Source organism: Paenibacillus polymyxa M1, assembly GCF_000237325.1.
Taxonomy (GTDB): Bacteria; Bacillota; Bacilli; order Paenibacillales; family Paenibacillaceae; genus Paenibacillus; species Paenibacillus polymyxa_C.
Window position 1 is genome coordinate 634,043 of sequence record NC_017542.1, and the last position, 57,671, is coordinate 691,713.

At 47.1% G+C, this 57,671-nt stretch carries 52 protein-coding genes (2 of these 52 running past the window's edge); 38 read left to right on the plus strand and 14 right to left on the minus strand.

What is annotated here, in order from left to right:
* Positions 1 to 570 carry the 3' portion of a CoA-disulfide reductase gene (locus PPM_RS02810; RefSeq protein ID WP_013369164.1) on the plus strand. Its footprint begins 1,095 nt before the window's first position, so only the last 570 of its 1,665 coding nucleotides appear in the window; the start codon falls outside the window, past its left edge; its stop codon occupies positions 568 to 570.
* Here the strand turns inward: PPM_RS02810 and PPM_RS02815 are convergent.
* Entirely contained in the window at positions 555 to 923 is a 369-nt protein-coding gene (locus PPM_RS02815) for a VOC family protein (RefSeq protein ID WP_013369165.1), read from the minus strand. The two genes, PPM_RS02810 and PPM_RS02815, sit on opposite strands and share 16 nt — an antisense overlap.
* Positions 924 to 1,065: 142 nt before the next feature.
* Here PPM_RS02815 and PPM_RS02820 point away from each other — a divergent pair, with 142 nt between their 5' ends.
* From PPM_RS02820 to PPM_RS02850, 8 genes are all read left to right on the plus strand, one after another.
* Entirely contained in the window at positions 1,066 to 1,398 is a 333-nt protein-coding gene (locus PPM_RS02820) for a hypothetical protein (protein WP_013369166.1), read from the plus strand.
* Between the two features lie 339 nt (positions 1,399 to 1,737).
* Positions 1,738 to 1,860: a hypothetical protein gene (locus tag PPM_RS30370; protein WP_013369167.1), complete on the plus strand. Its 123-nt coding sequence runs from the start codon at positions 1,738 to 1,740 to the stop codon at positions 1,858 to 1,860.
* Between the two features lie 99 nt (positions 1,861 to 1,959).
* Positions 1,960 to 2,268, plus strand: coding sequence for a hypothetical protein (locus tag PPM_RS02825; protein ID WP_013369168.1), 309 nt, complete (start codon positions 1,960 to 1,962; stop codon positions 2,266 to 2,268).
* 719 nt (positions 2,269 to 2,987) lie between these two features.
* On the plus strand, positions 2,988 to 3,443 hold the full coding sequence (locus PPM_RS02830) for a MarR family winged helix-turn-helix transcriptional regulator (RefSeq protein WP_014599429.1): 456 nt from the start codon (positions 2,988 to 2,990) through the stop codon (positions 3,441 to 3,443).
* 153 nt (positions 3,444 to 3,596) lie between these two features.
* Positions 3,597 to 4,475 carry a (Fe-S)-binding protein gene (locus PPM_RS02835; RefSeq protein ID WP_013369171.1) on the plus strand — a complete coding sequence of 293 codons (879 nt, stop codon included), beginning with the start codon at positions 3,597 to 3,599 and terminating at the stop codon, positions 4,473 to 4,475.
* Positions 4,476 to 4,596: 121 nt separating this feature from the next.
* Positions 4,597 to 6,099: an HD-GYP domain-containing protein gene (locus PPM_RS02840; RefSeq protein ID WP_025676220.1), complete on the plus strand. Its 1,503-nt coding sequence runs from the start codon at positions 4,597 to 4,599 to the stop codon at positions 6,097 to 6,099.
* Positions 6,100 to 6,273: 174 nt separating this feature from the next.
* The gene (locus PPM_RS02845; RefSeq protein WP_013369173.1) at positions 6,274 to 7,719 is read left to right on the plus strand and encodes a sensor histidine kinase; all 1,446 of its coding nucleotides are present in this window, start codon (positions 6,274 to 6,276) and stop codon (positions 7,717 to 7,719) included.
* 37 nt (positions 7,720 to 7,756) lie between these two features.
* On the plus strand, positions 7,757 to 8,476 hold the full coding sequence (locus PPM_RS02850; RefSeq protein WP_013369174.1) for an NAD(P)H-binding protein: 720 nt from the start codon (positions 7,757 to 7,759) through the stop codon (positions 8,474 to 8,476).
* Positions 8,477 to 8,554: 78 nt separating this feature from the next.
* Here the strand turns inward: PPM_RS02850 and PPM_RS02855 are convergent, their stop codons facing one another.
* Together PPM_RS02855 and PPM_RS02860 are read right to left on the minus strand one after the other, a co-directional pair.
* The gene (locus PPM_RS02855; RefSeq protein ID WP_013369175.1) at positions 8,555 to 9,820 is read right to left on the minus strand and encodes a DUF4179 domain-containing protein; all 1,266 of its coding nucleotides are present in this window, start codon (positions 9,818 to 9,820) and stop codon (positions 8,555 to 8,557) included.
* Positions 9,817 to 10,344 carry an RNA polymerase sigma factor gene (locus PPM_RS02860; protein ID WP_014599431.1) on the minus strand — a complete coding sequence of 176 codons (528 nt, stop codon included), beginning with the start codon at positions 10,342 to 10,344 and terminating at the stop codon, positions 9,817 to 9,819. Before PPM_RS02860 ends, PPM_RS02855 begins: the two co-directional genes overlap by 4 nt.
* A gap of 272 nt (positions 10,345 to 10,616) precedes the next feature.
* On the opposite strand from PPM_RS02860, the gene PPM_RS02865 reads away from it, so the two are divergent.
* Positions 10,617 to 10,997, plus strand: a complete 381-nt coding sequence (locus PPM_RS02865; RefSeq protein WP_013308546.1) for a RidA family protein — start codon at positions 10,617 to 10,619, stop codon at positions 10,995 to 10,997.
* 125 nt (positions 10,998 to 11,122) lie between these two features.
* Complete coding sequence (locus PPM_RS02870) at positions 11,123 to 12,187, plus strand: undecaprenyldiphospho-muramoylpentapeptide beta-N-acetylglucosaminyltransferase (RefSeq protein WP_014599432.1); 1,065 nt, start codon at positions 11,123 to 11,125, stop codon at positions 12,185 to 12,187.
* A 93-nt stretch (positions 12,188 to 12,280) separates the two neighbouring features.
* Here the strand turns inward: PPM_RS02870 and PPM_RS02875 are convergent, their stop codons facing one another.
* A complete protein-coding gene (locus PPM_RS02875; RefSeq protein WP_013369179.1) occupies positions 12,281 to 13,036 on the minus strand; it encodes a tryptophan-rich sensory protein in 756 nt (251 codons plus the stop codon).
* A gap of 296 nt (positions 13,037 to 13,332) precedes the next feature.
* Between PPM_RS02875 and PPM_RS02880 the strand changes: the two genes are divergently transcribed.
* From PPM_RS02880 to PPM_RS02890, 3 genes are all read left to right on the plus strand, one after another.
* A complete protein-coding gene (locus PPM_RS02880) occupies positions 13,333 to 14,283 on the plus strand; it encodes a bile acid:sodium symporter family protein (protein WP_013369180.1) in 951 nt (316 codons plus the stop codon).
* Between the two features lie 255 nt (positions 14,284 to 14,538).
* Entirely contained in the window at positions 14,539 to 15,663 is a 1,125-nt protein-coding gene (locus tag PPM_RS02885; protein WP_013369181.1) for an NADH-dependent flavin oxidoreductase, read from the plus strand.
* 109 nt (positions 15,664 to 15,772) lie between these two features.
* A complete protein-coding gene (locus tag PPM_RS02890; RefSeq protein WP_013369182.1) occupies positions 15,773 to 16,360 on the plus strand; it encodes a GNAT family N-acetyltransferase in 588 nt (195 codons plus the stop codon).
* Here the strand turns inward: PPM_RS02890 and PPM_RS02895 are convergent.
* Positions 16,290 to 17,942: a response regulator gene (locus PPM_RS02895; RefSeq protein ID WP_013369183.1), complete on the minus strand. Its 1,653-nt coding sequence runs from the start codon at positions 17,940 to 17,942 to the stop codon at positions 16,290 to 16,292. The genes PPM_RS02890 and PPM_RS02895 overlap by 71 nt on opposite strands.
* 7 nt (positions 17,943 to 17,949) lie before the next feature.
* Positions 17,950 to 19,764 carry a sensor histidine kinase gene (locus PPM_RS02900; protein WP_013369184.1) on the minus strand — a complete coding sequence of 605 codons (1,815 nt, stop codon included), beginning with the start codon at positions 19,762 to 19,764 and terminating at the stop codon, positions 17,950 to 17,952.
* A 207-nt stretch (positions 19,765 to 19,971) separates the two neighbouring features.
* Here PPM_RS02900 and PPM_RS02905 point away from each other — a divergent pair, with 207 nt between their 5' ends.
* The 3 genes from PPM_RS02905 to PPM_RS02915 all read left to right on the plus strand — a co-directional run bounded on the left by PPM_RS02905 (position 19,972) and on the right by PPM_RS02915 (position 23,073).
* Positions 19,972 to 20,853: a carbohydrate ABC transporter permease gene (locus tag PPM_RS02905; RefSeq protein ID WP_013369185.1), complete on the plus strand. Its 882-nt coding sequence runs from the start codon at positions 19,972 to 19,974 to the stop codon at positions 20,851 to 20,853.
* A complete protein-coding gene (locus PPM_RS02910) occupies positions 20,854 to 21,690 on the plus strand; it encodes a carbohydrate ABC transporter permease (RefSeq protein ID WP_013369186.1) in 837 nt (278 codons plus the stop codon). It abuts the gene before it with no gap.
* Positions 21,691 to 21,777: 87 nt separating this feature from the next.
* On the plus strand, positions 21,778 to 23,073 hold the full coding sequence (locus tag PPM_RS02915) for an ABC transporter substrate-binding protein (protein WP_013369187.1): 1,296 nt from the start codon (positions 21,778 to 21,780) through the stop codon (positions 23,071 to 23,073).
* Positions 23,074 to 23,156: 83 nt separating this feature from the next.
* Here PPM_RS02915 and PPM_RS02920 read toward each other — a convergent pair whose 3' ends face one another.
* Complete coding sequence (locus PPM_RS02920; protein WP_013369188.1) at positions 23,157 to 23,696, minus strand: dihydrofolate reductase family protein; 540 nt, start codon at positions 23,694 to 23,696, stop codon at positions 23,157 to 23,159.
* Between the two features lie 103 nt (positions 23,697 to 23,799).
* On the opposite strand from PPM_RS02920, the gene PPM_RS02925 reads away from it, so the two are divergent.
* From PPM_RS02925 to PPM_RS02965, 9 genes are all read left to right on the plus strand, one after another.
* Positions 23,800 to 24,732 (plus strand): helix-turn-helix transcriptional regulator, encoded by a 933-nt coding sequence (locus tag PPM_RS02925; protein ID WP_013369189.1) that lies wholly within the window; start codon positions 23,800 to 23,802, stop codon positions 24,730 to 24,732.
* A 145-nt stretch (positions 24,733 to 24,877) separates the two neighbouring features.
* The gene (locus PPM_RS02930; protein WP_013369190.1) at positions 24,878 to 28,003 is read left to right on the plus strand and encodes a DEAD/DEAH box helicase; all 3,126 of its coding nucleotides are present in this window, start codon (positions 24,878 to 24,880) and stop codon (positions 28,001 to 28,003) included.
* Between the two features lie 20 nt (positions 28,004 to 28,023).
* Entirely contained in the window at positions 28,024 to 28,749 is a 726-nt protein-coding gene (locus PPM_RS02935; RefSeq protein ID WP_014599433.1) for a hypothetical protein, read from the plus strand.
* A gap of 151 nt (positions 28,750 to 28,900) precedes the next feature.
* Entirely contained in the window at positions 28,901 to 29,806 is a 906-nt protein-coding gene (locus tag PPM_RS02940; RefSeq protein WP_013369192.1) for a M15 family metallopeptidase, read from the plus strand.
* Between the two features lie 352 nt (positions 29,807 to 30,158).
* Complete coding sequence (locus tag PPM_RS02945; RefSeq protein WP_013369193.1) at positions 30,159 to 30,452, plus strand: hypothetical protein; 294 nt, start codon at positions 30,159 to 30,161, stop codon at positions 30,450 to 30,452.
* Complete coding sequence (locus PPM_RS02950; protein ID WP_013369194.1) at positions 30,452 to 30,790, plus strand: hypothetical protein; 339 nt, start codon at positions 30,452 to 30,454, stop codon at positions 30,788 to 30,790. The genes PPM_RS02945 and PPM_RS02950 overlap by 1 nt, the downstream gene beginning before the upstream one ends.
* Position 30,791: 1 nt before the next feature.
* Entirely contained in the window at positions 30,792 to 32,225 is a 1,434-nt protein-coding gene (locus PPM_RS02955) for a glutathionylspermidine synthase family protein (protein ID WP_013369195.1), read from the plus strand.
* Between the two features lie 71 nt (positions 32,226 to 32,296).
* Positions 32,297 to 32,710 (plus strand): DUF350 domain-containing protein, encoded by a 414-nt coding sequence (locus PPM_RS02960; RefSeq protein ID WP_013369196.1) that lies wholly within the window; start codon positions 32,297 to 32,299, stop codon positions 32,708 to 32,710.
* A 237-nt stretch (positions 32,711 to 32,947) separates the two neighbouring features.
* On the plus strand, positions 32,948 to 34,024 hold the full coding sequence (locus PPM_RS02965) for a Gfo/Idh/MocA family protein (RefSeq protein WP_013369198.1): 1,077 nt from the start codon (positions 32,948 to 32,950) through the stop codon (positions 34,022 to 34,024).
* 54 nt (positions 34,025 to 34,078) lie between these two features.
* Here the strand turns inward: PPM_RS02965 and PPM_RS02970 are convergent, their stop codons facing one another.
* Complete coding sequence (locus tag PPM_RS02970) at positions 34,079 to 35,557, minus strand: MFS transporter (RefSeq protein ID WP_013369199.1); 1,479 nt, start codon at positions 35,555 to 35,557, stop codon at positions 34,079 to 34,081.
* 164 nt (positions 35,558 to 35,721) lie between these two features.
* On the opposite strand from PPM_RS02970, the gene PPM_RS02975 reads away from it, so the two are divergent.
* The gene (locus tag PPM_RS02975; RefSeq protein WP_013369200.1) at positions 35,722 to 36,144 is read left to right on the plus strand and encodes a MarR family winged helix-turn-helix transcriptional regulator; all 423 of its coding nucleotides are present in this window, start codon (positions 35,722 to 35,724) and stop codon (positions 36,142 to 36,144) included.
* A gap of 119 nt (positions 36,145 to 36,263) precedes the next feature.
* Here the strand turns inward: PPM_RS02975 and PPM_RS02980 are convergent, their stop codons facing one another.
* Positions 36,264 to 36,842, minus strand: a complete 579-nt coding sequence (locus PPM_RS02980; RefSeq protein ID WP_013369201.1) for a TetR/AcrR family transcriptional regulator — start codon at positions 36,840 to 36,842, stop codon at positions 36,264 to 36,266.
* Between the two features lie 188 nt (positions 36,843 to 37,030).
* Here PPM_RS02980 and PPM_RS02985 point away from each other — a divergent pair, with 188 nt between their 5' ends.
* Positions 37,031 to 38,254, plus strand: a complete 1,224-nt coding sequence (locus PPM_RS02985; protein ID WP_013369202.1) for an MFS transporter — start codon at positions 37,031 to 37,033, stop codon at positions 38,252 to 38,254.
* Positions 38,255 to 38,268: 14 nt separating this feature from the next.
* On the opposite strand, the gene PPM_RS02990 is transcribed toward PPM_RS02985, so the two are convergent.
* The gene (locus tag PPM_RS02990) at positions 38,269 to 38,697 is read right to left on the minus strand and encodes a DUF3995 domain-containing protein (protein WP_013369203.1); all 429 of its coding nucleotides are present in this window, start codon (positions 38,695 to 38,697) and stop codon (positions 38,269 to 38,271) included.
* A 12-nt stretch (positions 38,698 to 38,709) separates the two neighbouring features.
* Complete coding sequence (locus PPM_RS02995) at positions 38,710 to 39,219, minus strand: TetR/AcrR family transcriptional regulator (RefSeq protein ID WP_013369204.1); 510 nt, start codon at positions 39,217 to 39,219, stop codon at positions 38,710 to 38,712.
* A 592-nt stretch (positions 39,220 to 39,811) separates the two neighbouring features.
* Here PPM_RS02995 and thrS point away from each other — a divergent pair.
* Entirely contained in the window at positions 39,812 to 41,725 is a 1,914-nt protein-coding gene (gene thrS / locus PPM_RS03000; RefSeq protein WP_013369206.1) for a threonine--tRNA ligase, read from the plus strand.
* 159 nt (positions 41,726 to 41,884) lie between these two features.
* Here the strand turns inward: thrS and PPM_RS03005 are convergent, their stop codons facing one another.
* Positions 41,885 to 42,685, minus strand: coding sequence for a GTP pyrophosphokinase (locus PPM_RS03005; protein ID WP_013369207.1), 801 nt, complete (start codon positions 42,683 to 42,685; stop codon positions 41,885 to 41,887).
* Between the two features lie 276 nt (positions 42,686 to 42,961).
* On the opposite strand from PPM_RS03005, the gene PPM_RS03010 reads away from it, so the two are divergent.
* The 3 genes from PPM_RS03010 to PPM_RS03020 are packed head-to-tail and all read left to right on the plus strand — an operon-like array spanning position 42,962 to position 45,110.
* Entirely contained in the window at positions 42,962 to 43,423 is a 462-nt protein-coding gene (locus PPM_RS03010) for an S-ribosylhomocysteine lyase (RefSeq protein ID WP_013369209.1), read from the plus strand.
* Positions 43,424 to 43,428: 5 nt separating this feature from the next.
* The gene (locus tag PPM_RS03015; protein ID WP_013369210.1) at positions 43,429 to 44,199 is read left to right on the plus strand and encodes an SDR family NAD(P)-dependent oxidoreductase; all 771 of its coding nucleotides are present in this window, start codon (positions 43,429 to 43,431) and stop codon (positions 44,197 to 44,199) included.
* A gap of 29 nt (positions 44,200 to 44,228) precedes the next feature.
* Positions 44,229 to 45,110, plus strand: a complete 882-nt coding sequence (locus PPM_RS03020) for a MetQ/NlpA family ABC transporter substrate-binding protein (protein ID WP_013369211.1) — start codon at positions 44,229 to 44,231, stop codon at positions 45,108 to 45,110.
* Between the two features lie 77 nt (positions 45,111 to 45,187).
* Here PPM_RS03020 and PPM_RS03025 read toward each other — a convergent pair whose 3' ends face one another.
* On the minus strand, positions 45,188 to 46,015 hold the full coding sequence (locus PPM_RS03025; protein ID WP_013369212.1) for an AraC family transcriptional regulator: 828 nt from the start codon (positions 46,013 to 46,015) through the stop codon (positions 45,188 to 45,190).
* Positions 46,016 to 46,255: 240 nt separating this feature from the next.
* Between PPM_RS03025 and PPM_RS03030 the strand changes: the two genes are divergently transcribed.
* The 6 genes from PPM_RS03030 (at position 46,256) to PPM_RS03055 (ending at position 55,611) form a co-directional block, all read left to right on the plus strand.
* Positions 46,256 to 48,439 carry an alpha-galactosidase gene (locus PPM_RS03030; RefSeq protein ID WP_013369213.1) on the plus strand — a complete coding sequence of 728 codons (2,184 nt, stop codon included), beginning with the start codon at positions 46,256 to 46,258 and terminating at the stop codon, positions 48,437 to 48,439.
* Positions 48,440 to 48,569: 130 nt separating this feature from the next.
* A complete protein-coding gene (locus PPM_RS03035; RefSeq protein WP_013369214.1) occupies positions 48,570 to 50,351 on the plus strand; it encodes a sensor histidine kinase in 1,782 nt (593 codons plus the stop codon).
* A complete protein-coding gene (locus tag PPM_RS03040; RefSeq protein ID WP_013369215.1) occupies positions 50,348 to 51,898 on the plus strand; it encodes a response regulator transcription factor in 1,551 nt (516 codons plus the stop codon). Before PPM_RS03035 ends, PPM_RS03040 begins: the two co-directional genes overlap by 4 nt.
* Positions 51,899 to 51,983: 85 nt before the next feature.
* On the plus strand, positions 51,984 to 52,940 hold the full coding sequence (locus tag PPM_RS03045; RefSeq protein ID WP_014599436.1) for an ABC transporter permease: 957 nt from the start codon (positions 51,984 to 51,986) through the stop codon (positions 52,938 to 52,940).
* Between the two features lie 14 nt (positions 52,941 to 52,954).
* Positions 52,955 to 53,893: a carbohydrate ABC transporter permease gene (locus PPM_RS03050; protein WP_013369217.1), complete on the plus strand. Its 939-nt coding sequence runs from the start codon at positions 52,955 to 52,957 to the stop codon at positions 53,891 to 53,893.
* Between the two features lie 38 nt (positions 53,894 to 53,931).
* On the plus strand, positions 53,932 to 55,611 hold the full coding sequence (locus tag PPM_RS03055; RefSeq protein ID WP_013369218.1) for an ABC transporter substrate-binding protein: 1,680 nt from the start codon (positions 53,932 to 53,934) through the stop codon (positions 55,609 to 55,611).
* Between the two features lie 222 nt (positions 55,612 to 55,833).
* On the opposite strand, the gene PPM_RS03060 is transcribed toward PPM_RS03055, so the two are convergent.
* Positions 55,834 to 57,671, minus strand: partial view of a glycosyl hydrolase gene (locus PPM_RS03060; protein WP_013369220.1) — the 3' portion only. Its footprint extends 133 nt past the window's final position; the window shows 1,838 of its 1,971 coding nt (coding positions 134-1,971); its start codon lies off the right edge, out of view; it ends in the stop codon at positions 55,834 to 55,836.

Below are 57,671 nucleotides of genomic sequence, written 5' to 3' on the forward strand. Positions count from 1 at the left end.
CATGCCGGTTATTATCCTGGCGCGTCACCCATTTCGATGAAGCTGCTCTTTCATCCGGAGACTGGGATGATCTACGGGGCGCAGGCTGTTGGGGCTGATGGCGCGGACAAAAGGATTGATGTTATTGCGACGGCGATTCGCGGCCATTTGAATGTCCGTGAATTGGCAGATATCGAACTTGCTTATGCACCTCCTTATTCTTCAGCTAAAGATCCTGTGAATATGGCGGGATACGTAGCTTCGAATATTATGGATGGGCTGGTTCAGACGATACAATGGCATGAAGTTGACGATTTCCACCGCAATGGTGGTCTTGTAATTGATGTCCGGGATGCGGTGGAGCTACAGGGAGGAACCATTCCAGGTTCCATGCATATTCCTCTGGTCGAGATCAGAGAGCGGATGTCGGAAATTCCTCGTGATCTGGAGATCGCGGTATCCTGCCAAGTCGGGCTGCGCGGCTATCTAGCGGCCAGAATTCTGACCCAATCGGGCTATCGGGTAAGGAACGTTGATGGTGGCTACAAAACATATTCGGTTATGGCTAAACGTGATCATCTTTTAAAATAGTTCATCACCCATCCAATCTGATTAAGATGATCCGTTACTTCGCCGTGCAGCGCACCAAAGAAGGTATCTTGTAGCTCTACAGTGATGGTACCCTTTTCTGATAGTGAATAGTAAGCCTGTTTAAGCTCATCCTCACTCTCACAGTCGAGAATGATTTGGACATGCTGTGCTTTCAGCGGTTTACCGTAGGAATCGGAGAAATGGATATGACTGCTACCTAGGTGCAGTTCGGCATGTAAGAGCTTGCCTTCTTGCTTGTTCAGTACTTTGATTTTCCCGCCTAGAACAGATTGGTAGTAGTCAATCGATTGCTGCACATCGTTTACAATGACAAAAGGACTTGCACTTCTCATGGGATCCAATCCTCTCATTTCTTCTATGTAGGGCTGTCTGCTAACATACATTATTTACATTGTCGGCAGGGTTTACCCCTTTTCTGATTAAATTTATGGCTTGGTTCACTGTGTGACGTCTGTTACAATAGAAGAGGCATATATGATGGATAGAAAAGAGGTCGAACAGGTGGGCACTTCAGCGATTTGGGAAGCAGTTATCTATTGGGTGATCTTGGTGATTTCTGCTCTGTGTGTGATTGCAGTATCTGGTAGTCGTAAGACCGCAAGCACGATTATTTTGGCACCCATTGTTTTGTTCTGTACCATATTTATGATGCAGGGCTCGGTGTTTACTGCTATGAAGCACCCGACCATGGGGGCTAATGTTGGTCTGGGTATGGCGTTTCTGACCACATGGGTAGTCAGCGGAATATTGTTTGCTGTAGCGCTTGTGATTGCTTTTATTAAATATAGCAAAAGGAACAAGGCGTAGTTCAGCCTTAACCTCAGATGAACAAAGGCTTTCGGTGATGTACCGAAAGCCCTTTTTGTATTCTTAGTTAACGATACAGGATGTTTTCGTTCATCTACGTCTTCTCATGAGCAAAACAACGATCAGCACAATGATGATCACGATCAATAGAAACTTCATATTCGATAACCTCCTTGATCTGTCTCCTATTTGATATTAACCATTTTTAATAAGTGTGCACCGATGCATCCCAAGCAAGTATGTATTGTCAAATGTTTGGCGAAAATGTGATTGTGGGATCAAAAAGAGGTTTACAGGATTAGCTGGAAAGTGTATACATAAAGTGAGGAGGCGATTGCCATGAGTGATCGTGCATTTCATTTGTTTTATATTGTTTTCTTGACGGTTCTGGCACTTGGAAGTGTTGGAGGAATCTCTTGGTGGTTGCGCTCTATCGGTCGTCAGGAGAAGGAAAAAAACTAAATTCAGCATGGGCATACAAGCCCGTATGCATCTTCCAGTAGGAGGGTGCATTTTTATATGTTATAATGAGAACATATGTTCTTTACAGGAGGGATAATGATGTTGCCGGATTTGGAACGGAAGCTATTGCGTATTTTGTATAATTATTTTGCCCAGCATCGCCACATGCCTACAATGGCTGAATTGTCAGCAAAAACGGGTAGGCGAGATTCTGAAATTACAGCCGCATTGCGGCATATGGAACAAGAGCGCTATATCACATGGGAAAATAACACAGGTACCCAGCATATTGTGTTACTGGAAGGATGGGAGCGTCCTTCCACCTACAAGCCTGCCCAAGTGGAAGCTGGACGCCCTACTACCCAAACGATACAGTCTGGTAGTACGGAATATTGGACGAATTATTAGCAGCGATATATAGCTGGAAAATTAATGAGTTTTTAAGGTGCATATCATTTAGTTTTAAGAAAGCAAGACTATAATGACCCTATTAACCCCTTTTTGATCAAGCTATAGGCCCTGTCGATGTATCGGCAGGGTCACTTTTTTGTTCATAGATACGTTTTCCGTATATAAAAAATCCCCCGGGGATCATCCGGAGGATGTGTGCAGCTTGCGTATACTGCACGGCCTGCTCAAACTTCATCGTTTGACGGCATAATATATATTTAACCCCTGCTACCTTGTATTATATGGTCAGCATGTTCATAAGGGGTAGTCTGATTCCTCTGTTCATTTTCCAAACGACAAAAGCCCTACCTCTCTTTCGTCCTTGCGGCTCCGATGACCGCGCCAGTGTGAATGTGAAAATCTTCGGCAAAAGCTCAAAATTCTACATTAGGGTTATACATAAAATTTGGAGAAGCTCCATGCGGTATTAGGAGTATAGCTTCTTGCGTGGAATCCTATGGGGTTAATACATACTTTATTAGTATAACAAGCTTAATTCTAAAACGCAAGGTATTTATGGTTTTTTTTGATTGTAGACTGGAAATAATGCACTTTTTGCAATGAATTAGACTCATTTGCATTTGCAGAGAATGGAGACTGTGATAAATTGCTCTGACAAAGCACCCGAATTTTGAAATAGTGTAGTTACACGAAAAGATGGAAGGAAATTAAGAACTATGACTGCCTCAAGGAAAGACAAAAAAACATCACAGAATAACTCGCCCTCAGTCTGCACATGCATTAATCTGCGTCGTGCCTCGATGGCTGTAACAGGGCTGTATGACCAGTATCTGGCTCCAAGTGGACTCAATATCAGCCAGTTTTCGCTGCTCAAGCATTTAACGGTACTGGGACCGGTAAGTGTAAGCGAATTAGCATTGGAGATGCGACTCGACCGAACCACGCTTGTGCGCAATTTGAAGGCACTGGAACAAAGCGGGTATGTGGAGGATACATCCGCCGAGGGAAGCCGGAACCGCTGCCTTACCCTGACGGAGAGTGGAAAAGCACTATATAACGATGCAGCAGAGCTCTGGGAGGAGGCGCAGTTATTTTTACAGGAGTCACTGGGAAGTGCCGATTTGCAGATATTGACCACACTGTTATCTAAAATTGAAAAATTGCGACTGTGATTAGCTTTTGCCTAATAAGGGAGGTATGCCGACTCATTCGTGTATATACACGAAAAGGGTTCGGATGTGTAACGCAGCCATTCATCGGTCAACAGGTATCCGCCAGGAAGTCGAGAGAATTCACAATAACTTAAGAAGAGGGATGTGGACAGGATGGTAACGCCCGTACCGGACATGAAAGAACTTATCGCAGCCGAGATGAAAGCCTATGTGAGTGAAGACAAGGGCAATTTCTGCGAAGAATTACAGAGCCCGTACTACGAGGAACCGATTATTCAATTTGCAGAGGCCAATGATCCTTTGTTTGAGCAGTATAAAACAGTGGTGGGCTCCGACCATGCTACGCCGCAGGAAGCCTTCGAACGGACCTTCGGCACAGGAAGTTTTGGTGGAGGCACCGTTGTCAGTGTTGTGCTGCCGATCAGTGAGACGATCCGCAAGGCCAATCGTGCGCAAAAAGCAAGAGCCTCCAGAGAGTGGGCGCTGCTACGGACCTTTGGCGATGAATATTTTGTGCGTTCGGCAAGGCAGCATTTGGCGGGATATCTGATCGGGCTTGGTTACCGAGCTGTGGCGCCGCTGGATACGGATTGGTACAGCATCCACGGTGCCGTAGGGGGTCCGGTCTCTAACTGGTCGGAACGGCATATCGCGTATGCAGCCGGTCTTGGCACCTTCAGTATCAACGATGGCTTTATCACCGAGAAAGGAATTGCCATCCGTCTGCTGTCTGTAGTAACGGATCTGCAGGTGCCGCCTGATGTCAGAGTGTCCTCGAACCTGAGCCATACCGGAAACTGCCTGCTGTGCAGCAAAGGCATTTGCGGTGTGTGCATTACTCGCTGCCCTGTGCAGGCTATCAGCAAGGAAGGTGGTCATGACAAAATCGCCTGCATGAAATTTGTGTATGGTGAGGAATCCCGAAAGTGGGCCGTGTTAAACGGCGGTGAGGCTAAATCGGGTGCCGGCTGCGGACTTTGCCAGACCAAGGTGCCCTGCGAAAGCCGCAATCCGATGCGGACCGCTCGCTAGTGTTATTTTCCTAAGATCTATGCAAATTGCTCAAGCAAGAAGGTTAACTTTTGACGGCTGGACTCCGATATTGAATACAAAGATATCTTATGAGCGTACGGATGAAAAGAGGGGTAGCATTTTGCCGATCTATAAGCGCTTTATTCAGCATGTTATCCTGAACTATATTATAGGTTCATTTATTGCTGTACTACTGGTATGTATGATTTTTGTATTTTCCACGTTAAATGTAGCCCACTATGAGCTTCTGGGTCTTGTCAAAATTGTTGCATTTTCCAGCGTCATTATGATTGTTTGTGAAACCATAGTGTTTCGAATGCATTTAAGACCTGTTCATCGTTTTTTTCAAGGAAACCAGGAGACGCTCAAGGATGTAGAAGCGGTGTACATTCGGGTTCACCATCTGCCTAATTTGTCAGTTTTGCGTATTGTTGGGCCGCATTTGTTAGGCTTCTCTATCCCGGCAGCCGTTATTGCATTATGGATGATACATACTGGACAACTTACCTTTCCCTTTTATTATGTAGGAATCGCCTGTATAGGAGCTTGTCTGGTCGCTTCCATGCATGCACTGGTTGAATTTTTTCTGACCATGAGAGCAATCAAACCGCTACTGGAGGAAATTCGGGATCGGACCTACCAGCAATATGGATTGAGCTTGTCCCTGCGAGGTCGAGTTCTGCTATCACTGCGGCATAAATTTCAGTTAAGTGCAACGTTAATTGGTGCTTTTCCTCTGTTTCTGTTTTGTTTAGCTACACAGATTCGGCTGGAACGTTTGGAAGCGACGGATTCCGGCTCCTATTGGGCATGGGCGGGTACGATTTTAATATTTGGTGTAGCTTTTGCTTATCTGGGGGGCAGATTGCTGACCCGTGAAATTGAACAGCCCATCCATCACTTGTTGGAAAAAATGAATGAAGTGAAGGAAGGCCGCCTGAACAGTAACGCCAGTGACTTGTATTCAGACGAATTTGCGGAGCTGGTCGAAGGATTTAACATGATGATCGAGGGCCTGAAGGAACGAGAGGAAAAGAACGGTCAGCTATTAGACAGTTATTTTGCCACTTTGGCTGCAGCGCTGGATGCGCGGGATGCCTATACCGCAGGACATTCGTTGCGCGTGGCTGAATACTCTGTACTCATTGGGCGAAAGGGCGGTTTGAGCGAGACGGACCTTGACTTGCTGCGTAAAACAGCCTTGCTGCATGATATCGGTAAAATCGGTGTGGCTGACGCTGTGCTGTTTAAGGATGGCAAGCTGACGGACGAGGAGTTTGACCAGATTAAAATGCATCCGGTTATGGGGGAGAGTATTCTTCGGCAAGTGGAGCCGGCTTATGCTATGGCCCCTTATCTGCCTGGGGTGCGCTCGCATCATGAGCGTTACGATGGCAAGGGATACCCTGATCAGCTCTCCGGGGAAGATATTCCTCTATTTGGGCGAATCATAGCCGTAGCAGATGCCTATGATGCGATGACGTCGGATCGCCCTTATCGGAAAGGGATGAAGGAAGAGAAGGCGGTTATGATATTGGAAGAGGGTAAAGGAACCCAGTGGGACCCTTACTTTGCCGAATTATTTGTCAAGGAGTGGCGCCGGAACAAAGGCATTCTAAGCTGACACTATAGATACTCCCACTAGAGCGAGCCGTTGCGGTTCGCTTTTTTTATACATACACGCAAGCCTCTTTGGATATGTCGAAAGATGGGGCTTCATGTTATGATGTACGAGTAAGGCAAAATCGGCTAGCATAGGCCTGGCATCCAATTTCTCGCGCAATGGGAGTGTGAATCCATGCAATTTTCAATGATGTTTCTAATGAATTTGGGGATGCTGATTGCTGTTGCCTATGTGGCGAACGTGATTTATAAATATGGTTTGAGTCGTACGTCTACGCGGTTCAAATATGTCAGTTCGGTGTTGCTGGTGGTATTTGGCGGATGGGTCAGCTCTTGCTTTGGTTTTAACTTCAATGAAACCGTTATTTTTGATCTGCGTTTTGTTCCGCTAATTATCGCAGCGTTGGTATATCCCCGTTCCTACACGCTGATTATTATTGGGGTAGCGATCGGTCTTACAAGATTTACTTTCGGTCTGAATATGGCGGCGTGGGTCGGCTTTCTGAATATGAGCATTTTGGGTGTATTGTGTGCCGGTTTGAACTACTGGATGCGCCGCTCCACCTGGCGCTTGATTATTAAGGCATCCGTAACCATTTTAGCGGTTAATATTGTAAATACGTTAAATATTGCTTTCCTGGGCGTCATTCCCTGGCGCTATTATGTAGCAGAGGTTGTTCCTCTTACACTGCCTATCGGCGTGATCCTCAGCTTTTTATTTGCACTGATATTACGTGATTTTCAGATGGAGCAGCAGCGAAACTATCAGATTCAACAGGCGAATGAGTTATTGTCAGAGCAGCGTGATAAGTTGCAGAAGGCAAAGGTTATTTTAGAGGAACGCGCCAAGCAGCTCATGATGGCTTCCCAGTATAAATCGGATTTTATGGCAACGATGTCGCATGAGTTACGTACACCACTTAATAGTATTATTAACCTGGCACAGATTATCAACGAGCAGGGAAAAGAGCTGGATGAGGACGAGCTATACCAGTACAGTGATCTAATCTATGCCTCGGGGCATGATTTGCTCCAACTGATCAATGACATTCTGGACTTATCCAAGGTCGAGGCTGGGCACATGGAAATCGTAAGTGAGCCAGTCAGTGTGCGTGAGATTGCGCAGGGGATGATGATGCATTTTGAAGTCACAGCGAAGGATAAAAACCTGGAATTCAACTTGAAAGTGCATGAACATATACCGGATGAAATCCGATCCGATTCCAAACGAGTACAGCAAATTTTACGCAATCTATTGTCCAATGCCTTTAAGTTTACTCATAAAGGACGTGTATTGCTGGAAATCAGCACACAGCATTTAGATCGAAAAGGCCAGGAGGGAGATTGGGTTGTATTTGCTGTAAAAGATACAGGCATCGGTATATCCAAGCTTCAGCAGCATGTTATTTTTGAGGCATTCCAGCAGGCGAACGGTTCGATTAATCGTAAATATGGTGGAACCGGGCTGGGGTTGTCCATCAGCCGTGATTTTTCCCGCTTGTTAGGCGGGTTTATCCGTCTGGAGAGTGAAGAGGGCAAGGGAAGTACTTTTTCCCTGTACCTGCCTATGTGTCCGTCCGACAGCAAGGAGGCGGACGAACAGCCGTTTAAATTAACCTGATCGCAATCATGGGAACAAGGAGCGTTAGGAGGTATATATGGAACGTAAAGCGGTCGTTGTGGGTGGCACAGGGCTTGTCGGGGGTTATGTTGTACGTGAGCTGCTGGTGCAAAAAGAATACACCCGCGTCATGGTTATGGGCAGGCGTCCATTGGACATCAAGCATCCCAAGCTGGAGCAGGCGTTAATCGACTGGAAACAACCACAGAAGTCGGCCTTCGCCCTCGAAGGGGTGGATGATGTGTTTTGCTGCCTTGGGACAACGATGAAAAAGGCAGGCTCCAAGGAGCGATTTCGACAGGTGGATCTGGACTACCCCGTTCTGACAGCCCAGTTGGGCAAAGAAGCTGGAGCGGTACAAATGCTTGCGGTTTCTGCAATGGGCGCTGATCCGGATTCACGTGTGTTTTATAACCGTACCAAGGGTGAAGCTGAAGAGGCGCTTGCCGCGATCGGGCTGCCTGCACTGCATTTGTTCCGTCCATCGCTCATTTTGGGAGCGAGGCCTGAACGGCGTTTTGGTGAAGCCGCCGCCACGGTTGTCATGAAGGCGCTAGACGGCCTGATGACAGGCAGGCTCGCTTCCTACCGCGCTATCCCCGCTTCGTTCATCGCACGAGCTATGGTCCGAATTGCTCTCGCGCAGGCGAGCGGCGTACATATTTACCCGAACGACATCATTCGGGTCATCGGTGCGGAACTAACCTCCGATGATGAGGAACCTGGTACAGGAACGACTCCTGATGACAATGTATAAAACCATGCTTAGGATTAGAAAATGACAATAACGCCGCTGTTGCCCAATGACTCGGGTAGCAGCGGCGTTATTCGTGTTTTATGGGTGGTTTGTATTTGGCGGCACATCGATCGTAATCTCTAATTCATCCATGTAATGGCGTGGCCAGTTGCCATTAGCATCGAGTAGGGCACTACCTCCTGGTTGGGTTGGCAAGATATACGGCTTGAAGATGATCTTCTGGGGAGTGTCCACAAAAGGAGTAAACAGTGTGATCATTTTGCTGTCACGTTCTTGGGTATGGGGAACTCCAGAACCGCTCAGCAATTGAAGTTCTCTTCCCTGCTCGTCGAATACAGCATAATCGAGTATATCTAATTCCCTTTTGGTGTACTGGATCGTGTGTCCGTTCTTCATGTTATTGTGCTCACGCTCTACAGTGTACTCATCTGGCATATGTGCAATATCGGTCAGCATTTTGAATGACGTTGTGATCTTGGTTGTGATGGGGGTAATTTCTAACTTTTCTACCGTAAATGCAAGATACGGATTAGATTTGCTCATTTGCGGCTGAAGTATCTTGTTATTTATTTTAGTTTTGTGAACCGTGGTTTGTATGCGGAACGGCTCGGGTACACCTTTTAACTTTGCATATACCTCTAGCTCAAACTGATCTGGTAAGGCGGATTTACCACTGGCAGGGTCACGCATATACGCAATCAGCATAGAATTATTGTCTTTGCCCGGACGACCATACATGTGATTGAAGGCGCTACTGTTGCTGTTGACCGACGTCCCATTGATGAACAGGTCTATTTTCTCCACCATATCCTCTTCCTGTCCTTGCGTATTGGTAGTTGGATACAGGGGTTCATGTGGTGAATCCCCACCACTCTTTTCCAACGCCACGACCAAGCGTGTCCCGTCAAATATGATTTGAGGTACCTTCAATGTAATACCGCTATGGGTAACACTAAGGTTTACGGAAGTGGCCAACCCTTTCTGGTCAGCGGTTTGCAGCCCAAGATCCCCAGCTAGCTTGAACACACTATCAACAAGGGGGACCTGTTTCAATGACTCCGCCATTGTAGGCGAAACAAAGGCGCTGCCAATGATCATAACGCCAATGAGCGCTGCAGAAGCAGCGGTAATTGCAGTTCCCCGAAAAAACCTTTTAACGGAAAGATGGGAGGATGGGCGGTTGGGTAGCAGTTCCGGATCCGATTCCATTTGTGCATAAAATGCATCTAGGCGTTGCCTTACCAAATCAGGGATTACTACCATTTTTGCTTCCAAGTTTTCCTTTTCCAATTGTAATTTCTCATCCAGCTCTTGATCCTGGTTTTCAAACCCTGAAGGATTCATTGAAAGGTCACCTTCCTTTCTCCGCGATTTTGTAGCAGGTCCATTAATGTTCTGCGAGCACGGTGCAATCGTGTTTTGACGGCACCCTCTGATAGATCCAGCAACTCTGATATTTCCCTGATCGGCATATCGCGCAAATAGTGAAGGGAAATCACGGTTCGCATGGATTCCTCCAAATGGTCGATGGCCTCGCGCAGTTCGATTTTTTCGTATCCGCCCGAGGTGGACGGTTCCTTTATAAATTCCGCGACGGGTACAACCCGTTTTTGCTTGCGGATAATGAGATGGCATTCATTAATGAGAATACGAAGCAGCCATGTTTTAAAATAGCGAGGTTCACGTAGCTCACCCAGAGACTTGTATGCTTTGAGCATCGCTTCTTGCATTGCGTCCGCGCAATCCTCATTGCTGCGAAGAATGGAACGCGCCATGCCATACATATCGGATTCCATATGTTTCATCAAGGCGACGAACGCCTTGCGGTCCCCATTCCTTGCTTGGTGTAAAATTGTTTCGAGATTCAAAGGATGGTACTCCTTTCCCGTCTATACTACTAGCTATAATCATTGTACTTGTACCTGTATTTGATTTTGTACAATCTATTGTGTAGCAGGTTACAGGAATTAGATGTTACATGGGCGTTAAAGGTTACAGCGGAAATAAAAAAATGTAGCACCATTGCAACAGGGTGTCTTTAAAGAAACCCAACGTGTCAAACCGTCGCACGGAATAGTGGCTTTGGACTTCACATGCTATAATACGGTGAACCAGTATCAGGAAGGAGAATCCAACCCTTATGAAAAAAACAATTGCTACTGAAAAAGCACCCGGTGCGATCGGACCCTATAGTCAAGCGGTAGAGGCAGGCGGGTTTATTTACACCTCAGGACAGCTTGGGCTGAATCCGGCAACAGGTGAGTTTGGCAAGGATGTACAGGAGCAGGCTCGCCTGTCCTTGAGCAATGTACAAGCTATTCTGGAAGCAGCAGGCAGCAACATGAACCAGGTTGTGAAAGCGACTGTATTCCTGAAGGACATGAACGATTTTGTCAGCGTCAATGAGGTGTACAGTTCTTTCTTTGAGCAACCGTATCCAGCGCGCAGTGCGGTCGAGGTAGCTCGTCTGCCTAAGGATGCACTGGTGGAGATTGAAGTCATTGCACTGAAGGGCGAATAGTTGGCAAGGTTTGTTCATAAAATATATAGTTTGCATGACAACCGGGTGTCACTACTATAGTGGCATCCGGTTGTTTTGAATGTAATATGTGTTGTTCTTTTGTATACAAAGTGGAGGTGGAGATGATGAATAAAAAAATAATGTTCACTGGTGGAGGCTCTTCAGGACATGTAGCAGTAAACCTAGCTTTGATTCCTCACTTACTGGAACAACATTGGAGTGTCCAATACATAGGCTCAGAACAAGGGATTGAAAGGAATTTGATCTCGGGGCTAGAAGATGTGTGTTATTTTAGTGTCGCAACTGGGAAACTACGTAGATATTTTGACTGGAATAATGTTAAGGACCCGTTTAAAGTGTTAAAGGGGATTTCTCAAGCATACCGGATTATAAAGAAAGAAAAACCGGATATTATTTTTTCAAAAGGCGGGTTTGTTTCCGTTCCTGTGGTATTGGCTGGGTGGTTGAACAGAGTCCCCGTCATCATCCACGAATCCGATCTTACCCCTGGATTAGCGAATAAGATTTCCAGCATGTTTGCTACCGAAATTTGTACTACTTTTCCTGAAACAACTGAATATTTTCGGTCAAAGAATACCCGGTATATTGGTGCTGTTGTGAGAGATGAACTAAAAGAGGGGAAGGCGGCCAAAGGGTTAGCCTACTGCGGTTTTACTCGAAATAAGCCCATCATGCTGATCATGGGTGGGAGTTTAGGTTCCAAGAAGATCAATGAGCTGGTTTGGCTGAATTTAGAGGCTTTGCTCGCTCATTTTCAAATCGTGCATATTTGTGGTAAGGACCAAGTGAATAATTCTATTCGCACGAATGGTTATCAGCAATTTGATTACATAAACGATGAACTGGCGGATGTAATGGCGATGGCAGATATGGTTGTTTCCAGGGCAGGTTCAAATTCTATTTTTGAATTCTTGACGCTGCGCAAACCTATGCTGTTGATTCCTCTTTCAAAGGCAGTCAGCAGGGGAGATCAGATTCTAAATGCAAGATCATTTAAAGCACGAGGCTTATGTGAGTTTTTAGAAGAAGAAGATCTGGAATCTGAACGATTTGTCGACATAATTCTTCGTTTGTATGAAAAAAGGTCGGATTACATTCGTAATATGGAGAAAATAAATACTGATCAATCGGCAAGCAAGCTTTTAGATTTGATTAAAGTCTATGCCTGATCATATTTAATAAAAAACGAAGCAAGCGAGCTTGGGTTAAATAATTCAGACCCATGCTCGCTTGTGCTTGTTAGGAGATTATATTCGTTGACTTTAATCCCGGTCTCGATTACGGGCAAAGAATAGCCATAGCGCGTACACCAGGATGATTGCCGACAAAATCCATGCAGCCAGCCGTACATTTTCATTGTTCGGATGCTCGATGGCGATAGCGACATAGGCCCATACAAATACAAGCGGGTAGATGCTGTCACGAGAAGGGAAGCTGACCAAGATGGCCAATACGGTGCCAATAAACAGGATGATGATCGCCCATATCGTATCGCTGAGACCCCAGCCACTCCATTCATTCTTTTCCAGTGCTACTGCAATGTTGATGAGGGTAGCCACAGATACCCAACCGAGATTCAGACTGAAAGGAAGCTTGACGAACCACATTTCTCCGCGAGTTGGCTGCGGTGTACGGGTACGTGTATACACGACGAATAGGGAGAGCAAGTATAGAATAATGACGATCACGCACAGCTCTACGTATACATACTGCCATAGGAAAATCCAGATGATGTTGAAGAGACAGCTCAAAATAAAGAAAATACCGATAGACTGAACGCTTGTCTTGGCTTGCCCTGTAGATGTAGCTTGGTACATGGCAAAACAGGCGAGCAGCACGTAGATGACCGACCAGATGGAAAAAGCGTAACCTGCTGGCGTAATTAAGGTAGGATACATGTTGGATACAGCAGCAGTGCTTCTTCCGCCAATAGGAAGTGTAGAAGCCAGAATGTTAACGAGAACGACAGCGATGAATGCGATAATATTCCACCATTTATACGGATGGCTTCGTGACATAGGAATAACTCCTCCTCAACGAATGATGTTCAAAATGACCGACTGGTCACTATCTTCTACTATGAATATACCCACTTTGCTTTCAAATATGTCCGAACGGGAAAAAGTTTCTTGAACCCAATATAATCATAAAAAGTTGTATGTATATACATTCATATGTAGTACAATGGTAAAAATTTTAAGCACTATATGAGCTGAATGAAGAGTTCACATTGGGGAGCTAATACGCAGACGGAAGATGCTTCCGATGTGAATTTACTTAAATCAGCTTATATAGAAATAAGGGGATTAGTGGAATGAGAGGATTAGAGAAAGCAGGTAAATTTGTAGGTGGGACCTTTTCCATCTGGGTGCTTTTGTTTGCATGTTTGGGATTTTTCTTTCCTACGGCGTTTACAGGGTTGAAAGGATACATACAGCTATTTCTGGGCATTGTCATGTTCGGGATGGGACTGACTTTATCTGCAGCTGACTTTCGTGAAGTATTCCGGCGTCCAGTGGATGTGGCTATAGGAGTGGTCGGGCATTATCTGATCATGCCATTTCTCGCTTTTGTATTGGCATTAGTATTACAGCTTCCACCGGATATTGCGGTGGGTGTTATTTTGGTCGGCTGTTGCCCGAGTGGAACTGCATCCAACGTAATGACGCTCTTATCCAAAGGCGACGTGGCGCTTGGCGTATCGATTGCTTCAGTGTCGACGCTGATTGCTCCACTGGCGACCCCGGCGATGATTAGTCTGCTTGCCGGACGCTGGATGAATATTGATGCAAAGTCGCTGATCATGGATATTCTCATCGTGGTTATTGTCCCGATCGTGTTGGGTGTAATCGTCAAGTCGCTATTTCGCAAACAGGCGGAAGCGAGTGTTAAGGCGCTGCCGCTCATTTCAACATTGGCAATTGTACTCATTGTGGCTATTGTGGTTGCAGGCAGCAAAGGCAAGATTTTGGAGACAGGCCCGATTATTTTTGCTGTGGTTATTTTGCATAACGGTATCGGCTTTCTGCTCGGATATTGGTTTGCCAAGCTGTTTGGCATGAATCTTTCCAAACGTAAGGCCGTTACGCTGGAAACGGGAATGCAGAATTCCGGGCTGGGCGCTGCGTTGGCAGCAGCTCATTTTAATCCGATTGCTGCTGTACCGAGTGCGATTTTTAGCGTGTGGCATAATATTTCCGGCTCGTTGCTGGCGACCTGGTTTTCCCGCCGAGAGGAGAAAGATAGCATAGCCGGAGGCAAATAAGCGACTGTCAATAGCTAATGACAAGTGGCTGAAATTCGGGTTTTTCGGACAGTTTAAGGGAGATCAGAAAGGATAGATTTGACTTTGTAGGGGCGGATCATTATACTGTGGTTATTATAACCACTGTATTTAAGTAAGCACGGTAGATAGGCTTTGTCATGGAAGAAAAATGATATCGAATTCGTATTCGCAATCGTTTCATGCTCAAAAGCCTTATATGATCTGTTCTGACTTAAACTGAAGGAGAGAGAACGAATGAATCCGAAATATAATCCTTTATTTGAAGCTTTTACCCTGCCATCCGGTGTTACATTGAAGAACCGCATTACGATGGCCCCTATGACTAACTTTGCTTCCCACGAAAATGGCGAAGTCAGTGACGAGGAACTGGCATACTACCGTGAGCGCTCCGGTGGTGTGGGAGCGGTTATTACCGCTTGTGTGTATGTAACTCCAGATGGTAAAGGATTTGTTAATGAGTTTAGTGCGGACAAGGATGAGATGATTCCTAGCCTACGTCGTCTGGCAGATACGATTCATCAGGAGGGCGCGAAAGCGATCCTGCAAATTTATCATGGTGGCCGTCTGTGTCCGCCGGATCAAATTCCAGACGGACAACCAATTAGTGCAAGCGCAGTAGCCGAGGAAAAAGAAGGCGCACCTGTGCCGCGTGAAATGACATCTGACGATATCCACCGCGTCATCCGTGCCTATGGCGAAGCTACTCGCCGCGCGATTGAAGCAGGCTATGATGGTGTAGAGCTTCACGGAGCGAATGGTTACCTGGTTCAGCAGTTCTTCTCTCCGCATTCCAACATTCGTACGGATGAATGGGGAGGAAGCCTTGAAGAACGGTTGACTTTTCCGCTGGCGGTTGTTCACGAAGTGAAGAAAGTGATCGCAGAACATGCGAAGCGTCCGTTCATCTTCGGATACCGCTTGTCTCCTGAGGAAGGACACACGCCAGGCATCACGCTGGATGATACGATGGTGCTTGTAGACCGCCTGGCAGATGAAGGGCTGGATTACCTGCACATTTCCGTAAATCATTTCTTCGGCGGTTCGTTCCGTGACCGTAGTGACGAACGGTCACGTACGGTTCTCATCCATGAGAAGGTTGGGAACCGTGTGCCAGTCATGGGAGTTGGTTCACTGAATACTCCGGATGAGGCGCTTGCAGCACTGGAGACAGGTGTACCGCTTGTTTCACTGGGACGTCCGTTGTTGATGGAGCCGCAATGGGTTCAGAAGGTGCAAAACGGCACTGAAGATACTATTCGCACGACATTATCCAAGCAAGCCCAACAGGAGCTGGTCATTCCTGACTATTTGTGGGGTGCACTGACGACCATCCCTGGCTGGATGCCGGTTACGGACTAAGTTTTGAATAATAATACCCTAGGCTGCGTTCATGCGCCTAGGGTATTTTCTTGTCTCATGACCGTGATTTACAATTATATAGGAATAACATAGAGAGAAGGTAATGATAATGTTCTATGAAACGAATGGTGTGATTTCGATGAGGTCCACCCATCCGGGGTTACAGATTCGATTGTTACAAGTAAGTGATGCTGAACATTTATTGGAGATCAGACGTGAAAATTTTGATTTCTTCAAGCCGTACGAGCCAGAACGACCTGAAATTTATTTTACGCTGGAAGAACAGGCGCGCCTGATTTCCAACGGTTTAGAAGCGGCACAAGCCGGACAGGGATATACGTTTGGACTTTTTTTGGTGGAAAATAATAAGCTGATTGGCAGAATGGAGCTGTCTGGTGTCGCTAGAGGGCCCTTTCAAAACGCTAATCTGGGCTATTTCGTAGATCCTGCATATCACGGACAAGGCTATGCTACATCTGCAGTGAAGGATATCGTCCGCTACGCCTTGAATGAGTTGGAATTACACCGTATTCAAGCCGGAGTCATGCCAAGAAATACGCCCTCCCATCGAGTGATGGAAAAGGCGGGATTTCGCCGCGAAGGGCTGGCTCTCAACTATTTGAAGATTAATGGTGTGTGGGAAGATCATGTGTTATATGCGATGACGGCTGAGGATTTGCAGAATGGCGCCTTCTGAATTCGCCAGGCGTGACTCCCTCAAGCTTTTTGAACACCTTGCCAAAGTATTTCTCATCCTGATATCCGACCATACCGGCAATATGATGAAGCCGCAGCTTGTCATTCAGCAGTAACAGCTTTGCCTTGCCCATCCTGATCTGGCACAAATAATCGGACAGATTAACCCCGTACTCCTGCTTGAATTTACGAGAAATATATTCTCGGCTAAGATAAAAGCGGCTTGCTATATCCTGTAGAGAAATGTCCTCGTCATAGTTAGCATCCAGATAGCGGGCAATATCACGGATCGTCGGATTGTTGGGGCTATGGCTTGGTGTAAGTGCCTGACCAGCTGCCAGCAATCGATTTTCGATTTGTTTTTTCCATAAAGGCAGGGAAAGCATGCCGCGATTGTCGACCGGCAAGGCAGGAATGGAGTTCGACTCATCCGTCAGTTCCTCGCCTTCGGTATCTCCAGGTCTGTCATTCAGCCAGCGAGCCAGCATCCAATCCAGCTCTTGATTCCAGCCGGCTAGCTGCTCTGCTGTAACCGAAGGCAGTACGGCTACGGCTTCCATCCAGCTACTTACCGCCATAGATACGCGACTGGCATTACAGCTGAGCGCACTAAGCCGTAGTTCTTCTTCCATTTCAGACAACTGGGGAAGACGAACGGTCTGCCGGGCCGGAGAACTCTCGTGCATCCAGTTGGTGGCCTGTAGCACATCCCGTTTCCACAGTGCTTGCCGTGCTTCTTGGTAGGCTGTGGCTGCCCCCACGGGAAAGGTTCCGAAAGAACCAATCCCGATGTGCATGTAGCATCGCAGCGCCGTTCTAATCCCTGCGTGAATGTCCTGCAAGAGCACTGGCCAACGAGCCGGCTCCCCCCAATATAGCAGAATAATTTCGTCCGTACGCTCCAGATGACGGAATGCAACTCCGGTCTGAGAGGTACCCAGAAATTCGTTGCAGATGTTCATAAGGGAAAAGCCTAGAAGCGCGCGACGCGTTTTATATTTGTCGAGTATATCGGCATCCAGTTGAGTGGTACTCATCACTGCCGCATTACATACCTGAATAGCTGGCGGGAGACGCAGCTCCTCACGTAAAGGCGTGATGGAGAGCGATGTACCGGAAATGAGCTCGGTCAGGAGTTTATCAGCATAGTGCGGCCTCATCCGGTTGACCTCCATAGCCTGCATGGTCTGCCTGTTCCGGTCTTGCTCCGCTGTCCGCCAAGCTTGAGTAGCTTTACTGAGCGCCTCATTGATCTCTACCGGATCTACAGGTTTAAGAATATAGTCCATACCTCCCCGGCGAATGGCCTGCCGAACTAACTCAAAATCATCGTAGCCACTGACCACCACGACTCTGGTAGCTGGAGAATTCGCCTGAATCCACTCCATCAAGGCTACTCCATCTCTACCAGGCATTCGCATATCTGTGAGTACCACGGGCGGGGAAAGTGCGGTAATGACCTCAATCGCCTGATCGCCCGATTCAGCCTCAATCACCTCGGTCACACCGTAAGCTTCCCAATGTACAAGCATCCGAATGGCGTGACGTACATGCTTTTCATCATCCACTATCAGGACCTTCATTGACAGATCACTCTCCCTTAATATGATTTTCTGTATGGGGCTCGGTGCGAATTTCAAGTGTGAAACGAACGCCATGAGGCAGAATATTGTCTACACACAGGGTATTAGAACCATCCTCCGAGTGAAGTTGGATACGTAATAGAACATTACGAAGACCAATGGAGTTCTGCTCGCTAGTGTCTGATTCTTCGTGGGCTTTCAGCGGACGTTTCAGCATTTGCTGGAGCTGCTCCAACTCGGTTGGTGGAATCGACGCGCCGTTATTTTCCACTTCAATCCTCACAATGCCTTCCCGGATTCGGCAGGCTGTAATATGAATCTTACCAGGCCCCAGCCGGGGATCGGCACCGTGTTTAAAGTAGTTTTCCACCAACGGCTGGAGAATCATTTTAGGCACCCGATCATTCAGAACCTCATCATCCCACTGATAGGTGACCTCTAATTGCTCACCGAAGCGTTCTTTTTGCAAATCAAGATATTGTTTTACATGCTCAGCTTCTTCCTTGAGTGTTACAACTGTGTGATCCCGCATATTGTAGCGCAGCATTTTGGCAAGGGAAGAAAGCAGAGAATAGATTCGCGGCACCTCATGCTGTAGAGCCAGTGTTCCAATAGACTGTAGCGTATTATATAAAAAATGAGGATTAATCTGTGCCTGAAGCGCTTTCAATTGGTGTGTCTTGTTAGCCAGTTCCAGCTTGTATTCCCGCAAAATGAGGTTATTGATGGTATCCATCATCTGTCTGAAACGACGCGACAGCACTCCAATCTCATCGTTGCTCATGGCCCGGATGTCTACATCCAGCTGACCGGACTGAATCTGGTTTATGTAGCGAGTCAGCCGTTTAATAGGTTCCGTAATTTTTATTGAAATCCATAACGTGGCAACAATAACGAGCAGCAACGCTGCGCCTGTAATGACCGCATTGATCTGGGTCAGTTGGGTAGCCCGCAAATAAAGCGTCCGATGAGGGATTTTCTTGACGAGCGTCCAGCCTGACAGATTGGCATCCAGTTTGCCATATACGTGCAGGGCTGTATCATCTTCAATTACACCGTGCTCGTCTTCTTTAGAAATTCGCTTGAGTAGGCCAGATTCCTTCCAGTGTGTTCCAATGAATGATTCTTTTCCGCTATATACGATCGTTCCGTTCCGATCAATTAAAAATAGCTCCTCTGTATCTGCATCATACAACTGACGGCAAATACTGCGCAGCGGCTCCAGATCCACATCTATAGCCAGTACCCCAAGCGTTTCTGAAGACGGAATGTTCCGAATCGCCCGGTGGAGTGTAAATACCTGCCGCTTTGTATTCTGCTCAGCATAGGAAACTGCTGAAAAGCCGTACAAATGCTTTATGTGCGAGGGTTGCATGAACAGCCCAGAAGGGCCGTAATGAATAGAACCGGTGAAGGGCTCCAGCCGGAACTCCCGTAGAGGGACCGTGCTGGTAATCAGTGTAGATTGCCCAGCCTCAAACGAATGCAAGTACACCTGGTCAATGCCTGAGGAAGCATTCATCATCGTTTGCAGCGTGGTGTAAATCTCGGCAACGGCCCGGTAATCATCCGGAATTTTAGCCAGGTTGCGCAGAAAATGAGGGTCATTATAGACTCCGATCGATGCACGATTTAATCCCTGTAAATAGTTATCCAGATTCGTAATTCCCTGAAAAATAAGCCGTTCGTTTTCCTGGGTGGCCTGTTCCCGTAAGGATTGCTTGGTGAGGATGAAGGTCATGGTCATTGAAAGCAGCAACGGAAGAGTAACCGCAATGAGTAGAAACCAGATTAGACGAGAACGAATGCTATGAAATTTCATGCAGGTAGCTCCTTTCACAATTCAAGGCAAGCCAGAGGTCAATATTTTCCCCCCTAATGGTTCACGATCTTGCGTGTTCTCCAGAGCGCTTATTCGACATAATGAACATGTGAATCGCATATCCATACGGATTCAACGTCCACACTGCTTGCAAGGATGCCGTAGAGGAGCGTTCCAGACACCAAAGAGAACAAAGGGGGGATCGGTTTGAATCGCGCCAAGTCGTCGCAATGGCTCCAGCAATGGATTTTTGTAGGGCCATCGACGTTATTTTTCGTTATCATTATTGTAATCCCTTTCATGCTAGGAATGTACTATTCTTTTACAGAGTGGAATGGGGTAGCCAATCAGGCCAAGTGGGTCGGGCTGGATAATTTCAGTCACATTTTATTTAATGATGACAAATTCGGGACAGCGTTCTGGTTTACCGTCCGTTTTACGGTGATTGGAGTGGTAGCTGCCAATATTTTTGGTTTTCTGCTGGCGTATTTTCTAACCAAGCCGCTAAAAACAAAAAATGTGCTTCGAACTATTTTTTTCATGCCTAATGTGATCGGAGGTCTGTTGCTCGGTTTTATCTGGCAGTTTATTTTCGTCAAGGGATTTGCAGCGATCGGCGAGAGTACGGGGTTATCCTTCTTCAACCTGTCCTGGCTGGGAGATGAGATCACGGCCTTCTGGGGCATTGTGATCGTGTTTATCTGGCAAACAGCCGGATATTTAATGGTGATTTATATCTCTTCCCTTACCAATGTGCCCCGGGATATGCTGGAGGCAGCCGAGATTGATGGGGCGAGTCGGATGCAAATCTTGCGGTCGATTATACTGCCTTTGATCATGCCCGCCATTACGGTATGTCTCTTCCTGGCGATATCATGGTCGTTTAAAATGTTCGATCTCAACCTGTCATTGACGAAGGGTGGTCCCTTTGGTTCTACAGAGTCAGTGGCACTCAATATATACAATGAAGCGTTTGTCAATAATCGTTATGGGTTGGGAACGGCTAAAGCACTTATCTTCTTTATCATTGTTGCTCTCGTTACGAGCCTTCAGGTACGCCTGACGAAAAGCCGGGAGGTGGAATCGTAAATGGAAACAAACAATCGCTACCGCGTTGGAACCTGGGCGACCGAGTTGGTGATGATCCTCGTCGCATTGGTATTCCTCGTCCCGTTTTACTTTTTGTTCGTGAATTCGGTCAAAAGCTTTGGTGACTTGCTCACCGATTCTGCGGCCTGGCCACAAACCTTTGTATGGAGCAACTATGCTAGAGCTTGGAGCATCACGCGTTTTCCTGAAGCGTTATGGAACTCACTCGTGGTTACGGTGGTCAGCAATCTACTGCTCGTACTGATCAGCTCAATGGCTGCCTATCGAATGGTTCGGCGTCCAACACGTTACAATCGGGTACTGTTCAGCCTGTTCGTGGCTGCGATGGTCATTCCTTTCCAATCGGTGATGATTCCTTTGGTCAAGGTTGTAAGTACGCTGGATTTAATGAACAGTATTAGTGGTCTGGTAATCTGTTATCTGGGATTCGGGGCTCCTATGTCCATCTTTCTCTTTCACGGATTCGTCAAAGGTGTGCCTGTTGAGGTGGAAGAAGCAGCTACAGTGGACGGTTGCACGCCTTACGGGGTGTTTTTCCGGATTGTATATCCGTTGATGCTGCCCATGATGGTAACGGTTATTATTTTGAATACACTCTGGATCTGGAATGACTATCTACTGCCTTCTCTGGTACTGCAAAAGGCTGAATTGCGCACCATTCCGATTGCAACCTATGCCTTTTTCGGACAATACACGAAGCAGTGGGATTTGGCTTTGCCAGCTCTGGTGCTGGGTATTTTGCCGGTCATCGCGTTCTTTCTAGCCATGCAAAAATATATTATACAAGGTATCATGGCAGGCTCGGTCAAAGGCTGAGTGTGGGATGTACTGAAAACATGTGCACGGTGTGCCACTCCGCAAACGGAGAACACTTTGAAATTTAGAATAGAAAGGAACATAAATATGAAAACGCATACTTTTAAAAAGAAAGCCCAAGCAATGATTTTGCTTTTTGCTGCCTTTGCTCTGGTTTTGGCGGGCTGTAACAGCAGTGGTGGACAAAATGCAGGCAATGAGGAAGTGAAGGAAAAAACCATTCACATTTTTCAGTTTAAAGTAGAGATTGCAGAAGCGCTAAATCGCATGAAGGCGGAGTATGAAGCGACTCACCCGGGGATCAAGCTCGACATTCAGACCGTAGGCGGGGGGAGTGACTATGGGGCGGCGTTGAAGGCCAAGTTTGCCTCTGGCGAACAGCCGGATATTTTTAATGTCGGCGGTTATCGTGAGCTGGATACGTGGCTGGAATATTTGGAGGACCTGTCCGACCAGCCTTGGGTTGGTGATGTGGTCGATGTCGCCAAAGAACCGATGACCAAGGATGGCAAGCTGTATGGTCAGCCAATGAATCTGGAAGGGTACGGCTTTATCTACAACAAGGATTTGTTCAAAAAGGCTGGAATCACCGAGCCGCCTAAAACGCTGTCCGAGCTGGAGGCTGCTGCGCAAAAGCTGCAAGCCGCAGGGATCACACCTTTTTCCAATGGGTACCAGGAGTTTTGGGTGCTGGGTAATCATTTGCTGAACGTGGCATTTGCTAATCAGCCAGACCCCTCGGCCTTCGTCAAGGGACTGAATGATGGTACAGCCAAAATTCCAGGCAATGCTGTATTCGCCGAATGGATTAAGCTGCTCGATCTGACGCTCAAGTATGGCAATTCGAAGCCGCTCACGACTGATTACAATACGCAGGTAACGAACTTTGCCACTGGCAAGGCTGCCATGATGCAGCAAGGGAACTGGACTCAGGTCCAAATTGATGGAATTAATCCGAAGCTGAATCTAGGTATTCTGCCTATGCCGATTGGTGAAGACGCAACAGCCGGAGATAAGCTGTTTGTAGGGGTTGCTAATAACTGGGTGGTTAATAAAAATTCGTCTGTCAAAGCTGAGGCCAAAGAGTTCTTAAACTGGATAGTGACATCCGAGCAGGGGAAAAAGTATATCACCAAGGAGTTTAAGTTCATTCCGGCGTTCAAGAGCATCAAAGGGGAAGAGGCCGATATGGGTCAACTGGGTGCCGAAGTAGTGAAATATAGTCAGGAAAATAAACTGCTGGGCTGGTTCTTTAGCCGTTATCCTGAAGGAGCACAGCAAGAATTCGGAAGTCAGATGCAAGCCTATGTGGCAGGTAAATCGGATGCCGGGAAGCTGTTCGAGGATTTCCAGAGAACATGGGATAATTTAAAGACCAAATAATGAAATGAAATACGCAGTAGAGCCTTCGTATGTCAGGGAGATTGCATGATCCTGAGCATACGAAGGTTTTTTTGTGAACATAATTATAAATGATAATGAAGTAGAACAATATCCCCGCGGCGTTCGATTTCTTGGAGTTGAAAAGTACTTGGCAGCGTTCCTTCTGGGAATAAGGGTATTCCTTGTCCCAGTACTTTGGGAATGATCGCAATGATCGCCTTTTCCAGCAGCCCAGCCTGCATGAAGGCCTGAACTAACTGACCCCCACCTACTAACCATACCAAACCTTCCGATTGTTTTTGTAGACGCGGAACCAGTTCAGACAAAGCCTCGTCCGTAAATGTAACATGTGGTGCCTGCTGTTGCTCCGTCAATGACCGGGTGAGTACATAACACGGCTTTCCGGCATAAGGAAAATCATCCGAAAGCTTTAACACTTCCTCATACGTCAGCCTGCCCATCAGCACTGTACTTACAGTATCATAAAATTCAGCGTATCCATTGTCCCCGCCATCTCCTTTGACATCATACAGCCAGTCCACCGCCCCGTCCGGCATTGCGATATACCCGTCGAGACTCATGGCGATATACAGCACCACTTCATTTGATTTCAAATCCTTCATCGTTCATCACTCCTTTTTATCTCTATGTTACAATCTATTTATGACATACTTTGTCGTAGTTAAAGGATCGTCTAAACTTTATTTTTGATTAGAGGAGTACCTTATGAACGAACGCAGAATTGCTCTTATGAGGATACTGGATTCCCGAAAAAAATATACGGCGCGTGAGTTGGCCGAACGATTTGGCGTCTCCGTCAGAACGATACAAAGAGATCTCGACTATTTGCAGCAAACCGGGTTACCCCTGTATACCGAGACGGGCCCTCATGGCGGATACCGGGCCCTTCCCAATCGGCTCCTTCCTCCCCTTCATCTTGCGCGCGACGAAGCACTGGGTCTTTTTCTCATGCTGCAACTGCTGGAAGACATTCCGGATATCCCTTTTGGATCGGTTCGTGGACATTTGTCCGATCATTATTATGCCGAGCTTCCCCAGGATGTGCAGGACAGCATTGACCAATTAAAGGATTACATTTCTTTTCGTATGATACCTACTCACGCAGACTCACCCTACACCTCGCTCATTTTGGAGGCTGCACTAAACAAGCGCAGGGTGAACATGCACTACCGCTCCGCTTCCGGGACAAAGTGGACCCAGGTATATCCGATTGGGCTTTATTTTGATCACGGATATTGGTATATGCCAGCGCATAACAAAGACCGCATTATTCTTTACCGTTCAGATCGGGTGATCACCATCACGATACTAGATGAAACCTTGGACAGCCTCCCCACCCTTCAAGCATGGTTGGCTTCAGAGGATTCCCGTGTAGGAATTCCGTCCAAAATAAAATTTACCGCATTGGGTGCTAGGTTGGCCGAATCAGATACCCTCTTCCACAATGTCTCCCATCAGGAAGGCCTGGGTCAGGAATGGCACGGACATATCCCCGTTGAAGAGTTTAGGTATGTATCCAGACTTTTGTTAAAGTATGGGCCAGAAGCCGAGGTCGTATATCCGCAAGAACTGCGTATGCTGGTCAGGAAATTGCTGCAAGACAGCCTGAATCCTTATCTGAAGGATGATGAAGAATAAGAGGCAGTGCTTATAGTTAATCACATGAATATTTAAGGTTATTAACGTATGACTTTCCATTTATTTTTGTGATAAAGTTTTGAAATGAGCCCGTTTTCGTATATGATGAAGAGTAATAATTCAAAAGGCTGGACGGGAGACAGATATGAATCAACCGCTTTATGGAATATGGCTCGGAGATGTGTTTTTTTGCTTTTCTGGTGAGACGTCGGAACCACGTATTGATGCGTGGAGCAGTGTAATCCGCAGGCTGACGCTAAAGGGAGACCTTCGGCCGTTTCGGCAGGCTGCGTTGCGTCTTGCCGAGGTGCGGATACCTAACAATGCTCGCGTGGAAACCGCAGGCAGAGGTGGCAAGAGACGTTCCATGCTGGGGCGTACGCTGGAGGGTCTGGCACTGGAACCCCGCGAGACGATGGCTCTGCTGACTCGCATGGACGAGAAGGGCTGTGCGGCATCGGGCATTACGCTTGGCGAGGAAATGCAATATTGGCAAAAGGCTGCTTATTTTGCGCTGGAGCTGATGCAGCGGGGCGAAATCGTGCCATCACTTACAGAGGCGCGTCCATCTGGACCGCGACGGCGCGGCCCGGATGCGGCGGTAGGGGTGTGGATTCCTCGGCTTCGCGAAGAGGAGGACATCCGCCGCTTTCATGAGCTGGCAGCTGCGATGCCGGCTGTTTGTATGGCAGCTCCGGCCGTTTTTGCGGGCAAGGAGCCAGAAACACGTGAGGATGCAGCTGGAATGGTGCTGTATTCCTTCTTGTGTGCGGTCGTTCATGCAGAAACGACCGCGGTGCTGGCTGCGTCAGATCGTGAATTGGGACGATATCGGGCAGATTATCGGCGCGGAGGATCACCACTGGCGGAGCTGTGGTGGAACAGTCTGTTGACAGGTTCGCGTCAGGTTGCGATTCAGGGAACGCCTGCTGAGATGGAGGAGCTGGTGCTTCAGGCGTCCTCTCTTAAGGGAAGCACGATGCCTATAACGGAACGGGAAGCCAAGGAACCCGTTGAAGGGCAATTGCGTCTGTGCCTTCGTTTGGAGCCTTCTTTGGAAGAGAGTATCCAGGAATGGCGCATTACCTTTTGGGCAGAAAGCGATGCTGAGCCCGGATTACGACTGCCTGCTTTGGCATTGTGGGCATATCCGGAACGTGATCTGGTTCGCGGTGAAATTGTGTACCGTCAAGTACAGGCGCAACTGCTGACGAGGCTCGGACAGGCGGCTGAAGCGGCACCTATATTGCAGGAAGCATTAAACCGCCCTTATCCCGAGGGACTGACCCTGGAGCCGGAGATGTTCTTCCGCTTCCTGACGGAAGCCGTACCTTCTTTACAAAAGAATGGTATCACTGTGCAAATGCCTTCACGCTGGAGCCGGGAGGGGCGAAGACGTGCAGGCTTACGGCTTAAAATGCGCTCGACAGAGCAGGGTGCCAAGCCAGATGGTGTGATCGCCGATACATCGTCGGTTGGCATTAACCGCATGATTTCGTTTGATGCCGAGGCTGTGCTGGGGGATACGACCTTGACGATGGAGGAATTGGAAAGCATCGTCGCGGCCAATTTGCCTTATGTACGTCTCGGAGGGGAATGGATTGAGGTAGATCCCAAGGAAATTCGTCAGGTGCTGCGGTTCATCAAGCGCGGAGAAAACGGTGAAATGAGCTTGTCCGAATGGATGCATTTGGCTGCGGAAAATGAAAGTGCAGGCGAGGCCTCGTGGAAGGGCTTGTCCATCTTTGGCGCGGAATCCGCCGGATTGCTAGCCTCGTTGGCTGAGGGCGGGGTACTCCGTTCCGTAGAGCCGCGGCCTGTGCCGGAGACGCTGCATGGTGCACTACGGCCGTATCAAGAGCGCGGCTTTCAATGGCTGGCTGCGATGCGCGGATTGGGCTTTGGTGTGTGCCTTGCCGACGACATGGGGCTGGGTAAGACGATTCAGGTTATTACCTGTTTGCTCGATGGTGGCATCGGCGCAGATGATCAGCGTCCGGCGTTAATTATCTGTCCGACGTCTTTGCTTGGCAACTGGCAGCGGGAATTGAAGCGTTTTTCACCGGATTTGTCGCTTTATATTCACCATGGCAACCAGCGACTCCACGGTGAGCTGTTTCAGGAAAATGTACGAGAGTATGATATCGTCCTCACTACCTATCATTTGGCGGGCCGGGACGGCAGCGATTTATCTGCGGTCTACTGGTCTTCCATTGTGTTGGATGAGGCGCAATATATAAAAAATGCACGCACTAAGCAGGCACAAAGCGTCATGAAGTTGTCCGCCCCGCATCGAATTGCCATGACGGGCACGCCGGTAGAGAATCGGCTAAGCGAGCTGTGGTCTATTTTTCAATTTCTGAATCCAGGGTACCTCGGTACGGCATCTTCATTCCGCCAGCGGTACAGTCTGGCAGGAGAGGAGCGGGGGTCCGCGTTGCGTGAGCTTCATCGTCTCGTCTCCCCGTTCATGCTGCGTCGGCTCAAAAGCGATCCGGATATTCGTAAGGATTTGCCAGAGAAGCTGGAGTTGAAGTCCTATTGTGTACTGACACCAGAGCAGGCCGGATTATACCGCGGTGTGGTGGATCAATTATTGGGAACATTGGATGGGCAGGTCGGTATGGCCCGCAAGGGGCTTGTTCTGTCATCGCTGACCAAGTTGAAGCAAATCTGTGACCATCCGGGTTTGATCATCCCAGGACGTGCTGACAGCAGTAAAACCGAAAACTCGGGTAAAATGGAGCGACTGTTGGAATTGGTAGAGACCATTCGCGAGAACAATGAATCGGCGCTGATTTTCACCCAATATGTGTCGATGGGAGAACTGCTGGTATCCCGTTTGGCCAAGATTTTGGGAGAAGAGCCATATTTCCTGCATGGAGGACTGGCGAAAACCAGACGGGACGAAATGGTTCACAACTTCCAGCAGGGAAAAGGACCGAATATATTCGTACTTTCCTTGCGTGCAGGTGGCGTGGGTCTGAACTTGACGCGTGCCAGCCATGTCATTCACTATGATCGCTGGTGGAATCCTGCGGTGGAAAATCAGGCGACAGACCGAGTATTCCGTATTGGCCAAAGTCGCAATGTACAAGTGCACAAGCTGATTTGTCAGGGAACACTGGAGGAAAGAATCGACGAGCTGATCGAGAGCAAAAAGGCCCTTTCCGAGCAGGTTGTCGGCTCTGGAGAACATTGGCTCACCGAAATGTCTGATGATGAACTGCGTGGTCTGATTGCGTTGCAAAATGACGTATGGATCGAGTGAGCAGAGAAAGGATGAAGGCGATGACGAGACCGCAAGTGAAGCTGAAAGTAACTGACGGTCGATGGATCGTGGAATTAGACGGCAATGGGCCAGAAGGTAAATCGACGGGTGTACCTTTCGCACATCCCGTTCAATGGACTGGCCCAGTGCCTGTACTGAACCTGGAACAGCGAGGGGCATGGCTGGAGCAGTTAAAAGCGGAGCCTTTGGACATCTACCGTCTTCTGAAAGGGGAAGCTTGCCTGTCGCTGGATGAGATTGTTCAACTCGCAGCTGAGACCGCCATCTCCAGCAGAGAGAATGGAGTGGGTGCAGTCGAAGACGTGAAGAAAGCTCTTCAGACCGGACTGGAAAACGAGCCACAACACTGTCCGGCGTTGATCGGAATGACGCAGGAAGAGCTGCTGGAATACGTGTTTAGTGCTTGGGCTGGAGAGTTATCCCATATGCAGAGAACATCCCCCGCGCTTGAGCCTACCTCACGCGCGGAGGGCGGACGCAGCGGAACGGCAGCGATTAGCGAGTGGATTGCAGAATCTGCAGCTGAAGGAGCGTTACATCGCCCCGGAGCAGGCTTTCATGCCATTGAAATCCGCCTACCGCAGAAACTTGCTTCCAAAAAGGAGACCGATATTACGTCCTTGCTGCCAGGGTTACCCCGTGCTGAAGAAGCATTGAAACTCATACGTGAACGGGTAGCCGAGCGAGCCCAGGCTGCAATCCCGCAAAAACGTCATAATCCGTAATAATTCGGGTATTTGCTTTCTTTTTCGAGTCTGTTCACCCTCATTGAATAGGATAACGGCTTCGAAGAGTGTCCAAAGTTCAGTTACAATGAGGGAACGGAAAAGTCACTGCAAGTCATGTATCAATTGCAATATTGGAGGAGATACCAGCATGAAACGACATATACAACAGACGCGCACATCTCAGCGATGGACCAAAGCGCTCATTCCGGGGCTGATCTTGCCAGGGCTATTGCTGGCAGCTTGCCAGCAAGGAGGATCAGGTGGACAGGAAAGTGAGCCATTAAAATCATCCACAACGGTACAGGAGAATGTACAGCCTTCCACCCAGACGGATGCGGGGAATGGCAGTACTAGCGCTGGACAAGCCTCTGCGGATACAGGAAGTGGACAGGCTGATCCTGTGATGGCGTTGCGAAGCCAAAGTGCACTGCAGGCCACAGTTAAGGAAGAGGATGGAACTGCGGTTGTCACCAATGCGACTTCGGATACAGTCGTGGTGAACAAAAAGCGCAGCTTGCCTGTGGGCTACGTCCCGGATGATCTGGTAGAGCCGCAGGTGCCTTTTTCCTTTGAGGGACCGCATGAGAAGCGGCATTTGCGTAAGGAAGCGGCAGAGGCACTGGAGAAGCTGTTCGACGGTGCGAAAAAGGACGGCATTGAGCTGCGTGCGGTATCGGGATACCGTTCCTATAAGCGTCAGGTGTCTATTTTCGACAACAATGTAAAGACAAAGGGGCAGGAATATGCCTCTAAAGTCAGCGCTGTACCAGGTACGAGTGAGCATCAGACGGGATTGTCCATTGACGTATCCAGCCCCAGCGTAGGCAATGTGCTGGAGCAATCGTTCGGAGCTTCCAAGGAAGGTCAATGGCTGGAACAACATGCACCGGAATACGGATTTATTATTCGTTATATGCAGGGTAAGGAAGATGTGACCGGCTATGTGTACGAGCCTTGGCATATCCGTTATGTGGGAGTAGACATTGCAGAGGATGTAGCCAAGCAAGGGTTGACGCTGGAGGAATATTTCGACGAAAACAATATCAAGCTATAGGCGCTACAACCAAGCCGTAATCCTGGGGATTGCGGCTTTTTGTCGTATTTTTCTTCCAAATTGAACCTTTTCAAGGTAGAATCTCGTATAGTGAACGACGACAGAAGCTTGAATTTATAGTAAACCTCATGACAGAAGCGTACAGGAAGGGAAGGGAATCATCATTTATTATTCATTAACGTATCGCGAATGGTCAGAAGACACTCAAAAGGAACTGCGCAGCCTGACACGGGAATCCGTATCGGGAGATGAGCTGTTTCTGCGCAAGCTTGTAGACGCAACGCGTCTCCATGACAAACTATGGGCGCATACCTCGAATGAAAGTGAGGAGCATACGGATCATTCCGTCTATGTGACCGAATTTACAGGGGAACGTGCACAGCCTTACGGCGCGTCGATCACGGACCTCGTGCTAGCCAGTGAAGGAGGCTATACGTCCACGTTCAGCGCATTGTACTGGGTATGGCATGAGCCTGCGTTCCGTAGCATGGATCAGCGGGAAGGCTCGGTATTTACCTTAGACCTAGCCCAACGGCTATTGGATCACTATACGGTATTGGGTGGCAAAACATACGAATTTATATATTCGGTATTGGACCCTCAGTTGAAAAAGGTGCATTTGTTTGTGAAGGAGGTCGATCTGTGATGGAGCATTCTTGGGAAACCATGAAATCCAAGCCCGGCTCTCGTGCACGGATGGCGGCCTTTGCCCTGATGTTGGCTGTCCCGGCCGCTCTGACGGGTTGCGGTGACGACGAGTATTATGACTGCGACGAGCTCCCTGTATCAGAGCAAACGGCCTGTCGGGATTCAGGCAGCAGCGGGTATTATTATGGCGGATCGACCTATTATAGTGGAGGCTCCTCATATCATAGCAGCCGTTCTTCCTCCAGCTCTTATCGCAAAAGCTCGTCCTCATCTTCCAGTTCACACAGTGGTTTTGGCAGCAGTGGCTCACGCAGCGGCTTTTTTTCTGGGGGTTAAAATGAGCATGCGTACGATTCGGCAATTACCTTATGAACATGACGAGCTTTTTAAGGGTGAAATCAGCCATATGATTCCGTATCATCGCATGTACGGCAAGTCCTACTGCGTGCCGGCCTTAACGGTGTATCGGGAAAGCGAGCTGGCAGAGCTTCAGGCTGCTTCTGAGGCGGTACATCGTATTTATCGCAAGGTTCAGCAATTTATCCAGCGCTATATGCCGGATGAATATCTGGTAGAGCGTTTGGGGATTCATCCAGGCTTGCTGCGTGCTGCACGGATGGAAGCCGCGCCGGATGGGATCACCCGTCAGGACTGGATTGTGGGGGAAGCGGGGATCAAGTGCATTGAGAATAACACCGATACCCCGACCGGGATTCCCGAGGTGGCTTATCTCGAAGGAAAGCTGTTGGAAGTGCTGCGTTGTGAGGGAATGTCAAGGGATGACATTGATTTACATGGACCCTCATCAGGAATGGATGAGGCGATTCAGTCTGCCTTGACGGAGCTCATTCATTTTTATAGTCGTAAGGGTTTGGGGACAAAGGTGTATTTCACTTGCTATGAATGGCATATCGAGGATCAGACGAATACCAAATATATCATGCGTTTATGTGAACAAGCCGGGTTTGAAGTGGTTTATGCGCCATTGGAAGAACTGGAAATTATCCCGAATGAAGGATTGTATCACCGTGGAGAGCAGATTCACATCCTCTATCGCCTGTATCCGCTGGAGTATCTGATTGAAGATCGGGAAGAGGACACAGGGCTTGAGGTGGGGCAGGCGTTAATGGATATGGTGGCAGACGGAAAAATAGGACTAATCAATCCGCCGCAGCATATCATTACGCAGAGCAAAGGGTTCACCGCAACCGTATGGTCGCTGTACGAGCGCAATGAACAGACACCAGCGTTCTGCGGTTTTCGTTTGTTTGACGAACGGGAGCTGGAGGTGATACAAACCTACCTGCTACCTACATATTTTGAGCCATCCGTGTTTCTGCAAAATAAAGAGCCTTATGTCGCCAAAGGCATATGGGGCCGAGAGGGTAAAGGCACGCATTTGATTGAGCAGCCTGAACCCGAGAAGAGACTGGAAGGTGTCTTGGGAGTGGCCCAAAATGCGAAGGCTGACCAGCCTGATCTGCATCATCAAGCTGATGCTCCACTAACACCTGAACAGGAGGAAGCCGCACATATTGCCGCTTATTACGAGGAACAGCCTAAGATTTATCAGCGGCTGTGGCCCATGCAGAGCGCAGAGGTGCAGACCGAGGAAGGGCTATTTCACGGCTATGTACTGACAGGCATATTCGTGATCGGGGGGCGTTTTGCGGGGGTTCTGCCGCGAATCGGTGAAAAGGTAACAGGCGATATGGCCTACTATTGCGCTGCCGCCGTTGCCAACGAACCTTCTAATCCACCCGCTGTATAAGCTGAATTGTGAAATGTAAAATATTCGAACAGATCTGTTCCTATTCACAAGTATCATAAGGAGGAAAAAAATTGGACTCTCATATCAGTTTGGGCAACGCATTGGGCAATGTAGGTATCGGCCTGCTTATCTTGTTTGCCATCTTAATCATAGGTTATTTTGTGTTCAGCTTGCTGACACGTTATAACGATAATCAGGAAATCGCACGCGGCAATGAAGCGGCAGGCATCTATATGGGGGCAAAGCTGCTAGGTCTGTGTATCATCGTGGGAATGGTATCGTATAGCAGCCATTCATGGCTCGATATGCTGACCTGGTCGGCCGTGGGCATTGTAGTGCTGTGTCTGGTGTATGTGATTTTTGATCTGGTGACACCGCGCACCAAGGTGTGCGAGGAAATTGCCAAAGGCAATGTAGCTCTGGCACAGCTGTTGCGCTCAATCATCATCGGGGTATCTTTTGTCGTAGGTACATTTTTGATGTAGTCGATGTAGTCGATATAAAGAAGAAGCATAAAGGATCTGCAAAACCGGACAACGGAGCTGCAGATCCTTTTTTTATGGGGAATTGTATTCACTGTCTGCTATCTCTCTGTGGAAGTAAAACTTACGACGATCACTTCTGATGGGGACTATTCTACAAAGGTACGGGTGATACTGCATAGCAAAAAGGAATGTGCTCCAGATATCAAACCAAATTGTAGAGAAGGGAATTCTGAACATATGAGTACCTCTACCTCCCCAACCCTACCCATTCGGATGGGTATCATCGGCTTGGGTCTGATCGCTGAATATCACATCAGATCATTACACAGCATGTCGGGGGTATCGATTGTGGCCGTTAGTGATGTAAATGCGAACCGCCTTCAAGCCATCGGAGAGCAATTGCAACTGCCTGCCTCCAAGCGGTACTCCCATTATGAAGCATTGATCCGTGACCCAGAGGTAGATGCGATTCTGTCGCTGACACCCAATGATGTGCATTTTGACATTATTCGTATTGCGCTGGAAGAACACAAAGCTGTACTGGCAGAGAAACCATTGACACTCACGTGGTCGGAGGCAGGTCAGTTGAAAAAGCTGTATACCGCGAATCCGGTGCCTTTGCTGGTTCACTACAAGCATCGCTACGGCGCGGCCTTCCAATATACCAAGCAACTGCTGGATGAGCACAAGCTGGGCAAAATCTATAATATTCAATTTCGTTATCTAATGGATGCATTTTCACCGTATCGTCAGCATCCGTATACATGGCGACACAATTTAGCCAAGGCCGGCTCTGGAGTAGTAGGGGATACGGCCTCACATATTATTGATCTGGCCCGTTTTCTGATTGGTGAATTTAAAAGCGTCGCGGCGCTGCTACATATCATTACACCTGAGCGGCCCGATCCGGTCACGGGTCTGCCTGTAAAAGTGGATGTGGAAGATCTCGCCGCCTTTCATGGCATCATTGGCGATAATACCGTGGGTACCTTCATCACTCACAAAAATGCCATCGGCAAACGTCACGATATCGAAGTGGATATCTACGGCGAGCTCGGTACACTGCACGCTAGTCTCAATAATCGGGAAAGTATTCGCATCGTGCTGCGTGACCTGGAACACCCGGATGCCGAATACGAGACTTGGGCTGTTCCTGCCATCTATAATCATACAGCCGATGGCGATTTTGTTAAGCTGGCAAGGGGGGAGTTCGTGGACCGAGCCCCATTGTTCGATGACGGATACAACAATCAGTGGGTACTTGAGAAAATACTGCAATCCTGGAGAGAGAACGGACGCTTAGTAGAAGTGTAAGGAGATAGTATAGTAATCTTTTTATAAATTAGCCTGTTTGGCATCCTGAAGGCTCTATCTCTTTTCTTGCTGCGTTCTTGCCCGTTTTGTCCCAATCAGCCTCCAGCCTGTTAACAATGCCGACACAAGACAGATGGAGGCAGACGTCATAAAGACTACATGCATTCCTTCCAGAAAAATTTCAGGGTGACCCGGAACCAATCCGGTGACTCGATAACCAGCCTCTTTACTCATAACATTAAAGAGAATGGTTGTGGCCAGCGTGATCCCTACAACCATCCCGACGTTGCGCACCAGTGAATTAACACTTCCGGCTGAGCCAAGCTGTGTACGGGGTACCTTGGACATAATCAGCGAATTGTTCGGCGATTGGAATAAACCACTGCCAATACCCAGCATGGCAATCCACAGACCGACGAGCGGGATGGAGCTACCTGCATGCAGTTCCGCTAATCCAATTTGGGCAACGACCATAACGACCAGCCCGGCGAAGGTGAGTAGTTCAGACCCGATTTTATCGGAAAGCGCACCGCTGAGCGGGGCCACAATAACCATAGAGATGGGGAACAACATCAGCAGAAATCCGGCATAAAAGGGCGACAAGTTCAGCATATTCTGTGCATAGAAAGGCGAAATGATGTTAAAGCAGAAGTTAGCGACAAACACCAGAAAAGCACACAAAATACTGAGCGAAAACAACGGATTTTTGAATAGAGCGAGCTGTAACAGCGGCTGTGGACGACGCAATTCCAACCAAATGAATATGGCAAAAGCAACTACAGCCACCACCAGCGAAGCAATAATACGTGGGTCTCCATACCCGACCTGCTGTCCCAGTAACAATCCGACGAACAAGGTGAGAATGAAAATGGCAAACACCAGGCTACCTGGAACGTCGATCTTATCCTTCACCTTGATCAGATCCTTAGGCAGAAGCCTCCAGCCCAGAAAGACAGCGATCAGGCCTATCGGTACATTGACCCAGAAAATGTATTGCCAACCCAGCGAGGAGACAATAATACCGCCCAAGCTCGGCCCGGCGATACTACCCAAAGAAACGAAGGTTCCGATGAGGCCAAGCGCTTTGCCCCGTTCAGTAGACGGGAAGATATCTGTTACGATCCCTTGGCTGTTCGCCATGGTCATGGATGCTCCAATTGCCTGAATGATGCGCGAAATCAGCAATAGGGAGAGTGAAGAGCTAAGACCGCACAATAGGGAGCCAAGAATGAATATGATCGTGCCGATTTTGAATATTTTGATTTTACCGACCATATCCCCTAGCTTGCCAAAAAATAAAATAGCGGTACATATCGCCATTAAATAGGCGGTTGTCACCCATTCAATCTGTGCCACAGGTAAATGTAACGTGCGGGACAGCACAGGAAGAGCGATATTAACAATGCTTCCATCCAGGGTGGACATAAACGTAAACAGATTTAAAACAATTAAAATCATCCAACGTTTCTTCTGAACTTCGATATTCTCTTGATAGGTTGCAGCAGTTGTAGCAGTTGTAGTAGTTGAACTCATTATTAACACCTCTTTATCGTTGACAGTCCCTCTTTAGTTGCGTGCGCAACTAAATGAACGGTTCTAGTGTACAGCAAATTAGTTGCGTGCGCAACAATAGTATTGTAAACTTTGTTTTGGTCCCAGCTGGGGATTGCCATTTTCAAGCCAATGAGGTGAATTTGATGAGAAAAAAACCGATTGGAAAGCTAATTTCCCACCTGTACCGTCGAAATCAAAAAATACTGTCCAAAAAACTGGCTCCTTACGGAATCGGCAGTGGGGGACAACACAGTTTCTTAAAGCTTATTTTGCAGCGACCGGGCATTACACAGGAGCAACTGACGAATGAACTTAAATTTGACAAGGCAACCACAGCCCGCTCTGTAAAACAATTAGAGGAATCAGGCTACATTGAACGTAAAACGGACCCGAATGATCGTCGTTCTCAACTTGTATCTCCTACGGCCAAGGCGTTAGAGTTCGCTCCTGTCCTACAAGCAATACTGGACGAGCTCAATGCCGGTCTTGTCCACAATTTATCCGAAGAGGAAGAGGACCTTCTGATCGACTTACTGCAAAAGATTAGTATAGATCCTGACGAATAAATAAAGCAGGAGTTAGCATAGAGGATCGGCGGGTAAAAGAAAAAGGAAAAAAGAAATAAGCAGCCACCACGGAGAATACTCTGTGGTGGCTGCCAGCCCCGCTATATGGCATTCGCAATTCAGTCCAAGCTAATCCCTTCGAACGCATTCATGACTAATTGTCGTACATAGGCATCGTCTAATGGATAACCGGTTACCAGCAATCGATAAAAAACCGGCCCATAAATGAGATCGATACATAATTCAACATCGAGATGCTCCTTCAATTCCCCACGCTCTATTCCCCGCTCAATAAGATGCCGGGCTTCAAGTCGCCGTGGATGAAAATACCGGGTTCGGTATGCCTCTGACAACCCTGCATCAAGTTGCCCTTCGCCAATTAACTCCGTAATAATTTTACCTTCTCGACTGATTAGAAACCGTACTAAATTCGTAGCATGAATGAGAATATCGTCTAGTACACGACCCGTGTCGGGTACAGGTAATCTTGCCATGGTAGCTGACAGGAAGCCATCCATGACTACGGCAGCTTTGTTAGGCCACCATTTATAAATGGTGGCTTTGCTCACTTTCGCTCGCTCCGCAATTTTTTCTACTGTTACCGCTCCAAAGCCTTGCTCCAACAGTAGATCATAGGAGGCGGCAAGGATAGATTTTTGCGACTCGACATTACGCGGACGTCCTCTTTTACTCTGCACTGGAATGCTCACCTTCTTACATAGATATAAGAAAACATTAAAATAAACTATACGTTCAGTATATCAAATATCAGGTAAGAATAAAAAGTTGAATTTACCTATTTACAAAACGAAACGTTCAGTATATTATTTGATTATCGAATTAAAGAACTATACGTTCAGTATTTAAATTATTGAGGAGGATTATCATGCAAAGAGAACAACAAGCCGTAGAAGGTAACCGTATTTCAAATTGGATGATGTTTCTGTTGGCAGCGGCATGCGGCCTTATTGTTGCCAACCTTTACTATGCTCAAACCCTGGTAGGACCTATTCATGTAGCGATGGACCTTTCTTCCACAACAGCGGGCTTCATTGTCACTTTAACTCAAATCGGTTATGTTGTGGGCCTGCTGTTTATCGTACCCATTAGCGACATTATTGAAAATCGACGGCTCATGGTCGTATCGCTCATCATTACAGTCTGTGCATTGCTCGTTGCTGCCTTCGCCCCCAATGCCACGTTGTTCCTGACCGCATCCTTGTTCATTGGAGTTGGATCTGTAGTAGCCCAAATACTGGTACCGTATGCTACCTATTTAGCATCCGAAGAGCAGCGCGGCCGGGTTGTCGGGAATGTCATGAGCGGACTCTTGCTAGGGATTATGTTCGCACGTCCATTGGCAAGCTTCATAACCAGCATCTGGGGCTGGCAAGCCGTATTTATTATGTCAGCCATTGTTTTGACGTTGTTGACGATTCTTCTCTCGCGGGCTCTTCCAGAGCGCAAGCCTGTACCTACAGTATCTTACAGTAAACTGATTCTCTCGCTAGGTACTCTTTTCAAACAAACGCCCGCATTGCGCCGCCGTGCCTTATATCAAGCCTGCTTATTTGGTGCCTTCAGCCTGTTTTGGACGGTTGTTCCTCTACGCTTGGCGGATGATTTCGGCATGTCTCAGCAAGGGATTGCACTGTTTGCTCTAGTAGGTGTAGGGGGCGCAATAGCAGCTCCGATTGCCGGGAGATTGGCTGATAAAGGTTGGAGCAAAGGTTTAACCGGGCTAGCTATGGTCATTGCCGCCTTGTCCTTTTTGGTCATCTATATTTTCCAAAGTCATTCGACGGCTGCGCTCATCCTTCTCTTTGTTTCAGCGATTACACTGGATATGGCTGTATCAGGAAACCTTGTGCTTGGGCAACGCGTTATTTACTCCTTGGGAAGTGAAGCGAGAGGGCGTCTGAACGGATTATTCATGTCTATCTTTTTCATAGGTGGAGCGATTGGATCATCATTAGGTGGTTGGTCTTATGCGTTGGGTGGTTGGAATTTCAGCGCTCTGATTGGAGTCATTTTGCCTGTGCTGGCTTTACTCTACTATTTCACTGAGAAAGAAACTGGTGGAGACGTACGAAAGAAACAAATCGGGTAAAGATCAGCTTTAAGCTATGCCGTACGTAAAAGCATCATCATTAAAATGGCTGTTCCCAAGAGAAAACAAAGGGGCGAATAGAGCACAGTATCCCATTTTGCAAAAACCGTTCCTTTTTTTCTCTTGAAGAACCCTACCCATTTGAAATCTCCTATAGATCGTAAAATAAATAAACATGACAACAAGCCTGCACCGTAGAAATAGAAGAAATGGAAAAACTGAATTGGTACGACTCTCCCTAACTCCAAAACGAACCAAGCGGCTAAGGCTAGTAAAATGGCAACAATCGACGTCCCTATTTTGGAGGGTTTAAAAAGCAAATCCGTTCCCGTGCTTGGGATCGCTGCCTTAGCACCTTTTTGTCCGCCGAATACCCAATATAAGTGCATACCGCTCAGTACAAATAGAATTCCGCCAACTGCCCATGTAAGTAACTCCAACATCTGATATCCCCCTTAATTTGAAATCCACTCTGTCCAAATCATATGAATATGCTGCTGGATCGCTTCTTCACTTAACGTCTCTTGCTTGAGACGTTCATACCAACCCAAATAGTAATGGTACAACATCCATGACCTCTGAGAGGCTTTCTCTGGCTGCATTCCCTTCTGGACTAAAAGCTCTTTCATAAACTCCATTCGCATCTGTTCGACTTCATTGAGCAAGGAACGGTAACTATCATCCTTCAATGACAGCTTGCGCAGATAAAACAGAAAATCTCCCCGTTTCGTCTTGCCGAACATCTGGGTTAGCACCTCTCTAATCCGCTCATCTGCGGTCGCATGGGTGATGGACGCGGTCATCACCTGTTGTGTCGTCTGTGCCTTCCATGTCTCTACAATTTGTCTAATATAGCTGCTGCGATTGGTAAAATACCAATAAAAACTGCTCTTACTGCACCCTAAAGCAGTAGCCATTTTTTCAACAATGAGTTGATCAATTCCGCCCTGTTCAAAACGTTCCATTCCTTTTTGAATCCATTGTTCTTCTGTGACAATGATCTTAGGTATCTCTTTCGCCTTCTTTCTGTACGGTATCGTCTAGATGAGAAATATTCTACAGTGTTTTTAATAGGGTGTAAATATAGGCCTATTCGTCTTCATAGCCGGATGATAAATAAGACAGAAACTTACATAAACGTCCACTTGAAATACCTGCGAATTTGATCTATAATGCTGTAGCATATAGTAATATTCAAGGCATTGACCAAAGACATGATTTCCTTGAAGGGCCGTTCAGAGAGAAAAGACGAGGCTGAGAGCTTTTCCGGCAACCGCATGTGAAGTTACCCCTTTGTAGCCGTGACGTTGAACGTGTAACTGTGCAAGCTGGCAGTGACATCAGTAAGCGCCCACCGATTTATCCCCGTTAACGGATACCAATGGAGGGCCACGCAGGTCGTGCATGAGCATGTTTGGATGAACATGAATGTATGTACAGTAGCGGGCCGAACTAGGGTGGAACCACGAGCTGAACGCACTCGTCCCTTGAGGGAGAGAGGCGTTTTTTTGCGTTCAATTTTGATATAGCACACAATTTGAAATGGAGGCTTTAATCGTGAGTATTCAAGTGAAATTGCCGGATGGAGCCGTACGTGAGTACGAGCAGGGCGTAACAATCGCCGACGTGGCGGGTTCGATCAGCTCCGGGCTGAAAAAGAACGCAGTAGCAGGTAAAGTGAACGGGAAGGCTGTAGATCTGAACACCGTTTTGGATGAGAACGTTGACCTTGAGATCATTACGCTGGACGGTGCTGACGGTCTGGAAATTTATCGTCACAGTACAGCGCATTTGCTCGCTCAGGCGCTCAAACGCATTTACGGCGAGAAGAACGTGAAGCTGGGTATTGGTCCAGTTATCGACAGCGGGTTCTACTATGACATTGATATCGAAAACCCACTGTCCGTTGACGATCTGGCGAAGATCGAAAAGGAAATGGCGAAGATCACGCAGGAAAATCTGCCGATTACACGTCGTGTGGTTAGCCGTGAGGAAGCAACTCGTATTTTTGGTGAAATGGAAGATCCATTGAAGCTGGAACTGATCCGTGATTTGCCAGAAGAAGCGGAAATTACAATTTATGATCAAGGCGAATTTTTTGACCTGTGTCGTGGCCCGCATCTGCCGTCCACTGGCCGTATCAAGGCTTTCAAATTGTTAAGTGTAGCGGGTGCATACTGGAGAGGCGATTCCAACAACAAGATGCTGCAACGTATCTACGGAACAGCATTCCCTAAAAAAGCACAACTGGATGAGCATTTGCACTTGCTGGAGGAAGCAAAAAAACGCGACCATCGCAAGCTGGGTAAAGAGCTGGAGCTGTTCATGTTCTCCGAAGAAGCACCTGGTATGCCGTTCTACCTGCCTAAAGGTATGGTTGTGCGTACTGCGTTGGAAGATTATTCCCGTGACATTCAACGTCTGCATGGCTATGAGGAAGTACGTACACCGCTGATGATGAACAACCGTCTGTGGGAACAATCGGGACACTATGAGCATTACAAGGAAAACATGTACTTCTCCGAAGTAGATGAAACTACTTTTGCTTTGAAACCGATGAACTGCCCAGGGCATATGCTTGTATTTAAAAATGAACTTCATTCTTACCGCGATCTGCCGATTCGTATATCCGAATTTGGACAAGTGCATCGTCATGAGCTGTCCGGCGCGCTGAACGGTATGATGCGTGTTCGTACATTCTGTCAGGATGATGCGCATATTTTCGTTACACCAGGTCAGATTGAAAAAGAGATTACGGACGTAATCAAGCTGATTAACGAAATGTATAGTGTGTTTGGCTTTGACTTTACAGTGGAACTGTCCACACGCCCAGATGACTTTATGGGCGAGCCAGCGCTGTGGGATCAAGCGGAACAAGCTCTGCAAAACGTGCTGGATCACCTGGGCATCAACTACCGTATTAATGCGGGAGATGGAGCATTTTACGGTCCGAAAATTGACTTCCACATTCTCGATGCGCTCAAACGCAGCTGGCAGTGCGGAACGATCCAGTTGGACTTCCAAATGCCTGAAAAATTCGACCTCACTTATGTGGGCGAGGACAACCAGAAGCACCGTCCGGTCGTTATTCACCGTGCCATCTACGGTTCAATTGACCGCTTCATGGGCATCCTGACTGAGCATTTTACAGGTGCATTCCCATTGTGGTTGGCTCCTGTTCATGCGAAGCTATTGCCTGTATCCGAGAACTATATCGAGACTGCCAATGAGGTGCAGGAAGCGTTGCTGAAAGCGGGTCTACGCGTCGAAGTGGATACTCGGAATGAGAAGCTTGGTTATAAAATCCGTGAAGCGCAATTGGAGAAGGTTCCATACATGTTCGTTATCGGGGAAAATGAAAAAACAACCGGTACTGTAGCCGTGCGCAAACGGGGCGAAGGCGATCTGGGGTCATTCAGCATTGCGGACATCGTTGAGAAAATCAGCACAGAGATTCATGAGAAGCAGTAATATTTGATTTGATTGAAAAAAAGTGTAAAAGAGCCGTCAAAACCATGATCATAGTGGTGTTGACGGCTCTTTATTTATACATTTTACATAAGTTCCTAAGCTCCAGCACGAGGGGGAATAGCCTAGAATGAATGATTTAGTTATCCTGTGGCTGTATGCCTAGCACGTCTGCGACCGAGAAGTGGCGTGATCTGCGGGGAGGGAAAGTGCCTTCAAAGCTGACTCCTCGGCTCGTTTGACCGGGGCCTCTTCCACATCCTGCTCCTCGCTAAGCGATAAAATTTCCCCGCGCAGCTTGAGCATTTTCTGATCCAGTTCGTAGGTTGCACGTGCAGCTTCGGTCAATCCGTTAACGACATGTTCGGGCACTTTCTTATCAAACTTATAGTACAAAATATGCTCCATACTGGCCCAAAAATCCATAGCCAATGTGCGCAATTGAATTTCGACCTTAATCCAGCGTGTGCCCTCAAACAGAATCAGTGGAATTTCCACAATAACATGTAGGCTCTGATAGCCGTTGGGCTTAGGATGGGCAATATAGTCCTTGACCTCTAGTATGCGAATGTCTTCCCGTGTGCGGAGGTGATCCATCAGACGATAGATATCTTTGACAAAAGCACATACCACGCGCATGCCTGCGATATCATGAATTTCACGCAATATATTGTCCAGGGTGACCTCATGCCCTTTGCGCCGAACTTTTTCCACAATGCTGTGGGGTTCTTTGATCCGGGTTTTAATGTGCTCAATTGGGCTAAAACCATCTATCAGCTTCCATTCCGTCTGGATCAGCTTAATTTTGTTCTTTAATTCCTCCAGAGCTAGTTGATAAAGGACGGGGATTTTTTTCCATTCCTCTAGTTGCTTGGCGTCAACACTGTTCTGGTCCAGCTGTAGCTGAAATTCCTGCAAGGGCAAAGGGACAGCATTCAAGTGCTTCCAATCCGGTTCATTCACAGAGCATTCTCCTAAATGAGGCTTACGATGTCCTCGATCTATTTCGTAAAGATGGATTACCGTATATATTGTACACTATGTCAAAACGTACAGGCAAAGGAGAGACGGACAAAGAAATGAGAAATAAAATAATAATTATAGTGGTAAAACCGAGTAATCCGATGTATAATTGCAAAAATGCTGATTTAAAGCATTAAATTTTAAAAAAATAGCACAAATGTTGAGTAGTCGTCATTAGACTAAAAATAAAAATTACAGAAAATGAGGATGAGAAAAATGGCAAAAGTAGAAAGCTTCCAATTAGACCACACGATTGTAAAGGCTCCTTATGTAAGAGCAGCAGGAGTAGAGCATGATGAAAAAGGAAGCACGGTACAAAAGTATGACTTGAGATTTCTGCAACCGAATGAAGACGCACTGCCAACAGCAGCTGTACATACGCTGGAGCATTTATTGGCAACGTATCTGAGAGACGAAATCAAAGGCATTATTGATATTTCTCCTATGGGCTGCAGAACGGGATTCTACTTGATTTTATGGAATGAACACGAGCCTGAGGAAATTGCACTTGCTTTGGAAAAAACCTTGAAAAGAATTCTGGAAACGACAGAAGTTCCGGCTGTTACTGCTTTGGAATGCGGGAACTATAAGGATCATTCTCTTTTTTCAGCACAGGAATATGTGAAGATTGTGTTGGAGGCTGGCATTAGCCGCGATCCTTTCAAAAGAGTATTTTAAAATCTATGATTTCAATAGACCTATCTCATCAGACAGCAGTAGTGACAGGCGGCAAGTCAGGTATAGGCAAGGGGATTGTAGAGCTGTTCATTCAGAGTGGAGCTAAAGTCATTTCTGCTGATATTTCTTATGAAGAGCCGTATAGAGTGGTCAATTCACAGTTGGTTGAAACTCAATTGGACATATCCAAACCGGATGATATCGAAAGATGGTGCAATCTGCTAATCAGCGAAACGGGAGTTCCTGACATCTTGGTGAACTGCGCAGGTACTTCTACGATGGATTATGTCATTGATAGTGAGTTGGCTGATTGGGAAAAAGTATTTTCGATCAATTCAACGGGGCTGTATGTAGCGTCCAAACGGTTTGCCAAGGAAATGGTGGATGCGCGTAAACCGGGGCGAATTATCCAAATTGCTTCGCAGGCTGGTAAAAATGGATATCGGGCCATGGGCGGATATTGTGCATCCAAACATGCGGTTCTCGGCTTGACCAAGGTGATGGCCATTGAGCTTGCTCCGCATCAAATTTTGGTGAATGCGGTTTGTCCAGGTATCGTAGAAACGCCGATGAAGCATCGCGAGCGGATTGAAGGGGGCGTTATTCGCGGAATGACCGCCCAGGATATATATGAAGAAGATTGTTCGCAGGTACCTTTGGGGAGAACGGCTGAGGTAGAGGATGTCGCCAATGTGGTGTTGTTTCTGGCAAGTCCGCTCTCCGCATATATGACAGGACAAGCGATTAATGTTACAGGTGGAATGACGATGCACTAGCATACTAGCATGATCTGGGGGAAAACAACATGAAGAAATCGTTCGTTTTACTATTAGGGATTAGTTTATTACTCGTAGCCGCAGGATGCGGTAATAAAAGCACAGACAGTAATGGCTCCAGCTCCGCTTCCGGTGCGGAAACGCAAAAAGTAGTCATTGGTTCCATGGGATCTGACGCGCAGATTTGGAAGCATATTGCCCAATCCCAGGCCGCCAAGGATGCCAAGCTGGATATTGAAGTAAAGGAAATTAACGGTGGGATCGAAACGAACAATGCGACTAGACAAGGCGATGTGGACGTGAATGCATTCCAATCATGGGCGTATCTGGTGAGCTATAACAAAGAGAGCAAAGCCGATTTGAAGGCGATAGCCACTACCTACCTGGAGCCGATGGGGATTTATTCGCAAAAGTTCAAAAGCATCGATGAAGTGACTGACGGAGCGTTGGTGGCTTTGGCGGACAACCCGGCGAATACAGCAAGAGGTTTGAAGCTGTTGGAAGCATCCGGTTTAATTAAGCTTAAAGCTGACTTTAATGATGCTTTAGGTACAGTCAATGATATTACTAGTAATCCTAAAAACCTGAAATTTGAACTAATCGACGACAAAACAGGTCCGCGCGTGATTCAGGATGTAGGCTTGGTGTTGATCGGGAACACGATTGCTTTAGAAGGCGGTCTGAACGTACTGAAGGATTCCTTGTTCCACGAAGAGATCAGTCAGGCAACAAAGAACAATATTAACGTCCTGGTTACTTCATCGGATAAGGCAAACGATAAGGGACTACAAAAATTAGCAGATCTCTATCATAACGAGGATACCCAAAAATACATTAAGGATGAATTTGGGGGCACCAAAGTAGAGGTTAAAGAACCTGTTTCTTATTTGGAAGGGCAAACCGCAAAATAAATAAAAGAGGTCAGCCAGTTTTCTGGTTGACCTCTTTTGTTCGTTTGAGGCTTCTACTTGTAATTTCAATAGTCGTTTTAGATTTGAGCATGGGTTTCGGCTCGGTAATGCTTGGGAGAGAATCCCTTTACCTTTTTAAAAATTTTGGAGAAGAGCAAAGGATCATTATAGCCGACTGAACGGGAAATATCGCCTATTGAAAGTTCAGCGTTACCCATCATTTCACAAGCTTTGTTGATTCTATAGCGAATCAAATAATCCTGAATGCTTGTGTTTACTCGTTGTTTAAATAATGAACATAAATAGCTTCGATTGAGACCGATAAAATGTGCAATATGCTCAATGGTAATTTTCTGAGCATAATTCATTTCGATAAAGTCTTTCACTTTTTCAACGTAAATTTCTGCCCGACCTTCCTTTTGGTCGGAGGACGCTGCCGGACTGAACTCTATAAGCTCCGATAACATTAAGTAAAGCAGCCCGGTCAATCTAGTTTCCCGAGCTTTAAGGCATCCACTTGATTCGTTCATTTGCTGCAAATACTGATAAATCAAATGGTCTCCTTCAAAGTAGAGGATTGGGGACGTCATCGTCAGGGCTGCCTGCTTGAGGAGTGTTTCTGCCAGTGTCCCATTAAAGCCAAACCAGCAATAAGACCAAGGATTTACGGCATCGGCTTGATAATAAGTGATGACTTGCGGGCAGATTAGAAACCACTGTCCTTTCCGCAAGCGATAACTGAACCCGCCAACCTCGAAGGTACCCTCTCCGTCCAAAACATAATGGAGCAAATAGTGATCTCTTATAGCAGGTCCAAAAAAGTGACTGGGTATGCATTTCTCTATACCAAACTGAGTTAGATACAATTCAGAGTGCTGTTTACTACGTGGCAAATACTCGATCACGGTAAAATCTCCTTATGTAAATTATCAAGCATTATAACATAAATAGTGAGCACCATGCCATGTACTTCATATCTAAAATTAATATATGATTTCTGTAGAACCTACTGCTATATTGTTGGATCTTATCAAGCTTTACACCATATGAACTTAGTTGACGCCTGCTACATAAAGATTCTTCTAAGTGCCTTTTTGGTGTGGATCTCTGATGATTATTATCTAAGAGAGGGGTTATTTTTCCCAATGGCTATCATTGTTCAAGAGCAACCGGGGCTGTTTCATTTGCAGTCGTCGGGCATGAGTTATATTATTCAGATTGTCGATGGATTTCCTGTGCATGTATACTGGGGAGACAGGTTGAAGCACCGTGAGCCCATGGCTGATCTTTTGCTTCACACTCCTACGACGGCTGGATTGGATCGGCTGCCGCAAGAATACCCACAGTATGGAAGTGGAGACTTCCGTACCCCGGCGTATCAAGTAGAGCTGGAGGATGGAACTCGCATCACGGAATTAAAGTACGATGGTTACCGGATTATTAAGGGAAAGCCATCTCTACCTGGCCTTCCGGCCGTATATACCGAGAATGAAGCTGAAGCGGATACGTTGGAACTGGAATTAAAAGATGCCTTTTCAGGTCTTAAAGTGGTTCTTCTTTATACTGTTTTTGCGGATCGAAACGTAATCGCTCGTTCGGCTCGTCTAAGTAATGAGGGGGAACAAAGTCTTCGACTCCTCCGTGCGCTAAGTGCCAGTGTCGATTTCTCGGGGAAAAGCGATTTAGAGTTCATGTATCTTTCGGGAGCATGGGCACGGGAAGGGAATATTACCCGCAAACCGATCCTTCAAGGTGAAACCCGAATTGATAGTAAAAGGGGCATGAGCAGTCACCAACTTAATCCTTTTACTGCATTGGTCACGCAGGAGACAACAGAACGCCATGGTGAGGCATTCGGCTTTAGCCTTGTGTACAGCGGGGGCTTTGAGGCTGGCGCGGAATTAGATTCATTTGGCTCTACCCGGTTTAGCATTGGTGTAAACTCCTTTGACTTTTCATGGTTACTGAGCCCAGGGGAGAGCTTCCAAACGCCAGAAGCCGTTATGGTATACTCTGGTCAAGGACTGGGAGAAATGTCGCGTACATATCATCGCTTGTATCGAACTCGGCTTTGCCGAGGGACATATCGGGATGAAGAACGCCCTATTCTAGTCAATAACTGGGAAGCTACCTATTTTGACTTCAATGCAGATAAGCTGGTATCGATAGCGAAAGAGGGGGCAGAGCTAGGCATCGAACTTTTTGTCTTGGATGACGGTTGGTTCGGAAAACGGGATTCTGACAATTCGTCTCTCGGTGATTGGTACGAGGATCGTCGGAAGCTGCCAGACGGACTGGCTGATGTCGCGAAACGTATCAATCAATTGGGGCTTAAATTCGGGCTCTGGTTCGAGCCGGAGATGATCTCCCCAGACAGTGAGCTGTACCGGAAGCATCCAGATTGGTGCCTACACGTTCCAGGACGGCGGCGCAGCGAAGCCAGATGGCAGCTGGTGCTGGACTATACTCGCAAGGAAGTACGCGATTACATCTACGATTCGCTAGCTGCCATTTTCTCCAGCGCCCCAGTCTCGTACGTGAAATGGGATATGAATCGCTGTCTGACGGAAATTGGTTCCGCCGAACTGCCACCGGAGCGCCAATCTGAGACTGCCCATCGCTATGTTCTTGGATTGTATGAGCTGCTGGAGCGCGTCACTACCGATTTCCCGCATATTCTTTTTGAGAGCTGTTCAAGTGGCGGAGGACGCTTTGACCCAGGCATGCTTTACTACATGCCTCAAGTCTGGACTAGTGATAATACCGATGCGGTGGAACGCCTGAAGATTCAATATGGAACTAGCCTTGTCTATCCTGTAAGCGCCACCGGAGCGCATGTGTCAGCAGTTCCGAACCATCAAGTTGGACGCATAACCCCCCTTGATTTTCGAGGTGATGTGGCCATGTCCGGAAATTTTGGATATGAGCTTGATCTCACGAAATTCACCGATGAGGAAAAAGAGACGGTCAAACGCCAAATCGCAGTATATAAGCAGATACGTGGCTTAGTACAGAAGGGTGACTTGTATCGCCTAAAGAGCCCGTTTGAAGATAACGAATCGGCTTGGATGTTTGTTTCTGAAGACCAAGAGGATGCCATCGTCTACTATTTCCAAGTGATGGCTGTTCCGAACGCGCCTTGGCGAGCCCTGCGCCTTGATGGACTAAATCCAGAGCTTGAATATGAAGTTCAGTCAGGAAATAGCGGGCAAAAGTCTATCCATGGGGGGGATCGGCTTATGAAGTTGGGCCTCCCTCTTGTCTACAGACAAAAAGACTATGAAAGTGGATGGTTCAGGCTTCGGGCATTAAGGTCCAACAAGGCTTAAGGCTTAAAGGATCAGTACAACAGTACAATTGGCGAAAGATAGAAAACAATCGATTGAGTTATGCATGCCCCTTTTTGTATAAAAGGGGCATTTTGCGCGCAGCAGCCGTACTGATTGGGGAGGACAAGCCATGTTTTTTATACGAATGATGAATGACATGAAACTGAGAAAGAAGATGACGCTTACATTCATTTCGGTAGCTGTTCTTCCATTGCTGTTATGCGGCCTGTTTCTGACTGGGAAGCTTCGAGAGGCCGTCATTAAGGACGCCTTTATGCAAGCATCCAACAACGTTGAGCGGGTCCAAAATCGTACAGAAGAACTGATTAAAGTGCCGCTGGACATCTCGTATCGGCTAACCAATGACAATCGGATGAAAATGGTGGCCAGCCAAAAGTATGACAGCTACATCGAAGTCATTCAGGCCTACCGGGAGTATACAGGTATTCGTGACTACCTCCAGTTGTACAAAGAGATATCCGGCATCCGTGTCTATGTCCCTAATCCTGGAGCACTTAACAATTGGGAATTTATCCAGCCGGATGATAGGATCATAACCGCAGATTGGTACAAGGAGGCCATCGCGCAGAAGGGATTGGCCGGCTGGAATTTAATCAAGGATGAGAGGTACAATGCCGATTATCTCAGCCTGATTCGATCATTCTCAGTAAATTCACCAGGGCGAAAAGGGGTTCTGGTCATAAATGTGAACCAGCGCCAATTAAATTCAATCCTGAATCAGGAATCGTTCCCTACCTTGATCGTGGATAGCCGGAATCAGATTGTCGCGTCCAATGAAGCAGAGTTGTTTGGGAAGAATCTATCTGAAATTCATGCCGACGAAAATATACTTTTCCAACAGGAAGGAAGTTACAACACACTCATTAACGGAAAAGCATCGAAAGTGGTGATCGCAAATCTAACTCCACAGAACAGCTGGAATGGACTTCGCATTATTTCCGTTTTTTCCGTTTCTGAAATTACCCGAGATGCTAATCAAGTGATATGGCTCGGCGGAGTCGTGATCACAGCTAGTCTAATATTTGCAGCCTTACTTATCTATGCTTCTGCTTCGCTATTATCCAGAAGGCTTCTCCGCTTGAGCAAGCATATGACCCAAGTAGGGGCGGGTTCATGGGAAACCTATCTCCATATCGACGGAAAAGATGAAGTTGGTCTACTATCGAGGGAATTTAACGCGCTCGTCAGTAACGTAAACCATTTGGTCCAGGAGGTTCAAGAAACGAATCGTCAGAAAAACCTGGTGGAGCAGAGACAGAACGAGATCAAGTTCAAAATGCTGGCAAGCCAGATCAACCCGCATTTTCTCTTCAATTCTCTAGAGTCCATTAGAATGGAGGCCCACATTCGCCAACAGGACGATATCGCTAAAGCAGTCTGGCAGTTGAGCGCGTTGTTGCGCAGCAGTCTGGAGGCCGGTAACGACAAGATTCCACTGCGTAAAGAGCTTGAGCAAGTGTGCTGTTATCTTGATCTTCAAAAATTCCGGTATGAAGACCGTTTGGAGTATCGCTTAATGGTTGATCCGGATTTGGAGGAAACACTGGTTCCACCTCTGATTATTCAACCATTGGTGGAGAATTCTATTGTACACGGTCTGGATAATCAAGCAGAAGGAGCTGTCATTGAAGTGAAAGTTAAGAAAATCCCGGAGGGGGTTCGAGTTATGGTATGTGACAACGGCGCCGGTTTCACGGACGATCGTCTCGTCCTTGTACAAGCAGAGCTTGCTGCATCTGTACATGAACAGGAGGTCCAGCGAATTGGACTACGAAACGTAAATGATCGTCTCGTCTTACTATATGGGACCTCTAGTGCCTTACATATTGAGAGCGAGCCTGGAAAAGGCACTTGTATTCAGTTTTTCATACCTGGAGGTGAAACCAAATGATTAAGGTAGTCATCGTTGACGATGAACCGAAGCTTCGTCAAGGGCTTCAAACACTGATTCCATGGGAAAGCCTCGGATGTATCGTTACAGCTACGGCAGCCAATGGAAAAGAAGCATTGGAAGTCATCGAGGAAAAAGCTCCTGATGTCGTAATTGTCGATATCCGCATGCCGGTTATGGATGGCTTACAGTTGATTGAGCACTTGAGATCCGGTGGTCATCATTTGCATTTTATAATCCTCAGTGGATATGCCGACTTCGAGTATGCCAAACAAGCGATTAAATACGGGGTGTTCGGCTATCTCCTTAAACCGGTCGACATTGATGAAATGACGTCCAGTATAAAACGGATACGCGAGCGAATCGAAGAGGAGCGCCTTCAAGAGGAGTGGCGTAAGAGAGAGGTTATTAATCGCGATTTATACCTGCACAGTCTGCTCGTCCCTCAAGAGAAAACTGAAGATCCCGCCAAGTTGAGAAGTAAAGCAATAGAAGCGGATTTGTTGTGGACCAGCTACGAAGTCGTGGTCGTCTACCCGCGTGTTTCCGAAGTAGACCGTTCCGATGTCGCATACCAGCTTTCGAATGGATTAAAGGCAAAGATCGAGGGGCAGATGATGGGGCTTGTCACAGTAATCCCACCGTATACAGTCCTGTTGCTCAACGCGCCGCTGCGCGGAAGAGAACGGCGTGAAATTCTGCACAATGAGATTCGTAATGCTGCGGGTAATGTTAGGTTCGTCGCTGCAACCGGAGGGGCAGTATCTGCTCCTGAAGATATTTGTAAATCTTTTTTAAAGGCCCAGGAAGCGGTAAAACAATCCTTTTTCAGTGAGAAGAACCGACTGCTAGGTCCGCATCCTTTCTTTTCTCCTGCGCTGGATTCCCCCCGATTATCTGCTGATAAAGCTGAAGAAACGATGGAGGAATTCATCTTCCGCCTGTATTACAGTCTGGAAGTAGGGAACCAGACTGTAATACTTCCATTGTTGAACGAGGCGGCAGCATTTTTTCTCCAACAGGGGCAAGATGAGAAGTCGATCAAAGAGTCGTTCTTCTTTCTGTCCAATGCGGTCATTCACAAGCTGACCGCGGGTTTCTGTATCGAGTTGAAAGAGACGGAGGAAGTTTCCCGTTTTTTGAATGGGATATACCAGCATGATCATTTACATGATCTTTTGGAAGAGACCTACCGTTTCCTGCTAGCTTTGGCGAAAGACTCCGAACCTCGTGGAAAGGAGCAGGAATTCAAAAAAATGATCGACTTCATTCACAGTCATTATACAGACAACCTGAAGCTGGAAACGCTGGCTGGACTACTAAACTATAGTACTGCCTATTTGGGTCAGCTATTCAAGAACAAGACTGGGGAGTACTTTAACACCTATCTGGACAGAGTCCGTATCCACAAGGCAAAGGAGTTGCTGGACCAGGGAATGAAAGTTTACGAAGTCGCTGAAAGCGTCGGCTATACAAGTGTTAACTACTTTTACAGCAAGTTCAAAAGGTACGAAGGCTGTTCACCGTCGGAATATAGAAATCCATAATTTGTGGATGATTTTTCCCGAAATCCGTTGTATGGGCTCTGACTCTCCTCTGTTTTATGATGGATTTAAGAGAGGGGATGAAAAAATGAAAGCGGTAACAGCGAATTCGGAAAACGTATACAACAAACCAAAGCGGAATGCTTGGAAGGTATTTAAAAGCCAAAGGTATCTTTATTATATGTCCATTCCGTTTGTGATCTGGGTCTTCATCTTTCAGTATTTGCCGCTATGGGGCTGGACAATGGCATTTCAGAAATACAGACCCGGTTTGAGTTTTTTTGAACAGAAGTGGGTGGGCTTGGAGCATTTTCGTACTTTGTTCCAAGATGATCATTTTTACCAAGTACTGCGGAACACGTTGGCTATGAGTCTTATGGGACTGGTCGCTGGTTTTATTGTACCGGTTGTCTTTGCTCTATTGCTCAACGAGGTCCGTATTCAGGTTGTAAAACGATTTGTTCAGACTGTATCTTATCTGCCGCACTTTGTTTCATGGGTGGTTGCTGCAGGCATTGTCACCAAAATGCTTTCAGCGGATGGTGGTGTCGTAAACGATATGCTCATGGGTCTAGGCATCATCGATCAGCCAGTCCAGTTTATGGCCCAAGGTAAATTATTTTGGTGGGTTGTAACTTTCGGAGACATCTGGAAGGAAACCGGTTGGAACGCTATTATTTATCTGGCTGCCATCGCCGGTATTGGTCCTGAATTATACGAGGCTGCACGGGTGGACGGCGCTAGCCGATTCCAGCAAATGTGGCACATTACGCTGCCGGGGATCCGGCCGACCATTATCATTCTCCTGATTATGTCTATTGGCCATCTGCTCGGTACGGGATTCGAGAAGCAATTTCTGCTCGGCAATCACCTGGTCATCGATTACTCTGAAGTACTTGATTTGTATGCGCTTAATTATGGTCTGGCGATGGGACGCTACTCTTTCGGGACGGCCATTAATATCTTCAATTCGGTGATAAGCCTGGTCCTATTGTTTGCGGCTAACGGAATCTTTAAGCGCTATACCAACGAGAGCATTATGTAAGGAGGAGAATAGACATGGAGGCTGTCAAAAGCACTACGCCGGTCAGCGGATTAAATAACAAGCTTAAGTCTAAATCACCACAAGACCGAATCCTAGAGGTAGTTGTTTATGTTTTCATGATTGTGGTAACCGTTCTGACGATCTACCCGTTCTTAAATGTGCTGGCTATCTCTTTTAACGATTCGGTGGACACCATTAGAGGTGGAATCACCATCTGGCCAAGGCAATTTACTTTGAAAAATTACGATTTGATTTTCACCTATGAGGGGTTAATCACTGGATTCAAAATCTCCTTTCTGCGGACCGTCATTGGCACCGTAGCGGGCTTGGTCAGCGGCTCGATGCTTGCCTATACGCTTGCACGAAGTGATTTTCAAGCCAGAAGGTTCATCTCAATTTTTCTTGCTGTTACCATGTATGTTTCCGGAGGGTTAATTCCAGGTTTTATCCTGATGAAGGAATTGCATTTAATTGATACATTTGCCGTCTATATTTTACCGGGCCTTGTAAGTGCGTTTAACGTCTTCATTATTCGTTCCTTCATTGATGGTCTGCCTTATGCGTTACAGGAATCAGCTAAGCTGGATGGTGCCAACGATTTCACGATCTACTGGCGCGTTATTCTTCCTCTTTGCAAACCAGCATTAGCGACCGTAGCGCTCTTCTTGGCGGTTGGACAATGGAACTCTTGGTTCGATACTTATCTGTTTAATGGGTCCAACGAATCGTTGACGACCCTGCAATATGAATTGATGAAAATTTTGCAAAGTACGACAACAAGCGCAACCAATTCCCAGGACGCTGCCAATATGGCGGAGCGTATGGCACAGGTCTCGCCGGAATCCGTCAAAATGGCAATCACCATCATTGTTACCGTACCGATTCTAATCGTCTATCCTTTTCTGCAAAAATATTTTGTTAAAGGTATGACGCTTGGAGCGGTAAAAAGCTAAAACGAGGCAACATTCATTATAAGGGGAGGTTTAGCTCCATGAAGTCAAGAAAAAATAGAATGATCGTATCTTTTGTAATGTCACTAACTTTAGTGGCGACCCTTGCAGGGTGTAGTGGTAATAATCCGTCTGAGGCTACCAAGGCCGTAACAACAGGCGACATCACGCTTACTTATTTTTCGGAAGACTCCAGTACAAATTGGAATAACATGAAGGATGAAGTCGGTAAGGTCATCGCTGAAAAAACCGGAGTAACCCTAGATGCTGAATTCGCTGTCGGAGACCCGGTCCAAAAGATTTCATTGATTGCAGCCACAGGAAACTATCCTGATTTAATCGCTGCTAAGGCGGATGTCGGCAAACTTGTCGATGCTGGTGCAATTATTGATCTGACGGATTTGATCGACAAGCATGCACCGAATATCAAAAAAATGCTGGGAGACAAGCTTGTTCGGACGAAGTACAGTTTGGATGATCAATCCATCTATGTTATTCCGACCTGGTCTGCTGTCGAAGAGGAAAAAATCAAACCCGACGTAGGATTTAAACTCCAACACCGTGTCGTCAAGGAAGCGGGATACCCGGACATTCGTACGGTACAGGATTTTGAAAAAGTCATTAAGGACTATATCACCAAGCATCCGACGGACGAAAATGGCAACAAAAATATCGGACTGTCCCTAAATGCCGACGATTGGCATATGTACCAGGTAACGAATTCAGGCTTCCAAACGACCGGGGGACCAGACGACGGCGAATACTTCATCGATCAAAAAACACACCAAGCGACTTATCATTTCCGCCGGCCGGAAGAAAAAGAATATTTCCGCTGGTTGAATCACATGAATGCCATTGGATTGCTGGACCCAGAAAGCTTCGTACAGAAGACAGACCAGTTTAAGGCGAAGGTAGCTTCAGGCCGCGTACTGGGTCTGGCCGATCCGGAATGGGACTATGGCGACGGACAAAATGCGCTGAAGGCGGAGGGCAAATTCGATCAGACTTACGGTCATTATCCAGTCACCATGAGCAAGGAATATAAAGACACCAACTTCTGGCTGCCTGGTTTTGATGGGGGATACGGAATCTCGATCTCTAGCAAGTGTAAGGACCCGGTACGTGCTATCCAGTTCCTCGACTTTCTGGCATCGGAAGAGGGTCAAGTCCTGAATAATTGGGGGATTGAAGGCAAGCATTACACAGTTAAAGACGGCAAACGGACGATTATTCCGGCCGTACTTGAACGGATGAACAATGACAATGCGGCTTTCCAAAAAGAGTCTGGAATCGGTCTATATTGGAACTTGATGGTCCATTATGGTGATGGCATTAAGGACTCGACTGGCAACTATTTTACTCGTAGTTATCCGGAACTGCTGACAGCGACTTATAACAAGTCGGAGAAGGAAGTGCTAAAGGCCTATAAGATTGAGCACTGGAAGGATCTATTCCCGAAGGAAGATGAATTCCAACCGAGAGCATATGGAGCAGCGTATACGATGCCTCTTCCCAATGACGATCCGGCTGTTATTCTCGGAGCCAAGATGAAGGATATTACATGGAAACGGATTCCGGAAGCTGTCATGACCAAGCCGGAAAACTTCGACAAGGTTTGGGATGCCTATATGGCAGAACTGGAGAAAGCCGGAGTACAAGAAATGGAACAATCCTTTACCAAGCATATCCAAGACCGAATTAAGCTGTGGTCCACTAACTAACTCGTTTCGCATAAAAGAACGGGGCCGTTTCCACTTTCCAATTGGAGAGGAGACGGTCCTTTTTCATTAAGGTTTGCGATAGACTGCATTCGTTCAGGTTATAAATCAAAAGCGGCCACCCCGGTTACTTTCTGAGGTGGCCGCTGTTCTTTAGAGACAGGCTTCTACGCTGCTTCATGGTGCTGGATGGGCCGGTACAGTTACGGATACGTTAAGAGTGCCTTACTCCGCTTCATTCTTGGACGAAGTAAATAGGTCTTGGGGAAGCTCATCCCTCGTAATCACGTAATCGCTGTTGAACACTTTTATGAGATGATCCAGGGAGTTATATTGTCCGTTGCGGATGAAGTCGCCTGTCCATGTGGTGAAAAAGAGCCAATGTGCTGAATATGTTTGAAGTAATTCAGGATCGCCAATCGGGCCGTTTTCGGACAGACCAACCAGCTTCTTGCCTTGCACGAGATTCACCAAGCTGTCATACTTGCCGATACTTGGGCTATAATTAGCCGCCTGGTTGTAGATATCCACACTTACAATATCGACGACATCGTCTCCCGGATACCACTCGGGGCTCTCGGAGTTCCATACCCAGATCAGGTTGTTCAGGTGATGGTAGTTTGTTAGGCGGTCGTACATGATATGGTACAGTTGCTTGGCGGAGTCTGGCCCTTGGGCGCCCCACCAGAACCATTTGCCTTCCGCCTCGTGCAGCGGTCTCCACAGCACCGGAACGTGAGCGTCTTGGAGGCGTTTCAACTGAGCAGCAATAGCATCGATATCCCGTAGGATAAGCTGATACTCTTCCGACTCGGGATGAGTAAGCGCATATTGAACGTCGAATGTAGTAGCGTCCGTGTAAAACCCGCGCCACCATTCTTTGCCGGGAATATCATGCAGTCCCTTAGGAGCATTCCAGTGCCATGCGAATGTGACAATTCCACCTTCTTTGGCCCATTGAATCGCCTTTTCCACTTCAGTTGAGGTGGCGCCATGTTCGATGCGAGAGGGGGAATAATCCATCATGTCCGTTGATAATATGGCAGGATACTTTCCAGTTTGGTCTTTAATCCACTGGGCATCCTCAAGAGTGTGCTGACCGGAAAGAATGTTGCTGCCGTAACTATCGACGAGATAACCCATAAGTGCCTTGGTTTCCGCAGTCGCATTCGGGTTTACTGGCTTTTTCTCAATCTGATACAGTTTCGGGGGGGACACTGCTGACAGCTTGACGTAGTCGATATGATATTGGTCCGAATCGACATTGAACTGTATGGTATTGTTTCCCGCACTCAGCATCAGTTTACCGCCAGATACCTCTGTGTAGCTTGCTGTTGTCGGGAGTGATGTTTCGCTGGTCTGGCCATTGACCACCAATTGGGTCTTTTTGTCTCCATTGGGGTTACTGTAACCGATTGCAAGATTGTAAAGCCCGCTTGAGGCTGCGTTATAGGCAAAGGTTAACGACCCTGTGCCTTTAAAGGTTGCGTAACCGGTACCGGAATAACCCGTATCAGCAGCTTCGATGCTGACCTTACCAGTAATGGCTCCGTCTTCGGCTTCCATTTTGCTTATTGCAGCTGGCAGATTGGCGAATTCAACCTTCACATACTCGATCCCGTAATATCCCCAGCCTCTTGAAAAAGTCAGCTCGTTTGTGCCAGCATTCAGCATGATCTTAGTTACCATTTTCTCGTTCACCGCCGCACCTTTCGGAGGAGTAGCCAGCGTTATGTTTTCAGCCATGGTGCCATTGACCTTGATGCTGGTATCCTTGGAGCCAGTGTCCGCCGGAATGTAGTAGCCGAGGCTCAGCCTATAAAGACCTGCTGTAGGCACGTTCACTTTAAACGTAGCCGTCCCGTCAGACTTGCCGGAATTAGGGTCATAGTCATAGAAGAAGGATACATAGCCATCGCCTTTATAAAGCGTATCGCCGGTATAGGGTGTATCCCGTTTTTCTACACCGTAACCTTGAAGAATTGCATCTTTGGAGCTGACGACTATAGGAGAGGAATTGCCGTTAGTGGATAAATCTTGACTTGCATTCATCACCGTTCGGT

Bases quoted from the DNA above. Each gene is read 5' to 3' on its own strand.
- PPM_RS02940 (WP_013369192.1), top strand. From the start codon at position 28,901: ATGAAACGACATATACAACAGACGCGCACATCTCAGCGATGGACCAAA.
- PPM_RS02920 (WP_013369188.1), bottom strand. From the start codon at position 23,696: ATGAAGGATTTGAAATCAAATGAAGTGGTGCTGTATATCGCCATGAGT.
- PPM_RS02830 (WP_014599429.1), top strand. From the start codon at position 2,988: ATGACTGCCTCAAGGAAAGACAAAAAAACATCACAGAATAACTCGCCC.
- PPM_RS03030 (WP_013369213.1), top strand. From the start codon at position 46,256: ATGGCTATCATTGTTCAAGAGCAACCGGGGCTGTTTCATTTGCAGTCG.
- PPM_RS02985 (WP_013369202.1), top strand. From the start codon at position 37,031: ATGCAAAGAGAACAACAAGCCGTAGAAGGTAACCGTATTTCAAATTGG.
- PPM_RS02910 (WP_013369186.1), top strand. From the start codon at position 20,854: ATGGAAACAAACAATCGCTACCGCGTTGGAACCTGGGCGACCGAGTTG.
- PPM_RS02880 (WP_013369180.1), top strand. From the start codon at position 13,333: ATGAGAGGATTAGAGAAAGCAGGTAAATTTGTAGGTGGGACCTTTTCC.
- PPM_RS02970 (WP_013369199.1), bottom strand. From the start codon at position 35,557: ATGAGTTCAACTACTACAACTGCTACAACTGCTGCAACCTATCAAGAG.
- PPM_RS02890 (WP_013369182.1), top strand. From the start codon at position 15,773: ATGTTCTATGAAACGAATGGTGTGATTTCGATGAGGTCCACCCATCCG.
- PPM_RS02870 (WP_014599432.1), top strand. From the start codon at position 11,123: ATGAATAAAAAAATAATGTTCACTGGTGGAGGCTCTTCAGGACATGTA.
- PPM_RS02900 (WP_013369184.1), bottom strand. From the start codon at position 19,764: ATGAAATTTCATAGCATTCGTTCTCGTCTAATCTGGTTTCTACTCATT.
- PPM_RS30370 (WP_013369167.1), top strand. From the start codon at position 1,738: ATGAGTGATCGTGCATTTCATTTGTTTTATATTGTTTTCTTGACGGTT.
- PPM_RS02915 (WP_013369187.1), top strand. From the start codon at position 21,778: ATGAAAACGCATACTTTTAAAAAGAAAGCCCAAGCAATGATTTTGCTT.
- PPM_RS02995 (WP_013369204.1), bottom strand. From the start codon at position 39,219: ATGGAACGTTTTGAACAGGGCGGAATTGATCAACTCATTGTTGAAAAA.
- PPM_RS02820 (WP_013369166.1), top strand. From the start codon at position 1,066: ATGATGGATAGAAAAGAGGTCGAACAGGTGGGCACTTCAGCGATTTGG.
- PPM_RS02825 (WP_013369168.1), top strand. From the start codon at position 1,960: ATGTTGCCGGATTTGGAACGGAAGCTATTGCGTATTTTGTATAATTAT.
- PPM_RS03040 (WP_013369215.1), top strand. From the start codon at position 50,348: ATGATTAAGGTAGTCATCGTTGACGATGAACCGAAGCTTCGTCAAGGG.
- PPM_RS03055 (WP_013369218.1), top strand. From the start codon at position 53,932: ATGAAGTCAAGAAAAAATAGAATGATCGTATCTTTTGTAATGTCACTA.
- PPM_RS03035 (WP_013369214.1), top strand. From the start codon at position 48,570: ATGTTTTTTATACGAATGATGAATGACATGAAACTGAGAAAGAAGATG.
- PPM_RS02965 (WP_013369198.1), top strand. From the start codon at position 32,948: ATGAGTACCTCTACCTCCCCAACCCTACCCATTCGGATGGGTATCATC.
- PPM_RS02950 (WP_013369194.1), top strand. From the start codon at position 30,452: ATGGAGCATTCTTGGGAAACCATGAAATCCAAGCCCGGCTCTCGTGCA.
- PPM_RS03010 (WP_013369209.1), top strand. From the start codon at position 42,962: ATGGCAAAAGTAGAAAGCTTCCAATTAGACCACACGATTGTAAAGGCT.
- PPM_RS02930 (WP_013369190.1), top strand. From the start codon at position 24,878: ATGAATCAACCGCTTTATGGAATATGGCTCGGAGATGTGTTTTTTTGC.
- PPM_RS02875 (WP_013369179.1), bottom strand. From the start codon at position 13,036: ATGTCACGAAGCCATCCGTATAAATGGTGGAATATTATCGCATTCATC.
- PPM_RS02895 (WP_013369183.1), bottom strand. From the start codon at position 17,942: ATGAAGGTCCTGATAGTGGATGATGAAAAGCATGTACGTCACGCCATT.
- PPM_RS02975 (WP_013369200.1), top strand. From the start codon at position 35,722: ATGAGAAAAAAACCGATTGGAAAGCTAATTTCCCACCTGTACCGTCGA.
- PPM_RS03050 (WP_013369217.1), top strand. From the start codon at position 52,955: ATGGAGGCTGTCAAAAGCACTACGCCGGTCAGCGGATTAAATAACAAG.
- PPM_RS03045 (WP_014599436.1), top strand. From the start codon at position 51,984: ATGAAAGCGGTAACAGCGAATTCGGAAAACGTATACAACAAACCAAAG.
- PPM_RS03015 (WP_013369210.1), top strand. From the start codon at position 43,429: ATGATTTCAATAGACCTATCTCATCAGACAGCAGTAGTGACAGGCGGC.
- PPM_RS02885 (WP_013369181.1), top strand. From the start codon at position 14,539: ATGAATCCGAAATATAATCCTTTATTTGAAGCTTTTACCCTGCCATCC.
- PPM_RS02925 (WP_013369189.1), top strand. From the start codon at position 23,800: ATGAACGAACGCAGAATTGCTCTTATGAGGATACTGGATTCCCGAAAA.
- PPM_RS02955 (WP_013369195.1), top strand. From the start codon at position 30,792: ATGAGCATGCGTACGATTCGGCAATTACCTTATGAACATGACGAGCTT.
- PPM_RS02990 (WP_013369203.1), bottom strand. From the start codon at position 38,697: ATGTTGGAGTTACTTACATGGGCAGTTGGCGGAATTCTATTTGTACTG.
- PPM_RS03020 (WP_013369211.1), top strand. From the start codon at position 44,229: ATGAAGAAATCGTTCGTTTTACTATTAGGGATTAGTTTATTACTCGTA.
- PPM_RS02815 (WP_013369165.1), bottom strand. From the start codon at position 923: ATGAGAAGTGCAAGTCCTTTTGTCATTGTAAACGATGTGCAGCAATCG.
- PPM_RS02850 (WP_013369174.1), top strand. From the start codon at position 7,757: ATGGAACGTAAAGCGGTCGTTGTGGGTGGCACAGGGCTTGTCGGGGGT.
- PPM_RS02935 (WP_014599433.1), top strand. From the start codon at position 28,024: ATGACGAGACCGCAAGTGAAGCTGAAAGTAACTGACGGTCGATGGATC.
- PPM_RS02855 (WP_013369175.1), bottom strand. From the start codon at position 9,820: ATGAATCCTTCAGGGTTTGAAAACCAGGATCAAGAGCTGGATGAGAAA.
- PPM_RS02845 (WP_013369173.1), top strand. From the start codon at position 6,274: ATGCAATTTTCAATGATGTTTCTAATGAATTTGGGGATGCTGATTGCT.
- PPM_RS02865 (WP_013308546.1), top strand. From the start codon at position 10,617: ATGAAAAAAACAATTGCTACTGAAAAAGCACCCGGTGCGATCGGACCC.
- PPM_RS02835 (WP_013369171.1), top strand. From the start codon at position 3,597: ATGGTAACGCCCGTACCGGACATGAAAGAACTTATCGCAGCCGAGATG.